The organism is Leifsonia sp. NPDC058292, from assembly GCF_042880955.1.
In the GTDB taxonomy this organism is placed as follows: domain Bacteria; phylum Actinomycetota; class Actinomycetes; order Actinomycetales; family Microbacteriaceae; genus Leifsonia.
In genome coordinates this window covers 1-57,671 of the sequence record NZ_JBHVYL010000012.1, presented here as the reverse complement: position 1 = coordinate 57,671, position 57,671 = coordinate 1, and the positions used below count along the sequence as shown (strand labels likewise).

The 57,671-nt window shown below is 68.6% G+C and carries 49 protein-coding genes and 1 riboswitch (1 of these 50 running past the window's edge); of the genes, 37 read left to right on the top strand and 12 right to left on the bottom strand.

Going from position 1 to position 57,671, the window contains the following annotated elements:
- The 10 genes from rpsB to ACFVWR_RS09030 all read left to right on the top strand — a co-directional run.
- On the top strand, positions 1 to 166 hold the end of the coding sequence (rpsB, locus tag ACFVWR_RS09075) for a 30S ribosomal protein S2 (RefSeq protein ID WP_387210244.1). 800 nt of this gene lie to the left of the window's left edge; the window shows 166 of its 966 coding nt (coding positions 801–966); its start codon lies off the left edge, out of view; it ends in the stop codon at positions 164 to 166.
- Positions 167 to 214: 48 nt separating this feature from the next.
- Positions 215 to 1,042, top strand: a complete 828-nt coding sequence (tsf, locus tag ACFVWR_RS09070) for a translation elongation factor Ts (RefSeq protein WP_387210242.1) — start codon at positions 215 to 217, stop codon at positions 1,040 to 1,042.
- 140 nt (positions 1,043 to 1,182) lie between these two features.
- Positions 1,183 to 1,896, top strand: coding sequence for a UMP kinase (gene pyrH, locus ACFVWR_RS09065; RefSeq protein ID WP_387210240.1), 714 nt, complete (start codon positions 1,183 to 1,185; stop codon positions 1,894 to 1,896).
- An 85-nt stretch (positions 1,897 to 1,981) separates the two neighbouring features.
- Entirely contained in the window at positions 1,982 to 2,536 is a 555-nt protein-coding gene (gene frr / locus ACFVWR_RS09060; RefSeq protein ID WP_387210238.1) for a ribosome recycling factor, read from the top strand.
- Positions 2,537 to 2,558: 22 nt separating this feature from the next.
- Positions 2,559 to 3,551, top strand: a complete 993-nt coding sequence (locus ACFVWR_RS09055; RefSeq protein ID WP_387210236.1) for a phosphatidate cytidylyltransferase — start codon at positions 2,559 to 2,561, stop codon at positions 3,549 to 3,551.
- A gap of 12 nt (positions 3,552 to 3,563) precedes the next feature.
- On the top strand, positions 3,564 to 4,112 hold the full coding sequence (locus ACFVWR_RS09050) for a DivIVA domain-containing protein (RefSeq protein ID WP_387210234.1): 549 nt from the start codon (positions 3,564 to 3,566) through the stop codon (positions 4,110 to 4,112).
- Positions 4,113 to 4,241: 129 nt separating this feature from the next.
- On the top strand, positions 4,242 to 4,847 hold the full coding sequence (locus ACFVWR_RS09045; RefSeq protein WP_387210233.1) for a lytic transglycosylase domain-containing protein: 606 nt from the start codon (positions 4,242 to 4,244) through the stop codon (positions 4,845 to 4,847).
- A gap of 31 nt (positions 4,848 to 4,878) precedes the next feature.
- A complete protein-coding gene (locus ACFVWR_RS09040; RefSeq protein ID WP_387210231.1) occupies positions 4,879 to 6,627 on the top strand; it encodes a cation:proton antiporter in 1,749 nt (582 codons plus the stop codon).
- A gap of 21 nt (positions 6,628 to 6,648) precedes the next feature.
- Positions 6,649 to 6,948: a hypothetical protein gene (locus ACFVWR_RS09035; protein WP_387210229.1), complete on the top strand. Its 300-nt coding sequence runs from the start codon at positions 6,649 to 6,651 to the stop codon at positions 6,946 to 6,948.
- A gap of 28 nt (positions 6,949 to 6,976) precedes the next feature.
- Positions 6,977 to 7,717, top strand: coding sequence for an alpha/beta hydrolase (locus ACFVWR_RS09030; RefSeq protein WP_387210308.1), 741 nt, complete (start codon positions 6,977 to 6,979; stop codon positions 7,715 to 7,717).
- On the opposite strand, the gene ACFVWR_RS09025 is transcribed toward ACFVWR_RS09030, so the two are convergent.
- A complete protein-coding gene (locus ACFVWR_RS09025) occupies positions 7,680 to 8,717 on the bottom strand; it encodes an AI-2E family transporter (RefSeq protein ID WP_387210227.1) in 1,038 nt (345 codons plus the stop codon). The two genes, ACFVWR_RS09030 and ACFVWR_RS09025, sit on opposite strands and share 38 nt — an antisense overlap.
- A gap of 21 nt (positions 8,718 to 8,738) precedes the next feature.
- Complete coding sequence (locus ACFVWR_RS09020) at positions 8,739 to 11,444, bottom strand: hypothetical protein (protein ID WP_387210225.1); 2,706 nt, start codon at positions 11,442 to 11,444, stop codon at positions 8,739 to 8,741.
- A 195-nt stretch (positions 11,445 to 11,639) separates the two neighbouring features.
- On the opposite strand from ACFVWR_RS09020, the gene ACFVWR_RS09015 reads away from it, so the two are divergent.
- From ACFVWR_RS09015 to ACFVWR_RS09005, 3 genes are read left to right on the top strand one after another with little or no spacing between them, the layout of a single operon-like run.
- Complete coding sequence (locus ACFVWR_RS09015; RefSeq protein WP_387210223.1) at positions 11,640 to 13,499, top strand: hypothetical protein; 1,860 nt, start codon at positions 11,640 to 11,642, stop codon at positions 13,497 to 13,499.
- Positions 13,496 to 14,482: a tetratricopeptide repeat protein gene (locus ACFVWR_RS09010; protein WP_387210221.1), complete on the top strand. Its 987-nt coding sequence runs from the start codon at positions 13,496 to 13,498 to the stop codon at positions 14,480 to 14,482. Before ACFVWR_RS09015 ends, ACFVWR_RS09010 begins: the two co-directional genes overlap by 4 nt.
- A gap of 59 nt (positions 14,483 to 14,541) precedes the next feature.
- Positions 14,542 to 15,327 carry an SDR family oxidoreductase gene (locus tag ACFVWR_RS09005; RefSeq protein WP_387210219.1) on the top strand — a complete coding sequence of 262 codons (786 nt, stop codon included), beginning with the start codon at positions 14,542 to 14,544 and terminating at the stop codon, positions 15,325 to 15,327.
- On the opposite strand, the gene glgB is transcribed toward ACFVWR_RS09005, so the two are convergent.
- Together glgB and ACFVWR_RS08995 are read right to left on the bottom strand one after the other, a co-directional pair.
- Positions 15,308 to 17,518: a 1,4-alpha-glucan branching protein GlgB gene (gene glgB / locus ACFVWR_RS09000; RefSeq protein ID WP_387210217.1), complete on the bottom strand. Its 2,211-nt coding sequence runs from the start codon at positions 17,516 to 17,518 to the stop codon at positions 15,308 to 15,310. The two genes, ACFVWR_RS09005 and glgB, sit on opposite strands and share 20 nt — an antisense overlap.
- Complete coding sequence (locus ACFVWR_RS08995) at positions 17,518 to 19,503, bottom strand: alpha-1,4-glucan--maltose-1-phosphate maltosyltransferase (RefSeq protein WP_387210306.1); 1,986 nt, start codon at positions 19,501 to 19,503, stop codon at positions 17,518 to 17,520. The genes glgB and ACFVWR_RS08995 overlap by 1 nt, the downstream gene beginning before the upstream one ends.
- A gap of 147 nt (positions 19,504 to 19,650) precedes the next feature.
- Between ACFVWR_RS08995 and glgP the strand changes: the two genes are divergently transcribed.
- The gene (glgP, locus tag ACFVWR_RS08990; protein WP_387210215.1) at positions 19,651 to 22,224 is read left to right on the top strand and encodes an alpha-glucan family phosphorylase; all 2,574 of its coding nucleotides are present in this window, start codon (positions 19,651 to 19,653) and stop codon (positions 22,222 to 22,224) included.
- A 30-nt stretch (positions 22,225 to 22,254) separates the two neighbouring features.
- Here glgP and ACFVWR_RS08985 read toward each other — a convergent pair whose 3' ends face one another.
- From ACFVWR_RS08985 to glgX, 3 genes are all read right to left on the bottom strand, one after another.
- Positions 22,255 to 24,684 carry a cell wall-binding repeat-containing protein gene (locus tag ACFVWR_RS08985; RefSeq protein WP_387210213.1) on the bottom strand — a complete coding sequence of 810 codons (2,430 nt, stop codon included), beginning with the start codon at positions 24,682 to 24,684 and terminating at the stop codon, positions 22,255 to 22,257.
- A 125-nt stretch (positions 24,685 to 24,809) separates the two neighbouring features.
- Positions 24,810 to 25,298 carry a Cys-tRNA(Pro) deacylase gene (gene ybaK / locus ACFVWR_RS08980; protein WP_387210211.1) on the bottom strand — a complete coding sequence of 163 codons (489 nt, stop codon included), beginning with the start codon at positions 25,296 to 25,298 and terminating at the stop codon, positions 24,810 to 24,812.
- A complete protein-coding gene (gene glgX / locus ACFVWR_RS08975) occupies positions 25,298 to 27,379 on the bottom strand; it encodes a glycogen debranching protein GlgX (RefSeq protein ID WP_387210209.1) in 2,082 nt (693 codons plus the stop codon). Before glgX ends, ybaK begins: the two co-directional genes overlap by 1 nt.
- Before the next feature lie 49 nt (positions 27,380 to 27,428).
- On the opposite strand from glgX, the gene ACFVWR_RS08970 reads away from it, so the two are divergent.
- The 12 genes from ACFVWR_RS08970 (at position 27,429) to ACFVWR_RS08915 (ending at position 42,887) form a co-directional block, all read left to right on the top strand.
- Positions 27,429 to 28,640, top strand: a complete 1,212-nt coding sequence (locus tag ACFVWR_RS08970; protein ID WP_387210207.1) for a cysteine desulfurase family protein — start codon at positions 27,429 to 27,431, stop codon at positions 28,638 to 28,640.
- 180 nt (positions 28,641 to 28,820) lie between these two features.
- Complete coding sequence (gene mnmA, locus ACFVWR_RS08965) at positions 28,821 to 29,921, top strand: tRNA 2-thiouridine(34) synthase MnmA (RefSeq protein ID WP_387210304.1); 1,101 nt, start codon at positions 28,821 to 28,823, stop codon at positions 29,919 to 29,921.
- Positions 29,922 to 29,971: 50 nt separating this feature from the next.
- Complete coding sequence (gene ligA / locus ACFVWR_RS08960) at positions 29,972 to 32,251, top strand: NAD-dependent DNA ligase LigA (RefSeq protein ID WP_387210205.1); 2,280 nt, start codon at positions 29,972 to 29,974, stop codon at positions 32,249 to 32,251.
- Positions 32,252 to 32,446: 195 nt separating this feature from the next.
- Positions 32,447 to 33,799, top strand: a complete 1,353-nt coding sequence (locus tag ACFVWR_RS08955) for an alpha/beta hydrolase (RefSeq protein ID WP_387210203.1) — start codon at positions 32,447 to 32,449, stop codon at positions 33,797 to 33,799.
- A 7-nt stretch (positions 33,800 to 33,806) separates the two neighbouring features.
- The gene (locus tag ACFVWR_RS08950; RefSeq protein WP_387210201.1) at positions 33,807 to 35,573 is read left to right on the top strand and encodes an alkaline phosphatase family protein; all 1,767 of its coding nucleotides are present in this window, start codon (positions 33,807 to 33,809) and stop codon (positions 35,571 to 35,573) included.
- 53 nt (positions 35,574 to 35,626) lie between these two features.
- Entirely contained in the window at positions 35,627 to 35,923 is a 297-nt protein-coding gene (gene gatC, locus ACFVWR_RS08945; RefSeq protein WP_387210199.1) for an Asp-tRNA(Asn)/Glu-tRNA(Gln) amidotransferase subunit GatC, read from the top strand.
- A gap of 11 nt (positions 35,924 to 35,934) precedes the next feature.
- The gene (gene gatA, locus ACFVWR_RS08940; protein WP_387210197.1) at positions 35,935 to 37,482 is read left to right on the top strand and encodes an Asp-tRNA(Asn)/Glu-tRNA(Gln) amidotransferase subunit GatA; all 1,548 of its coding nucleotides are present in this window, start codon (positions 35,935 to 35,937) and stop codon (positions 37,480 to 37,482) included.
- The gene (gatB, locus tag ACFVWR_RS08935) at positions 37,482 to 38,987 is read left to right on the top strand and encodes an Asp-tRNA(Asn)/Glu-tRNA(Gln) amidotransferase subunit GatB (protein WP_387210195.1); all 1,506 of its coding nucleotides are present in this window, start codon (positions 37,482 to 37,484) and stop codon (positions 38,985 to 38,987) included. Before gatA ends, gatB begins: the two co-directional genes overlap by 1 nt.
- An 88-nt stretch (positions 38,988 to 39,075) precedes the next feature.
- Positions 39,076 to 39,633, top strand: coding sequence for a YbaK/EbsC family protein (locus tag ACFVWR_RS08930; RefSeq protein ID WP_387210193.1), 558 nt, complete (start codon positions 39,076 to 39,078; stop codon positions 39,631 to 39,633).
- Entirely contained in the window at positions 39,630 to 40,538 is a 909-nt protein-coding gene (locus ACFVWR_RS08925; RefSeq protein WP_387210191.1) for an oxygenase MpaB family protein, read from the top strand. Before ACFVWR_RS08930 ends, ACFVWR_RS08925 begins: the two co-directional genes overlap by 4 nt.
- 91 nt (positions 40,539 to 40,629) lie before the next feature.
- Positions 40,630 to 42,393, top strand: a complete 1,764-nt coding sequence (locus ACFVWR_RS08920; RefSeq protein WP_387210190.1) for an APC family permease — start codon at positions 40,630 to 40,632, stop codon at positions 42,391 to 42,393.
- Positions 42,394 to 42,446: 53 nt separating this feature from the next.
- On the top strand, positions 42,447 to 42,887 hold the full coding sequence (locus ACFVWR_RS08915; RefSeq protein WP_387210302.1) for a PaaI family thioesterase: 441 nt from the start codon (positions 42,447 to 42,449) through the stop codon (positions 42,885 to 42,887).
- Between the two features lie 72 nt (positions 42,888 to 42,959).
- On the opposite strand, the gene ACFVWR_RS08910 is transcribed toward ACFVWR_RS08915, so the two are convergent.
- Entirely contained in the window at positions 42,960 to 44,651 is a 1,692-nt protein-coding gene (locus ACFVWR_RS08910; RefSeq protein WP_387210188.1) for a long-chain-fatty-acid--CoA ligase, read from the bottom strand.
- A 13-nt stretch (positions 44,652 to 44,664) separates the two neighbouring features.
- Positions 44,665 to 45,318, bottom strand: a complete 654-nt coding sequence (locus ACFVWR_RS08905) for an SDR family oxidoreductase (RefSeq protein ID WP_387210186.1) — start codon at positions 45,316 to 45,318, stop codon at positions 44,665 to 44,667.
- An 85-nt stretch (positions 45,319 to 45,403) separates the two neighbouring features.
- Here ACFVWR_RS08905 and ACFVWR_RS08900 point away from each other — a divergent pair, with 85 nt between their 5' ends.
- The 4 genes from ACFVWR_RS08900 to ACFVWR_RS08885 all read left to right on the top strand — a co-directional run bounded on the left by ACFVWR_RS08900 (position 45,404) and on the right by ACFVWR_RS08885 (position 47,599).
- Positions 45,404 to 45,709 carry a DUF6412 domain-containing protein gene (locus ACFVWR_RS08900; protein ID WP_387210184.1) on the top strand — a complete coding sequence of 102 codons (306 nt, stop codon included), beginning with the start codon at positions 45,404 to 45,406 and terminating at the stop codon, positions 45,707 to 45,709.
- A gap of 69 nt (positions 45,710 to 45,778) precedes the next feature.
- Positions 45,779 to 46,570, top strand: a complete 792-nt coding sequence (locus ACFVWR_RS08895; protein WP_387210182.1) for a YidC/Oxa1 family membrane protein insertase — start codon at positions 45,779 to 45,781, stop codon at positions 46,568 to 46,570.
- 31 nt (positions 46,571 to 46,601) lie between these two features.
- On the top strand, positions 46,602 to 46,895 hold the full coding sequence (locus ACFVWR_RS08890) for a hypothetical protein (RefSeq protein WP_387210180.1): 294 nt from the start codon (positions 46,602 to 46,604) through the stop codon (positions 46,893 to 46,895).
- A 53-nt stretch (positions 46,896 to 46,948) separates the two neighbouring features.
- The gene (locus ACFVWR_RS08885; RefSeq protein WP_387210178.1) at positions 46,949 to 47,599 is read left to right on the top strand and encodes a hypothetical protein; all 651 of its coding nucleotides are present in this window, start codon (positions 46,949 to 46,951) and stop codon (positions 47,597 to 47,599) included.
- Between the two features lie 6 nt (positions 47,600 to 47,605).
- On the opposite strand, the gene ACFVWR_RS08880 is transcribed toward ACFVWR_RS08885, so the two are convergent.
- On the bottom strand, positions 47,606 to 48,610 hold the full coding sequence (locus ACFVWR_RS08880; protein ID WP_387210176.1) for an aldo/keto reductase family protein: 1,005 nt from the start codon (positions 48,608 to 48,610) through the stop codon (positions 47,606 to 47,608).
- A 43-nt stretch (positions 48,611 to 48,653) separates the two neighbouring features.
- Between ACFVWR_RS08880 and dinB the strand changes: the two genes are divergently transcribed.
- On the top strand, positions 48,654 to 49,922 hold the full coding sequence (gene dinB / locus ACFVWR_RS08875; protein ID WP_387210174.1) for a DNA polymerase IV: 1,269 nt from the start codon (positions 48,654 to 48,656) through the stop codon (positions 49,920 to 49,922).
- Here dinB and ACFVWR_RS08870 read toward each other — a convergent pair.
- The gene (locus ACFVWR_RS08870) at positions 49,912 to 51,381 is read right to left on the bottom strand and encodes a 2-isopropylmalate synthase (RefSeq protein ID WP_387210172.1); all 1,470 of its coding nucleotides are present in this window, start codon (positions 51,379 to 51,381) and stop codon (positions 49,912 to 49,914) included. The two genes, dinB and ACFVWR_RS08870, sit on opposite strands and share 11 nt — an antisense overlap.
- A gap of 163 nt (positions 51,382 to 51,544) precedes the next feature.
- Here ACFVWR_RS08870 and ACFVWR_RS08865 point away from each other — a divergent pair, with 163 nt between their 5' ends.
- Positions 51,545 to 52,246 (top strand): FadR/GntR family transcriptional regulator, encoded by a 702-nt coding sequence (locus ACFVWR_RS08865; protein WP_387210170.1) that lies wholly within the window; start codon positions 51,545 to 51,547, stop codon positions 52,244 to 52,246.
- Position 52,247: 1 nt separating this feature from the next.
- On the opposite strand, the gene ACFVWR_RS08860 is transcribed toward ACFVWR_RS08865, so the two are convergent.
- Positions 52,248 to 53,165 (bottom strand): endonuclease/exonuclease/phosphatase family protein, encoded by a 918-nt coding sequence (locus ACFVWR_RS08860; RefSeq protein ID WP_387210168.1) that lies wholly within the window; start codon positions 53,163 to 53,165, stop codon positions 52,248 to 52,250.
- 105 nt (positions 53,166 to 53,270) lie between these two features.
- On the opposite strand from ACFVWR_RS08860, the gene ACFVWR_RS08855 reads away from it, so the two are divergent.
- From ACFVWR_RS08855 to ACFVWR_RS08835, 5 genes are all read left to right on the top strand, one after another.
- The gene (locus ACFVWR_RS08855) at positions 53,271 to 53,603 is read left to right on the top strand and encodes a spore germination protein GerW family protein (RefSeq protein ID WP_387210166.1); all 333 of its coding nucleotides are present in this window, start codon (positions 53,271 to 53,273) and stop codon (positions 53,601 to 53,603) included.
- 19 nt (positions 53,604 to 53,622) lie between these two features.
- Positions 53,623 to 53,732, top strand: a riboswitch (TPP riboswitch).
- 33 nt (positions 53,733 to 53,765) lie between these two features.
- Positions 53,766 to 54,386, top strand: coding sequence for an ECF transporter S component (locus tag ACFVWR_RS08850; protein ID WP_387210164.1), 621 nt, complete (start codon positions 53,766 to 53,768; stop codon positions 54,384 to 54,386).
- A gap of 107 nt (positions 54,387 to 54,493) precedes the next feature.
- Positions 54,494 to 55,969, top strand: coding sequence for an ABC transporter ATP-binding protein (locus ACFVWR_RS08845; RefSeq protein ID WP_387210162.1), 1,476 nt, complete (start codon positions 54,494 to 54,496; stop codon positions 55,967 to 55,969).
- Positions 55,966 to 56,748: an energy-coupling factor transporter transmembrane component T family protein gene (locus ACFVWR_RS08840; RefSeq protein ID WP_387210160.1), complete on the top strand. Its 783-nt coding sequence runs from the start codon at positions 55,966 to 55,968 to the stop codon at positions 56,746 to 56,748. Before ACFVWR_RS08845 ends, ACFVWR_RS08840 begins: the two co-directional genes overlap by 4 nt.
- On the top strand, positions 56,729 to 57,622 hold the full coding sequence (locus ACFVWR_RS08835) for a hypothetical protein (protein ID WP_387210158.1): 894 nt from the start codon (positions 56,729 to 56,731) through the stop codon (positions 57,620 to 57,622). The genes ACFVWR_RS08840 and ACFVWR_RS08835 overlap by 20 nt, the downstream gene beginning before the upstream one ends.
- The last annotated feature ends 49 nt before the right edge of the window (positions 57,623 to 57,671 follow it).

Below are 57,671 nucleotides of genomic sequence, written 5' to 3'. Positions count from 1 at the left end.
TGACGCCGACCTCGCCGAGGCCGAGGCGGACTCCGCCGAGGTCGTCGCCGAGGGCGAGGCAGTCGCCGAAGCCGTCGCCGAGACCGAGGCCGCCGACGAGACCGCTGCGGTCGCGACCGACGACGCCACCGAGGCAGTCGTCGAGGCCGAGACCGAAGCCAAGTAGTCCGTCTCTCTTCACCACTTCTTTCGAAAGACAAGGTTCTCAACGAACATGGCAAACATCAGCATCGCTGACATCAAGGCCCTGCGCGAGCAGCTCGGCACGGGCATGGTCGACACCAAGAAGGCGCTCGAGGAGGCCGATGGAGACATCGAGAAGGCCACCGAGATCCTGCGCCTGAAGGGTGCGAAGGGCAACGCCAAGCGCGCCGACCGCTCCACGAGCGAAGGCCTCGTCGCGGCCAAGGAGAACGGCTCGACCGCCACGATGATCGAGCTCGCCTGCGAGACCGACTTCGTCGCCAAGGGCGAGAAGTTCATCGCGCTCTCCGAGAAGGTTCTCGACGCGGTCAGCGCCTCCGGCGCCACGACCGTCGACGAGGCTCTCGCCGCGCCCGCCGGTGGCAAGACCGTCGCCGAGCTCATCGGTGACGAGGCCGCCATCCTCGGCGAGAAGGTGGAACTCCGCCGCATCGCCGTCGTGACCGGCGAGCACTTCGCGATCTACCTGCACAAGACCTCCAAAGACCTGCCCCCGCAGGTCGGTGTCGTGCTTGGCTACGCCGGCGACGACGCGGAGACCGCGCGCAGCATCGCGCAGCACATCTCGTTCGCCAACCCGGAGTACCTCACCCGTGAGGACGTTCCGACCGAGGCCGTCGAGAACGAGCGCCGCATCGTCGAGGAGATCTCGCGCAACGAGGGCAAGCCCGAGGCCGCCCTGCCGAAGATCATCGAGGGTCGCCTCGGCGCGTACTTCAAGCAGGTCGCCCTTCTCGAGCAGGATTACGCGAAGGACAACAAGCTGAGCATCAGCCAGGTGGTCAAGGATGCGGGCATCACCGTCTCCGGCTTCGCCCGGTTCAAGGTCGGCGCCTAACAGGCTCATGAAGGAGTCCGGATCGTTTCATTCGATCCGGACTCCTTTTCTGTGTGCCCGGCAGTAAGCCTCTGCCCTCACTCAGGGCACACACCCACTAGCTTTGAAGAGACTCGGCCAACGGAAGGACTCACACACGCATGTCGGAATCGAACAAGAGGCGCAGGGTTCTTCTCAAACTCTCGGGTGAGGCTTTCGGCGGGGGACAGCTCGGGGTCAACCCCGACATCGTCAGCGCCATCGCGCGCGAGATCGCGGAGGCCGCGAAAGACGTCGAGATCGCCATCGTCGTCGGCGGGGGCAACTTCTTCCGCGGCGCCGAACTCTCGCAGCGCGGCATGGACCGCGGGCGTGCCGACTACATGGGGATGCTCGGCACAGTCATGAACTCGCTCGCCCTCCAGGACTTCCTCGAGCAGGCGGGTGCGGAGACGCGCGTGCAGTCGGCGATCGCGATGACCCAGGTCGCCGAGCCCTACATCCCTCGTCGCGCCGAGCGCCACCTGGAGAAGGGGCGCGTCGTGATCTTCGGCGCCGGAGCCGGCCTGCCGTACTTCTCGACAGACACCGTCGCCGCGCAGCGCGCGCTCGAGATCGAGGCCGATGTCGTGCTCGTCGCCAAGAACGGCGTCGACGGGATGTACGACGACGACCCTCGCAAGAACCCGGACGCCCGCAAGATCGACCAGATCACCCACCAGGAGGCTCTGCAGCAGAACCTCAAGGCCGTCGACTCGACCGCGCTGAGCCTCTGCATGGACAACGGCATGCCGATGCGCATCTTCGGGATCGAGCCGGCCGGCAACGTCACCGCTGCCATCCTGGGCGCGGAGATCGGCACCCTGCTCGGCTGAGGCCGCCGGCCGCGGTCGCTGCGGCACCGCCCGCCGACGAGCGGGCTCTAGACTAGACACCGATTCACCGATTGAAGGAGAGACCGTGATCGCGGATGTGATTTCCGACGCCAGCCAGCGCATGAGCAAGACCGTGGAGGCGGCGAAGGACGACTTCGGCACGGTGAGCGCCGGCCGCGCCAATCCGGCACTGTTCCTCAAGCTGCTCGTCGACTACTACGGCTCTCCGACCCCGCTGGCGCAGCTCGCTGGCCTGCAGAACCCCGAGGCCCGCGTGCTCCTGGTCACGCCGTACGACAAGTCGGCGCTGAAGGAGATCGAGAAAGCGATCGTGAACATGCCGAACCTGTCGGCCAACGTCGGCAACGACGGCGACATCGTTCGCGTCACCCTGCCCGAGCTCACGGAGGAGCGCCGCAAGGAGTTCGTCAAGCTGGTTCGCAGCAAGGGCGAAGACGCCAAGGTCGCCATCCGGAACATCCGGCGCAAGGCGAAGGACGACTTGGACGCGCTGAAGAGCGAGGTCGGAGACGACGACGTCGCCCGCGGCGAGAAGGAGCTCGAGAGCCTCACCCGCGCCAACGTCGACGCCGTCGACGACGCGCTGAAGCGCAAGGAAGCCGAGCTCCTCGAGGTCTGACCTTCGAGGCCTAGGCACCGTCATGAGCAACAGCACTTCCGGTGACCCGGAGACCCCGGCGCCGGCGAAGCGCGGCCGTGCCGGGTCGAAAGCGGAGTTCAAAGCCCAGGTACAGGCGACCCGGGCCGATTTGGAGCGCCAGGTTCAGGCACGCAAGGCGCAGCTGGATGCGACGAACGAACGCATCGAGGCGCGCACCGGGCGCAATCTGATCCTCGCGATCCTGATCGGTCTGGCGTTCGGCCTGCTGATGCTGTTCAGCCTGATCTTCGTGAAGGAACTCTTCATGGTGATCGCGGCGGCCACCGCCGGTTTCGCCGCGTTCGAGCTCACGCAGGCTTTCCGGGGCGCCGGACGCCGGGTGCCGCGCATCCCGACGGTCGTCGCGGCCGTCGCCATCGTTCCCGCTGCCTATTACTTCCACGCCGGTGGCCAACTGGTGTCGCTGGCCGCGGGCATCCTGCTCGTCTGGGTGTGGCGACTCGTCGAGCAGGCGGCCAGGCCGAGCGATGGCGGCAACAAGCAGCTGCTGCGCGACCTGGGCTCCGCCGCTCTGGTGCAGCTCTACGTGGTGCTGCTCGCGAGCTTCGCCATCCTGCTTCTCGCCGAAGACGGCGGTGAGTGGTGGGTGCTGGCGTTCATCGTTCTCGTCATCGCGGTGGACACGGGGGCGTACGTCAGCGGTCTCTCGTTCGGCCGGCATCCGATGGCCCCGACCATCAGCCCGAAGAAGACCTGGGAGGGCTTCGCCGGTGCGGCGCTGGTCAGCGTGGTGGCCGGCGTGCTGCTGTCGATCTTCATGGTGGGGGAGCCGTGGTGGTTCGGCGTCGTGTTCGGCCTGGTCATCCTGCTGACGGCGACTCTGGGCGACCTCGCCGAATCGCTCATCAAACGCGATCTCGGCATCAAAGACATGAGCTCGTGGCTGCCCGGTCACGGCGGCTTCCTCGACCGGCTGGACTCCATCCTCCCCTCGGCGGCCGCCACCTACGCGTTGTTCCTCATCTTCGGATGACACAATGGGGGAGTGAGCACTTTCCCCCTGACTCGAAAATCGAAGCTCGGCTACGACACCGAGCAGGTCGACGAGTTTCTGAAGACCGCCCGCCTCGCCTATGACGGCGACGACGCGACGGCCGCCACTCTGACGGCCGCCGACATCCGTCACACCGCCTTCCCGCTGCGGAAGGGCGGATACTCGACCCTTCACGTGGATGCGGCCCTGGAGCGCCTGGAAGACGCATTCGCGGCCCGGGAGCGCGACGCGGCCCGAGCGGCCAAGGGCGAGGCCGTCTGGTTCGAGGAGGCCCGCACGACGGCGCAGGTCGTGCTCAACCGCCTCGCGCGCCCGCTCGGTCACCGCTTCGACCGGGTGAGCATCTTCACGTACGGCTACAACCGTGCGGACGTCGACAGGTTCGCCGGCCGCTTGGTGCGCTATTTCCAGGACGCCAAGCCGATGGGTGTCGACGAAGTGCGCACCATCACTTTCCGCCCGCAGCGCGGCGGATACCGCGAATCGCAGGTCGACCTGCTCCTCGATAGCGTGACGGATGTGATGCTGGCTGTTCGCTGAAAGTGGATGCGCTGCCTTGGCAGTTCGCGATTCGTCCGTTATGGTTCTGTGATCGTGGGTAGACGAGAAGCAGAGATTGTTCCGCTGTCTCCGGCCAACCCGGTCGGCGTGGCGGTCAGGCGACCCCATGTGCGGTCGAGGGCAGTGCTCATCGGATTCGCGTTCACCGCGGCGGTCGGGTTCACGCTCGTCAACGTGGTCGACCCGTACTCGGGTTCCGCGGCGACGCCGGCTTATGCCGACACCGTGCTGACCACCTCTCGCTTCGGCGCCGCTCCGGTGCAGTCGGCCACGGCGCCCGGCTCGTACACTGTGAGCGTCACCCGCGAGTCGGTGTCGATCAAGGAGAAGCCGAAGCCGGTCATCGTCGCTCCTCCGAAGGCGACGGCCCAGGCGTCGTCGAGTGGGGCACCGGCGGCCGGTACACCCGATCCCGGTTCGGCGCAGGCCGCGGGCTACGCGGCAGTGCAGGCGCGAGGCTGGGGCGACGACCAGTACAACTGTCTCGTCTCGCTGTGGAACCGCGAGTCCCACTGGAACGTGTACGCCTACAACGCCAGCAGCGGTGCATACGGCATCCCGCAGGCTCTCCCCGGCAGCAAGATGGCCTCGGCCGGCGCCGACTGGCAGACGAACGCCTCGACGCAGATCGCCTGGGGGCTCGGCTACATCCAGGGTCGCTACGGCACCCCGTGCGGCGCGTGGGACCACTCCGAGAACGAGGGCTGGTACTGACCCTCTAGCGAGCTGCTAGTAGCGTTGAGCCATGGAGTTCGCGCTGCTCGGTGTCGTGGGGATCATCGTGCTCGTCGCCGTGTCCGCCTTCTCCAAGCAGTTGGGGGTGGCGACACCGATCGTGCTCGTCGTCGTCGGCGTCGCGATCTCCTATCTGCCGGTCGTTCCCGATGACATCGAGATCCCGCCGTGGATCATCCTCACGGCCGTTCTGCCGCCGCTGCTGTATTCGGCGGCGATCCAGGTTCCGCTGATGGATTTCCGGCGCAACCTGGGCACCATCTCGGCCCTGTCGGTCGTGCTCGTGATCGTCACCGCCCTGATCATCGGGTTCATCCTGTTCATGATCCTCCCCGAGCTGAACCTCGCGGCCGGTATCGCGCTCGGCGCTGTCGTGAGCCCGACGGATGCGGTGGCGGCCACCGCGATCGCGAAACGTCTCGGCCTCCCGGCGCGGATCGTGACGGTGCTCGAAGGGGAGAGCCTGGTCAACGATGCATCGGCGCTGGTGCTGCTCAAGTCGGCGGTCGCCGCGACGGCTGCGGCCGCGGCGGTGAACATCGGTGAGATCGCGGGTCACTTCGTGCTCTCGGTCGTGGTCGCGATCGCGATCGGGCTGGTGGTCGGCATCGTGACCGTGTTCGTGCGGTCGCGCTTGAACGATCCGGTGCTCGAGACCGCGATGTCGTTTGCGGTGCCGTTCATCGCGTTCATCCCCGCGGAGACGCTCGAGGCCTCCGGGGTGCTTGCGGTCGTCGTCGCCGGTCTGTACACGGGACACAACGCGGCCCGCAAGTTCAACGCGCAGGCGCGGATAGCCGAACGTCTCAACTGGCGCACCGTGCAGTTCATCCTCGAGAACGGCGTCTTCCTCGTGATGGGCGTGCAGCTGAAGGCCATCGTGACGGCGGTGGAGACGCATCCGTCGAACCTCGACGTCTGGGGCTGCCTGCTGCTCGGCCTGATGATCTGCGTTCTTCTCCTCCTCATCCGTGGTCTCTTCGTCGTGCCGATCGTGCTGCGGCTGCGCGCCAATCAGTCGAAGGCCGCCACGTTGCGCGACCGCCTCGACGACGGGATGGACAGGCTGAAAGACCGCCCGGGGCCTGAGACGGAGCGCGACCACCGCCGCTGGAGCCGTGTCACCCGCTACTTCGAACGACGCTCGGCTGACATCACCGACATGCAGGAGGGCTCGATCGGCTGGCGGGGCGGCGCCGTGCTGACCTGGGCGGGGATGCGCGGCGTGGTGACGCTCGCTGCCGCGCAGACGCTCCCGCGCGACTCGCCGTACGCTTATCAGCTCATCCTCATCGCCTTCGTCGTCGCGCTCGTGACGCTGCTGGTTCAAGGCGGAACCCTCCCGCTGGTCATCCGCCTGCTGAAGGTGCAGGGTTCGGATGCCGCTGCCGACCGCCGCGAACTCGCAACGCTTCTCGAAGAGCTGAGCGAGGCGGGTCTGTCCGCGCTGGAGAAGCCCCAGATCGCCCTCGCGGAGGGCCAGGAGATCGACGACGTCGTGGTCGAACGCGTTCGCAAAGACACGCTGTTGCGGGTGGAGGCCGAATGGGAGCGCGTCGAGTTCGACGACTCGGCGGAGGAGACCGTCGGTCCCCATCAGCAATACCGGGCGCTGAAGACGGTGGTGCTCGACGCCGAGCGGGCGGCGCTGCTGGAGGCACGCAGCCGGGGCAACTATCCCTCGCGCATCCTCACCAAGGCTCAGCAGATGCTCGACTTCGACGAGTCGCGCATGGCGCAGCGAGAGAAAGACGCGTGAGCGGCGTTCTAGACTTGACCCATGCCGCGCAGCAATCGTCCGAGGGATCGCCAGAGCGGCTCCGGGGATGATGAGCCGCTCGACCTCTCCCGGCTGATGTCGGGCTGGCGCCGCACCGAGGTGAAGCGCGGCGTGCTCTGGAATGTGCAGCCGGTGTCTGCCGCGCAGGCCCAGAAGACCTACGCGTGCCCCGGATGCGGTCAGGAGATCGCGGCGGGCGTCGCGCATCTGGTGGCCTGGCGTGCCGACGGAGTACTGGGCGACCAGGCGGACATCGCCGCGAGACGGCACTGGCACGACCGGTGCTGGAAGATCAGCTAGGAGAGACGACGACGTGACGACAGAGCCGATCGAGATCCGCGGCGGCGTCGAGCTCCCGGCTCGGCGCGAAGACATCGAGCTGCACACCCGCGACGGTCTGACGCTCGTCGGCGAACTCGCCAGCCCGCTCGAGAGGCCGCCGGTGGCGACCCTCGTCACCCTGCATCCGCTGCCGACCGGAGGCGGCTTCATGGACTCGCACATCCTGCGCAAGGCGGCCGGGCGGTTGCCCGCCCTCGCCGACATCGCGGTGCTGCGGTTCAACACGCGGGGCACCAAGTCGCCGAGGGGCACGAGCGAGGGCGAGTTCTCTCACGGTGTCGAGGAACGCTACGACGTCGAGGCCGCGATGGCGTTCGTCGCCGAGCGCGGACTGCCGCATCCCTGGCTCGTCGGATGGTCCTTCGGCACCGAGCTGGCGCTTATGTACGGACGCGAGTTCCCGGTGGACGGCGTCATCCTGCTCTCGCCGCCTCTTCATCGCGCGAAGCCCGAACATCTGGCGTCGTGGGCGGGGGATCCGCGCCCGATCGTCGCGCTCATCCCTGAGCACGACGACTACCTCAAGCCCGACGCGGCCGCCGAGCGGTTCGCACCGTTGCCGCAGATCGAGCTGGTGGACGTGCCCGGAGGAAAGCACCTGTGGGTGGGGGAGACCCAGACCAGGCGGGTGCTCGACGAGATCGTCGCGCGGGTGAACCACGCGGCGCTGCCCCTTCCGACCGAGTGGCCTACAGCTCGTTCTGGCGGGGAATCACGACCTGCTTGATGATCAGCAGGATCGACGCGGCGAAGGGAATCGCGATCAGCGCGCCGAGGATGCCGAGCAGTGTGCCGCCGGCGAGCGCGGCGACGACCACGAGGGCGCCGGGCACCGCGACGGCACGGCTCATGATGCGCGGGCTGAGCACGTATGCCTCGACCTGCATGTAGATGATGTAGTAGATGCCGGCGGCGATGGCGGTCGCCGGCCCGGCGAGCAGACACACCGCCGTGATGATCACGGACCCGGTGATGGTGCCGACGAGCGGGATCAGCGAGAAGAAGAACGCCACGGACGCCAGCAGGATCGGGAACTTGGCACCGATGATGCTGAGGAAGATCAGGCTCAGCACGCCGTTGGTGAGCGCGAGGGCGAACTGGCCCATGACGTACTTGCCGACGGAGTCGGTGACCTGGTCGCCGAGGTCGGAGAAACGGGCCCGCTTCGAAGCCGGCACCAGCTGGTAGGTGGCGCGCTTGAGGCTCGGCAGCGACGCGGTGAAGTAGATGGTGAGGATGATCACGATGATCGCGCCGAAGACGCCGGAGACGATGCCGACACCGGTCTGAACGATCTGGCCGGTGATGTTCGGCAGGTTCTTCTGCAACCAGTCGGTCACCGCGCTGATGTTCGTGTCGTTGATGACACCTGGGAACTGTTGCTGAAGGCTCGCGAACCACTGCTCGGCCGTACCGCTGTTCACCCAGGTGATGATGCCGTTGATCAACTGCGTGAGCTGGTCGACGGCGACCGGGACGATCGCCCAGATCAAGCCGGCGAACGCGCCGAGGATGACCACGAGCGCGACGACCAGGGCCGCCCAGCGCGGAAACTTGCGACGCTCGAGAAACGAGATGAGCGGCTCGATGCCGAGCGCGATGAAGAGGGCGGCTCCGATGTACGTGATGATCGTCGCGAGATTGACGATCGACGTCAGGATGAGAAAGCCGAGGCCGACACCGAGGGTTCCGATGAGGCCGACGCGGAACGGATTCTGGATCTTCACTGTGTTCCCCTCGGTGGCGCGCTAACTGTTGCCGTCTGCCGAGACCTTCTCCGCCTGCTGAAGCACGCCCCGCAGGTTCTCGAAGTAGCCGGCGACGGCCTCGCGCTCAATCCTAATCTGCGCCAGCCGCTCCTCGGCGTCGGCCACGAGGCGTTGCGTGCGCTCTTCCGCCTCGGCGACCAGGGCGGACGCGCGGTCGTCGGCGGCTTCGACGATCTCGGCCGCGATGCGCTCGGCGTCTTTGCGGGCCGACTTCACGGTCTTGCGGGCTTCGGCGTCGAAGGTGTCTGCCTCCGTGCGGGCCTGTGTGGTTCGTTTGACGGCCTCGGCGAGCTGCTGGTTGGCCTCGTCGAGGTACTTCTGCGTCTGGGCGACGGCCTCCTGGTGACGAGCGAGGTAGTCCTTCTCCGCCTCATCACGCCGTGCCTTGAGCTCGACGTCGAGGTCGATGCGCGCCTGCTCGATCTCGCGCGACTTCGCCTCGATCTCTTCGAGGGCACGTCGGCGGGCCGCCGTGAGCTCGGTGTCGAGCGCGCTGCGCGCCGCGACGCTCTCCTGCTCGAACGCGCTGCGACGGTCGGCGATCTCGGTCTCGAGCGCCGTGCGCGCCTCCGCAGCCTCGCGCGCGAGTTCAGCACGCGCTTCGGCCGTGTCCCGGTCGAGGGCGACGCGGGCCTGCTCGGTCTCGTCGGCCAGGGCGACGCGGGTCTCCTCGGCCTCTTTGTCCAGTGCGATGCGCTGCTGCTCACGATCGTCGGCGAGCTCGTTCGCGGTCGACTCGCGCTGGTCGGCGAGGTCGACGGCGGTGCGACGCACATCCTCGGCGAGCGTGGTCTGGGTGCGTTCGGTCTCCTCCGCGAGCGAGGACTTCGTCTGTTCGACCTCGGCGGCCAGTGCGGACTTGGTCTGGGTGACCTCGGCTTCGAGGGCGGACTTCGTCTCGGTGACCTCGGCTTCGAGCGCCTTCTTGGTCTGGGTGACTTCGGCTTCGAGGGCGGACTTCGTCTCGGTGACCTCGGCTTCGAGCGCCGACTTGGTCTGGGTGACCTCGGCTTCGAGCGCCGACTTCGTCTGCTCGACCTCGGCGGCGAGGGCTGATCTCGTCTGCTCGACCTCGGCCGCGAGCGCGGCCTGCGTCGCAGTCACTTCGGCGGTGAGTTCTGTTCGGGCGTTCTCGATCTCGGTCGCGGCAGCGGCCCGCTCCCGGGCGACCTGCTCGGTGAGTTCACTGCGCGTGGAGTCGACTTCGGCGGCGAGCTCCGCCCGCAACTGGGCGGCCTCGGCATCCAGTTCGCGCCGCTGACGATCGGCGCGGGCGGCGAGCTCGGCCCGCGCCTCCTCGATCTCGGCCGCCAGATCTTTCGCCGTCTGCTCCCGGTCGGCGGCCAGGCTCGCCGCCGTCGTGCTGCGGTCGGATTCGAGCCGGGCCTTGGTCTGAGTGACCTCCGCTTCGAGAGCGGTCGTCGCCTGGAGCACCCTGTCGGCGAGTTCGCTCTCGGTACGGGCGACCTTGTCGGCCAGTTCGCTCTCGGTTCGCTCGACGGTGTCGTTGAGCTGGGACGTCCTCCGTGCGACCTCGTCGTCGAGGGCGCTCTTGGTGCGCACGACCTCCTGCGACAGCTCCGACTTGGTGCGGGTGACCTCGTCGACGAGTTCCGACTTGGTGCGGGTGACCTCGTCGTTCAGCGCGCTGCGGGTCTGTTCGACGTCGGCGGCGAGTTCGCCGCGGGTCTGCGAGACCTCGACGGCCAGGGCTTCCTTCGTCTGTTCGACCTCGGTCTGCAGGGCCAGGCGGGTGGCCTTGGACTCGGCTTCGAGATCGGCGTGCGTCTGCGCGGCGGCGGCGCTGAGCGCGGCACGCTGGGCCTCGACCTCGGCGGCGAGGTCGGCGCGGGTCTGCGCTGCCTCGGCGGCCAGCGCATCCCTGGTCGACCTCTGCTCGGCCTCGATGGCGTTCGTGGCCTCGGCGACCTGACGTTGCAGGTCGAGACGCGTCTGCTCGGACTCGCGCTCGAAAGCGGCCCGGTCGGCCGCGAACGCTGCGGTGAGTTCGGCGCGGTTGGTCTCGATCTCGTGGCCGAGCTGTGCGGCCTCGGCCCGTGCGGCCTCTGCCTCGCGGCTGGCGACGACCTTGAGCTCGGCCGCCTCGCGGTCGGCCTCGGCGCGCACGGCGGAGGACTCGCGCTTGCTCGTCGCCCGGAGCTCTGCGGCCTCGGTCGCGACGGCGCCGCGGATCGCCGCCGCCTCGCGGAGGGCATCCGTGACCAGCGACTCCTTGTCGGAGTTCGCCTTGGCGAGGATCTCCGCCGCCTCGATTTGAGCGTCTTCGAGAGCGGTCGTCGCGCGGGCGCGCGCGTCGGCGAGAACGCGCTCGGCCTGCTGCGTCGCGGAGGTCTTGATCTTCTCGATGTCGGCGGCGACGCCGTTGCGCAGCTTCTCGGCGTCGATGTCGGCCTGCGCGATGAGACGTGTGGACTGCTCCTCGGCGACCCGGAGGGTGTTCTCCAGCTTGGTGCCGAGGCCGGAGAAGGTGGGGCTGCCGACCTCCTCGATCTCCGCGTTCAGCTCTTCGACTCTGGCCTGCAGCCGCTTGATCTCCTTGGCGGCCTCAGCAGCCTGGGTGTTCGACTTGATGAGTTCGCGACGGCTCTCCTGCAGAGCCTTGTCGACCTCATCCTTGTCATACCCGCGGAAGACCTGGGTGAAGTTCGATTCGTCGGTGGCCACAGTTCGTCTCCTGGAAGTTTCGTGGGCGCCGAGCATCGCTGCGGCACCGACGACGATCTTACATTTTGCGGATGTGCGGCGCATCGGCGTGGGCGCATCCATGCAGCCAACGGTTAGGACCCTCCCAGGGTCACCTTGTATCGTTTATTGACTGTGCCCGCCCGTGCACCCGGGGGCAACACAGAAGGAGCTTGCTTGCGTTTCGTACTTGCCATCGTCGCGTTCGTCGTGGCGGCCGTCATGATCGCTGTGGGAATAGCCCAGCGGACGGTGTTCGCACCCCCGTCGCAGGTGTCTGTGTCGACGACCGTGACGGGCGACCCCCGCTTCGTGGTGATCGACGGAAGCGTGCTCAACTCCCATGTCGGGCAGCAGACGCTCACGATCGCCGGTGCACCGGCCAAGGATCAGGTCGTCGCGTACGGCCGCACGGCCGATGTCATGGCCTGGCTCGGCGATGAGACCTACGCGAAGGTCTCGTACGACAAGGCTGATGTCGCGCTGAAGTCGCGGCTCGTCAAAGCGGACGACGACGGAGGGGGCGCCAGCGGCTCGGGCGACGGATCGACCGCCACTCCCACCCCGACTGCGACTCCCACCCCGACGGCCACCCCCGGCAAGACGGCGACCACGGCTGGTCCGAACCCCAAGGGCTCCGACCTCTGGCTCGAGGAGTTCGACGGGGACGACGCCACGCTCACGCGCATGAACGTGCCCGACACGGTGAGCGTCATCGTCGCCACAGACGGGACGAAGCCGGCGCCCGATCAGATCCGCCTCGTCTGGCCGCTCGACACCAGCACTCCCTGGTCGGCGCCGTTGATCATCGGCGGCCTCGGCCTCCTCGTCATCGGCCTCGGGCTCTACCTCTGGGGCCTCTACTCCCACCGCAAAGCCCGCGGACCCCGCCGGAAGGGCGGACCCAAGATGCCGAAACTCCCCAAGGCGCCCAAGTACAAGCCGTCGAAGGCCGTCGAAGCCACGCCCAAGGGTCGCAGGTCGACCAGGCGTGCCATGGTCGCCATCCCCGTCGTGCTGGTTGGCGCCATCGCGCTCACCGGATGCAGCGACCTGTTCGTGCAGCCGAAGGCGACCCCGGTGCCGACCGCCACACCGATCGCCACCGATCTGCCCAAGGCGAAAGACGTGACGCCTCCGGCCGTCACGGTCCCGCAGCTCGAAGGCATCATGAAGCGCGTCTCGACGGTGATCACAAACGCCGACACGAAGGCCGATGCCACACTGGCGGCGACCCGTCTCACGGGGCCCGCGCTCCAGCTGCGCCAGGCCAACTACGCCATCCGGGCCAAGAAGGCGGATGAGCCCGTTCTTCCTCCGATCACCTCCGGGCCGTTCCAGGTCACTCTGCCGCAGGCGACGGACAGCTGGCCGCGCGTGGTAACGACGGTGATGCGCTCCGACGACAAGTCGAAGGCGCCGGTCGCGCTCGCGCTCGTGCAGAAGTCGCCGCGCGACAACTACCTGGTCGACTACGCGATCTCGCTCGAACCGGATGTCACCGTGCCCGATCTCGCTCCGGCGAGCATCGGCGCCGCGGTTGTGCCGCCCGACTCCAAACTGCTGAAGATGCCGCCGAAGGATGTGGCCGCCGCCTACGGGGACATCCTGATGAACGGCCAGGCCAGCAAGTCGTATCCGCTGTTCGAGGCCAAGGGGGACTCGCTCCGCACGGCCGTCGGCTCCGACTACAAGGCGAAGGCCAAGGCGAACCTGTCGAAGACGGCCTCGCTCGAGTACACCAACGAGGTTCCGGCCGACAAGACCATCGCGATGGCGACGAACAACTCGGGTGCCATCGTGTGGACCACCCTCAACGAGTTCGAGACCACGAAGGTGGTCGAGGCCGGAGCCGAGGTGACGCTCACCGCCGGTGGAGCCGCCGAAGCGCTGCTCGGTGCATCGTCGAGCAAGACCGGTGTGCAGATGACCTACAGCTATCAGCTGGCGTTCTACGTGCCGCCCGCCGGTTCGACAGACCCCATCACCCTCCTGGGGTTCGCCCAGGGGCTGACCGCGATCAAGGAAGTGCAATGAGCGACATCCAGCCGAACCCGATGAGCCTTCGCGGCGCCGTCGACCTCAGCTCGCTTGTGAACCGGGCCATGACATCCGGCCAGCCCGCCGCGTCGCCCGCGGCGAACGGCGATTCCGCATCCGGTGACGGCACGGTGCCGCTGCCGAGCCTCTACTTCGAGGGCACCGACGCGAACTTCAACGACTTCCTCGATCTGTCGATGACAGTGCCGGTCGTCGTGGACCTCGGGGCCGAGTGGAGCGAACCGAGCACCCAGCTCTCCTCCGTTCTCGAGCGCGTGGTCAAGGACTACGACGGCAGCCTCGTGCTGGTGAAGGTCGCCGTCGAGGCCAACCCGCAGCTCGCTCAGGCGTTCCAGGCGCAGTCCGTTCCCGCGGTCGCCGCTGTGATCGGTGGCCGGCCGGTGCAGCTCTTCGCCGGAGCCATCCCCGAGGCGCAGATCCGCGATGTGTTCGAGCAGCTGCTGCAACTGGCCGCTCAGAACGGTGTGACGGGCCGAGCCGCCGTTGAGGGCGCGCCCGACGAGACCGCCGACGGCGAAGCGGCGGCCGAGCCGGCACCCGCTCCACTGCCGCCGCACCACGCCGAGGCCTACGAGGCGATCGAGCGCGGCGACTACGACACCGCCATCGCCGAGTACAAGACGGCCATCGCGCAGGACCCGAGGGATGCGATGGCGGTCGCCGGCCTCGCTCAGGTGAGCCTGCTGGCGCGTCTCGACGGCAGGACGCTCGACGACATCCGCGCCACGGCCGCCGCGAATCCGACAGACCTCGACGCGCAGCTTCTGGTGGCCGACCTCGACCTGTCGGGCGGGCACGTCGATGACGCGTTCGACCGTCTCCTCTCACTCTTCCCGTCGATGGATGCGCCGGGCAAGAACAGCGTGCGCGCCCGCCTGCTCGACTATTTCGAGATTGTCGGTGTGGACGACCCGCGCGTCACCAAGGCGCGAGCTAGGCTGACGTCGCTGCTCTACTGAGCGAGCCGGTGACGCCGGATCAGCACTCGCACTCGTCTCGATCCAGCCGGGAGGCTTGAATGCCGCGGGTCCTCGTCATGGGTGGCACCGGGCTCGCCGGGCGAGCCGTCACCGTCGAAGCGCTGGCGCGGGGCCACGAGGTCGTCGTCGCGAGTCGCCGCGTGCCGAACGAAGACGCGGCCGAGTACGTGCCCGGGGTCCAGTACCGCTCCGCCGATGTCGTCACGGGCGACGGGCTCGAAGAGGCGCTCGAGCGAGCGGATGTGTTCATCGACGCGACGAACGGGATGGGCCGCGATGCCTCCCACGTGCTCGCCTTCGGTTCGCAGAACCTCCTGCACACGGCAGCGAGATTCGGAGTGCACCGGGCGGTGCTGCTCTCGATCGCGAACGTCGACCTGTCGGCCTACAAGTACTACCGGGCGAAGACGGCGCAGGAGAACAACTACATCGCCTCGCCGCTGGAGACCCGCATCCTGCGTACGACCCAGTTCCACGACTTCGTCACATCGTTCTTCCGACGTGGTGCGCGATTCGGGCTGATCCCCGCACCGGCCAAGATCAGTCTCCAGCCGATCGCCGTCAGCGATGTCGCGCGACTGCTCGTCGACGCCGCGGAAGGGCGGGGCGAAGCGGACACGCGCACCGTCGGAGGCCCGCGCATCGAGACGTCTCGCGCTCTCGCCGAACAGTGGAAGTCGGCCACCGGAGCGCGGGGCGCGATCGTCGCGACCCGGCTGCCCGGCGCGATCGGCGCATCCTGGCGGGCGGGGGAGAACCTCGTGCCGGAGAACGCGATCGACGGGCTCGGCTACTCGGAGTGGCTCAGCTCGACCGTGGCCTGAGCCACAGACCGCCGAGCGGCGGCAGTGTGAGCACAGCCGACGCGGGTCGGCCGCCCCACGGCTCATCGACCGCCGTGACCGAGCCGAGGTTGCCGACCCCCGAACCGCCGAAGGCCTCGGCGTCGGTGTTGAGCAGCTCTTCCCATTCGCCCGCGAACGGCAGCCCGATGCGGTACTCGCCGTGCGGGTTGCCCGAGAAGTTCATCAGCACGGCGATTGGGTTGCCCTCCCTGTCCCAGCGGAGGAAGGAGACGACGTTTCCGGCGGCATCCGACCCGTCGAGCCAGTCGAACCCTGCCGGGTCGTTGTCGAGCTGCCAAAGAGCCGGATGCTCGCGGTAGAGGGCGTTCAGCTGAGCGACGAGATCCCAGAGCCCGCGATGGCTCGGCTGGTCGAGGATCCACCAGTCGAGGCCACGCTCTTCGCTCCACTCCGACGGCTGCCCGAACTCCTGGCCCATGAAGAGCAACTGCTTGCCCGGATGCGACCACATGAACGCGAGGAACGCCCGCACGTTCGCGAGCTGCTGCCAATGGTCGCCCGGCATCTTGCCGAGCAATGAGCCTTTACCGTGCACGACCTCGTCGTGGCTGATCGGCAGCATGAAGTTCTCGCTGAACGCGTAGACGAACGAGAACGTGATCTCGCTGTGGTGGTAGCTGCGGTACATCGGGTCTTCCTGGATGTACTGCAGCGAGTCGTGCATCCAGCCCATGTTCCATTTCAGGCCGAAGCCCAGCCCGCCGCTCGATGTCGGCGCGGTGACGCCGGGCCAGCTCGTGGACTCCTCGGCGATCATCACCGTGCCGGGGTTGCGCTTGTACGAGGTCGCCGTGACCTCCTGGAGGAAGCCGATGGCCTCCAGGTTCTCCCGGCCGCCGTGGATGTTCGGCACCCACTCGCCCTCCTCGCGGGAGTAGTCGAGGTACAGCATCGAGGCGACCGCGTCGACCCGCAGCCCGTCGATGTGGAACTCTTCGAGCCAGTAGAGCGCGTTGGCGACGAGGAAGTTGCGCACCTGCGAGTTGCCGAAGTCGAAGACGAGCGTTCCCCAGTCCTTCTGCTCGCCGCGGCGGGGGTCGCCGTGCTCGTAGAGCGGCTGGCCGTCGAAGTTCGCGAGCGCCCACTCGTCTTTGGGGAAGTGTCCGGGCACCCAGTCGAGGAGCACGCCGATGCCGGCCTGGTGGAGCCGGTCGATCAGGTACCGCAGGTCGTCGGGGGAGCCGAAACGGCTCGTCGGCGCGTAGTATCCGGTGACCTGGTAACCCCACGAGCCGCCGAACGGATGCTCCGACAGCGGCAGGAACTCGACGTGCGTGTAGCCGAGAGCGCCGACGTAGTCGATGAGCTGGTCGGCTGCCTCGCGGTAGCCCAGCCCCGGGCGCCAGCTGCCGAAGTGCAGCTCGTACACGCTCATCGGGCCGGCGTGCACGTCGGTGCTGCTGCGCTGCTGCATCCAGTCGCCGTCGTTCCAGGCGTGCCCGCGCTCCGTGACGACGGATGCCGTGGCCGGTGGGATCTCCGCCGCCCTGGCCATCGGATCGGCGCGACGCACCCAGGCGCCGTTGACGCCGAGCAGGTCGAATTTGTAGATCGCGCCGGCGCCGACCTCGGGGACGAAGATCTCCCAGACGCCGGTCGGTCCCATGGAGCGCAGAGCGTGCTGAGTGCCGTCCCATCCGTTGAACTCGCCGACGACGCGCACAGCGCGGGCGTGGGGAGCCCACACGGTGAAGGCGGTGCCGCGCACACCGTCGATCTCGCGGACGTGGGCACCGAGCGCCGACCAGAGCTGCTCATGCCGGCCCTCGCCGATCAGGTGCAGGTCGAGTTCGCCGATCGTGGGCGCGAACCGGTAGGGATCGTCTGCCGTCCAGACGGAGCCGTCAGGGTAGCGTGCCTCGATTCGGTAGCCGTCGCCGCCGACGATGTCGACGCCCTGCCAGATGCCGTGCGCGAGATGCGCGAGCTCGATGCGCGCGCCGGTGGAGAGCACCGCTGAGACCTCGCTGGCGAGCGGCCGGAGCGTGCGGATCACGGTGACAGGATCGGTGACGCCCGACGCGGCCGCCGGATGCTGTCCGAGCACGGCGTGCGGGTCGTGGTAGCTGCCGACGGAGACGGCGTAGAGCAGACCGTCGTCGATGGTCGGCAGACTGAGCGCTGCCGCGCCCTCGGGAATCGGAGCCATCAGGAACCCACCTTCACGCTCAGGATGTGCACGGGCTCGGTGAACGCGTCGAGCCGCACGTAATTGTCGGCGCCCCACGTCCAGCGCGCTCCGGTGACGATGTCTTTGACCTCGAACTGCTCGCCTGGGCGCACCCCGAAGCGGGCAACGTCGAGGTGCACGGTCGTCTCGCGCACCGAGTGCGGGTCGACGTTCGCGACGACGATGATCGCATCCGGAAGACCGCTGCGCGTGAACTCACCGGCGAGATACTTCGAGTAAACGAGGATCGAGTCGTCGTCGCTCGCGTGCACGTGCAGGTTGCGCAACTGCCGGAGGGCGGAGTGCTCGCTCCTGGCACGGTTCAGCATCGTGAGGTACGGCGCGAGCGAGCGGCCGAGCGTCTGCGCCTTGGCGTAGTCGCGCGGCCGGTACTCGTACTTCTCGTTGTCGATCGCCTCTTCGGCGCCAGGGCGGGCGACGTTCTCGAACAGTTCGTACCCGGAGTACACACCCCAGGTCGGCGCCGCCGTGGCGGCGATGGCGGCGCGCACCTTGAACGCCGCGGCGCCACCGAACTGCAGGTACTCGGTGAGGATGTCCGGCGTGTTCACGAACAGGTTCGGCCGCAGGAAGTCGGCGGTCTCGTCGGCGAGGCCGGTGAGGAACTCCTCCAGCTCCTCCTTCGTGTTGCGCCAGGTGAAATACGTGTACGACTGCTGGAAGCCCGCCTTGGCGAGCGTGTGGAGGATCGCCGGGCGGGTGAACGCCTCGGCGAGGAAGACCACGTCCGGGTCGGATTCGTTGACGGTGCGGATGAGCCACTCCCAGAAGGCGAGAGGCTTCGTGTGCGGGTTGTCGACCCGGAAGATGCGCACGCCGAGCGACATCCAGTAGCGCACGATGCGGAGGATCTCGGTGCGGAGGCCGATCGGATCGTTGTCGAAGTTGATCGGGTAGATGTCCTGATACTTCTTCGGCGGGTTCTCCGCGTAGGCGATCGAGCCGTCCGGAAGCGTCGTGAACCACTCGGGATGCTCGGTCACCCACGGGTGGTCGGGCGACGCCTGCAGGGCCAGGTCGAGGGCGACCTCGAGTCCGGACTGCTTGGCCTTGCCGAGGAAGTACGTGAAGTCCTTCTCGCCGCCGAGGTCGGGGTGGATGGCGTCGTGGCCGCCCTCGGCCGAGCCGATGGCCCAGGGTGAGCCCGGGTCGTTGGGGCCGGCGTCGAGGGTGTTGTTCGGGCCCTTGCGGAAGCTGTGCCCGATCGGATGGATGGGCGGCAGGTACACCACGTCGAAACCCATCGCCGCGATCTCGGGGAGCCGCTTGGCCGCGGTGCGGAAGGTGCCGGACTTCCAGGAGCCGTCCGCGAGCTTCTTCGCTCCCTCGGAGCGGGGAAAGAACTCGTACCAGCTGCCGACTCCGGCACGCGTGCGCTCGACCAGCACGCTCCGGGTCGGGGAGAGCGTCGGAAGGCTCACGACGGGACGATCCCGCAGGATGCCGACGATGCGGGGATCGAGGGCGGCAGCGAGGCGCTCCTCGACTGGTCGGGCCGTCGCCGCGACGACCTTGCCGGCCTCGGTGAGGTGACGGCGCTCGGCCGTGCTGCGGCGCTTGTCGGCTGCGGCGCGCACGATGATGTCGTGGCCGATGGTGAACATGAGCTCGACGTCGATGCCGGCGGGCACCTTGACCTCGGCGTTGTGCTTCCAGGTGGCGAACTCGTCTGCGTACGCCTGGATGCGGTAGCGCCACATCCCCTCGGCCTCCAGCTGCACGAGGGCCTCCCACCGGTCGGTTCCGGGCTCGATGGGGTGCATCCTGTGCTCGGTCTGCTCGCCCGCCGGGTCGAGGAGCAGCAGATCGACGCCGATCAGATCGTGTCCTTCGCGGAACGCGGTCGCCCGGAAGGGGACCACCTCGCCGCTGAACGCCGTCGCCGGCCACTGGCCGTCGTCGACCTGGGGAGACAGTCCCAGTATGGGGATTCGACCGAGCAGGGGTGCGAATTCGGGCTCTGCTGCCGGCTGCTTGTCGGGTGCTTGGATGCTCGTTGCGCTCTTTGCCACATCCCGACCGTACACTCACACCACTTGTTAGGGGATCGGTGTCTTCGGCGTAACGCGGCCTCCCTTAGGCTGAACCTCGTGAAGGCCATTCGTAGATTCACCGTCCGTGCAGTTCTTCCCGACGACCTCGGAGCGCTGGAGGAGCTCGCCGGCAATCTGCGCTGGTCGTGGCATGAGCCGACCAGGCAGTTGTTCGCGCGCATCTCCCCGGAACTGTGGCAGAAGGTCGGGCACGATCCGATCGCCCTGCTCGGAGCAGTGGACCCGTCCAGGCTTGCGGAGCTCGCTGCGGATCAGGGCTATGTGGACTGGGCGAACCACCTGCGAGAAGACCTGCGCGCCTACCTCACGGAGTCGCGCTGGTACCAGTCGCTCGACGGGTCGGCGCCGAAGTCGATCGGCTACTTTTCGCCCGAGTTCGGCATCGCGGCCGCGTTGCCGCAGTACTCCGGCGGACTGGGGATCCTCGCCGGCGATCACCTGAAGGCGGCCAGCGATCTCGGCGTGCCCCTGATCGGCGTCGGCCTCTTCTACCGGTCCGGATACTTCTCGCAAGCGATCACCCCCGACGGCTGGCAGCTCGAGAGCTACCCGGTGCTCGATCCGGACGGTCTGCCGCTGTCGGTGCTGCGCAATCCGGACGGCACGGCCGTGCAGATCACGCTCGCCCTTCCGAACGGGGTGCTGCACGCCCGCGTGTGGCAGGCGGCTGTGGGGCGCGTGCGGTTGCTCCTGCTCGACACCGACATCCCCGAGAACGAGGAACGCCTGCGCTCCGTGACCGACCGGCTCTACGGCGGCGGGGGAGAGCACCGTCTCCTGCAGGAGCTCCTGCTCGGGATCGGCGGCGTGCGCGCCATCAAGGCCTGGACGGATCTCTCCGGTTTCCCCGAGCCGGAGGTGTTCCACACCAACGAGGGTCACGCCGGGTTCCTGGGTCTGGAGCGCATCTCCGACCTGATCGGCGAGGGGCTCACATTCGACGAGGCGCTGCAGGTCGTGCGCGCGGGAACCGTGTTCACGACGCACACGCCTGTGCCTGCCGGAATCGACCGCTTCGAGCGACCGCTCGTGCAGCAGTACTTCTCCACCGACCTGCTGCCCGGCGTCTCCGCCCAGGACGTTCTCGCGCTCGGCGCGGAAGACTATCCCGACGGGTCGCCGGATGTGTTCAACATGGCGGTCATGGGCCTGCGTCTCGGTCAGCACGCCAACGGCGTTTCTCAGCTGCACGGTGATGTCAGCCGCCACATGTTCAACGGTCTGTACCCGGGGTTCGACCCCGACGAGGTGCCGATCGACTCGGTCACGAACGGTGTGCACGCGCCGACCTGGACGGACCCGATGCTGCGCGCGCTCGCCGAGGAGAGGCTCGGCACCGACGACACGACGACCGCCGACTGGGCGAACAGCGGCGCGGTCAGCGACCTCGACCTCTGGTCTGTGCGCACGAGGATGCGGGAGCAACTCGTCGAAGACGCGCGCCGCCGCCTCAGCGCGGCCTGGGGGAGCCAGAACCCGGGTGGAGTCGCTCCGGCATGGATGAACGACCTCCTCGACCCGTCGGTGCTCACCATCGGCTTCGCGCGCCGGGTGCCGACCTATAAGCGCTTGACGCTCATGCTGCACAATCCGGAACGCCTGCGCGCCATCCTGCTGAACCCCGACCGTCCGGTGCAGATCGTCATCGCCGGCAAGTCGCATCCCGCGGACGACGAGGGCAAGCGCCTCATCCAGAAGCTGGTGCAGTTCGCGTCGGAGCCCGACATCCGCACCCGCATGGTGTTCCTGCCCGACTACGACATCGGCATGGCGCAGCTGCTCTACCCGGGAACCGACATCTGGCTGAACAACCCGCTGCGGCCACTGGAGGCGTGCGGCACGTCGGGCATGAAGGCGGCTCTGAACGGTGCGCTCAACCTGTCCATCCTCGACGGCTGGTGGAACGAGTTCTACGACGGTGAGAACGGCTGGGCGATCCCGTCTGCGGATGCCGCGGGAGACGGCGCAGAGCGCGACGCCCTGGAGGCGGAGGCGCTGTACGACCTCATCGAGAACCAGATCGCACCGCGCTTCTACGACCGTGACGGAGACAACGTTCCCGAAGCCTGGGTCGCGCAGATCCGTCACACGCTCTCGACGCTGTCGCCGGAGTTGAGCGCCGAACGCATGGTGCGCGAGTACGTGAACCGGCTGTACGTTCCCGCGACCGGCTACGAGCGTCGTCTCACCGCCGACGGCTTCATGGCCGCTCGCGGTCTGTCGGCGTGGAAGCAGCGGGTGCGTGCCGCCTGGCCCGGTGTGAACGTCGCTCATGTCGAGTCGGGCGGGGTGGATGCGGTGCCGCAGGTCGGCGACGAACTGCACGTTCGCGCCCTGATCAACCTGAATGGGCTGCACCCCGACGAGGTCGAGGTGCAGGTCGTCTACGGGCGGAGTCATGACGGCGACGAGCTGACGGATGTGCGCCACGCAGCCCTCAGCGTCGACGTCGACGGCCCCGCATCCGATGACCCCTCCGTGGCACGCGAATACCGCGGCACGGTTCAGCTCGCTTGGGCCGGGGCGTTCGGCTATACGGTGCGCGTGGTGCCCAAGAACGAACTGCTCCTCGGGGCGGCGGAGCTCGGCCTGGTCGCGGTGGCGTCCTAGCCGGGCCGCCCCCGGCTCGATCGGGGCAGGTCAGCAGGGAGTGAACGCTGCGACCGCCGGTGTCAGTACGCCGGTTCCGCCGAGAAGGGTGATGGTCGACGCGTGGAGGCCCGCGGCGCCGGTCAGAAGCCCAGGAACCATGCAGGTCGTGCGGGTCACGTAGAGCGGCGCCGTGTTCTCGGCGGCGAGCACTGCGCCCGCGAGCGCGTCGGGAAAGTTCAGACCGTTCGCGATGTAGACGCTCGACGCCGAGGCGAAGGCGTCGCTGTTGATCGCCTGGGAGGTGGCGTATCTGTCGATCCCGCCCACCCTGGTCACCGAGGCGGCCTTGCCGGCGAGGGCGGCGGCGATGGCGGGAGAGACCGACCCTGTTCCTCCCGTGATCCGGATGGCCGCTGGGTGCAGCTTGGTGATCAGCGCCGACGTCGCCGCGTCGAGTGTCGTCGAGGAGCCCGGCACCAGCAGCACGGCGGAGGAGTTGGCGCCGGCGGCTGCACCCGCCGAGAGGGCGTCGGGGAAGTTGGCGCCGGTTGCGATGTAAAGCGTGTTGACGCCCGAATCGCCGAAGACGCGGTCGACGATGGTCTGAGACGTCTCATAGCGACTGAGCCCGGAGTACCGGACCAGCTCGTCGCTCAGCCCGTCGAGCTGGTCGAAGACCTTTGCGGAGACCGCACCGGGGCCGCCGACCACGACGATCTTCTCCGGCGCCAGCCGCTCGATCTCCTTCTTCACCGCTGGCGGAAGCGAGGCCGCCGGGGTCAGAAGAAGAGGACCGTGCTCTTTCGCGGCGGCGGCCGCAGCACTCAGGGCATCGGGGAACGTCTCGCCGCTCGCCAGATAGACGACCTTCGCGGTTCCGGGATCGGGGTACGCGGCCTGCGACACGGCGATCGCGCCGGCGTAGCGGTCTTGCCCCGAGACGCGGTTGACCGTGGGGGATGCGACGACCGTGAGCGAGCCGGAGACGGAGGCGGAGTGGTTCTTGGTGCCGTAGGCGGCGTCCACTCGATAGGTGTGCGCGCCGGCGCCGACGTTCGCCAGCGGGAACGACCAGGCCGGGTTCGCGGCGGTCACGGCCGCTGTCGCCGTCGGGGTCGTCGCCCCGTCGAGGAAAAGCTCGACCTTGTCGCCGGCGACCGCGGACGGGAGTGTGCCCGCGATGGCGCTGCTCGCATAGACGGTCGAGCCGGAGGTGACCGATGTCACCGACGGCGTCGGCACCGACACGGCGATCTCCCACACGCCGGCTTGCTGCTGGGTGATGCTCTTCGCGGAGCCGGGCGCCGACATCGGGAAGAACACCGAGGTCGACCCGTTGGCGCACGTGCTGAAATCGGAGCCGGAGGAGACCCCGACAGCGAAGGCTCCGATCATGGCCGAACCGCCGCTGTCACCCGAGAGCATGCAGGTGTTGGTGACGATCGAGTTGACGTCGACGTAGCCGTCGGTGGGATTGCCGACTTGCACGGTCACGTTCGTCGCGAGGACCTTCCCGCAGGTCCAGCCGCTGGTACTGCCGGATTTGCAGATCGCGCTCCCCGTCGTCGCCGTCGTCGTGCCACGGACGGTCACGGGTGTTCCTGCCGTCGGTGCGCCTGTGCGGCCGCCCCAGGTCGATACGGTCGGCTTCGGCGTGAAAGACCCGTTGGTGACGCTGACGAGCCCCGAGTCGTTGCCGCCGCCGAACACGAACGACGAGTCGACCATCGCGCCCAGATCGTCGCCCCGGAACGGCGTACTTCCGGCGGCGGCCTGCGTTGCGGCGAACGGCACCGGAAGCGGGTTGGGCACCGGCTTCAACTCCCTGAGACAGTGTCCGGCCGTGACGAACTGGCTGCCGCTCGTCGTCAGGTTGAAACCGTTGAAGCCGATCGAGCAGAGAAAGCCCGACGCACCGGCGGTGTATCCCCAGCCGGTGCCGCCGATGAGGTCGGCACGGGATTCGAGTCGGAGGCCCGCATACTCGGCCGCGGTCGGCGCTACATCGCCGACGACGGCCTCGGCGCCGCGCGATTCGGCGACCGCCGCATCCTCGGCCGAACCGACCCCGACGAGCAACGTCGTTCCGTCGATGCGTGAGTCGTTGACCGTGACTCCATCCGCCTTGAGGCCCGCGACGACCTGGGCGGCATCCACGGAGGCGGCCGAAGTGGCGAGATAGTCGGATGCGTCCAGCCCGAGATCCCGGCGTACAGCGGCGACCAGTTCCTGCGGGAGCGCGGCGGCCTCTGCCTCGAACCTCTGCGGCAGGTAGACCGACATGGTCGCCTCTCCCGGGTCTGCCGGCGTCGAGGGGACGAGCGGTTGCGCGTGCGTCGCGGTAGACGTGACCGACGACGCGGCCGACGCACTTGCCGTCCCCGGCTCGGCGACGGCCGGGGCGCCCGTCACGATGATGCCCGTCAAGACGACGACGCAGGTGAGCGCACCGCCGATCGTCGCTCGCCTGATTCCCACCGTGTGCATCCGCCCCACCGGCTCATCGCCGCTCGCATCCGTCTTGCAGTACGAACACACCCTAACGGGATGACCGATCGTCGAGGCGCTGCCATTCCGCGCGGTCTGACGCTGTCGAACCTCGGTCAATCCTTGGCGATGCGAGCGAAGACGCCCCTGGTGGCGCTCAGGAGGTCGGCGGGGGAGAGTTCGAGGTCGAGACCGCGCTTGCCGCCGGAGACGAAGACGGTGTCGAACAGCTGCGCGCTCTCATCGACGACAGTGGGGTGCGCGGTCTTCTGACCGATCGGGCTGATGCCGCCCACCACGTACCCGGTTCGCCGTTCGGCTACGTCCGGGTCGGCCATCGTGGCCCGCTTCGCGCCGACGGCCGCTGCGAGCGCCTTCAGGTCGAGCATCCCGACGACGGGCACCACCCCGACGACGATTCCCGCGTCGGTGTCGGCGAGCAGGGTCTTGAACACCCGCTCCGGTTCGACTCCGAGCGCTCGGGCCGCTTCGAGACCGAACGATGCGGCGGCCGGGTCGTGCTCGTAGGGATGCAGCTCGAACGGGATGCCCGCCGCCGACAGTGCGACGGTCGCCGGCGTGCCGGTGCCCCGCTTCTTCGCCACTATGCGGCGCTCTCCGGCGCCTCGACTCGGGGCCCGTTCGCCCGGTACAACTGCATGGAGGTTCCACCGACCAGCCGTGTCGAGCCGGGGGCGAACTCCGACTCGTCCTCCGCGATCGGGAGTTCGGTGGAACTGTCCCAGAGCAGCGCGTACGAGGTCACGCCGGGCGCGGTCGGGAGCGACACCTCGACGTCGTCTTCGACACCGTGCACGATCAGCAGCACGCGATTGAACTCCTCGCGATCCGGGGTGCTCGCCGCGAGGTACTGCAGGGTGCGGTTCTCCGGTGAGTTCCAGTCTTCGTCGTCCATGCGGTTGCCGCCGGCGTCGTACCAGTCCATGTGGCTGGCGTTGGGGGTCGTCTCGCCGAACACGGCGTACCTGCTCGGGCGGAGCGCCGGGTTGGTGCGCCTCAGTTCGAGGAGCCGTCGCGTCGTGGCCAGCAGTTCGCGCTCCTCCCTGGTGCGCAGCCAGCCCAGCCAGGTCAGTTCGCTGTCCTGGCAGTATGCGTTGTTGTTGCCCCGCTGACTGCGGCCGAACTCGTCGCCGGCGGTGATCATCGGCACCCCGGCGGAGAGCAGGAGGGTGCCCAGCAGGTTGCGCACCGTCTTGTGGCGCTGCAGCAGGATCGCCTCATCCATGGTCGGCCCCTCGACCCCGTGGTTGAACGACCGGTTGTTGTCGGTGCCGTCGCGGTTGTTCTCGCCGTTGCCGAGGTTGTGCTTCACGTCGTAGGCGGTCAGGTCGGCCATGGTGAAACCGTCGTGGGCCGTGACGAAGTTCAGCGACGCGAGCGGACCGCGCTCGGGCGAGAACGTGTTCGACGAGCCCGCCAGCCGGGTGGCGAACCCGCCGATGCCGATCGGAGCCTGGCCGTGAGCGCGCGCCTCCTTGATGTCGGCGAGCCAGAAGTTGCGCACCCGATCGCGGTACCGATCGTTCCATTCGGAGAAGCCGGCCGGGAAGTTGCCCGTCTGCCAGCCGCCCATCCCCACATCCCACGGCTCAGCGATCATTTTCACGTCGGCGAGCGCCGGGTCGTGCAGCAGACCCTGCAGCAGCGGATGGTCGGGCGTGTAGTGCACATCGGCGTCGCGGCCGAGGGTGGCAGCGAGATCGAACCGGAACCCGTCGATCTGCACCTCGTTCGCCCAGTACCGCAGCGAATCGAGCACGAGTCGCACCGGAACCTCTTTGCCGAAGTCGACGGTGTTGCCGCAGCCGGTGACGTCGATGTAGGCGCCGTCCGCATCCTGCCGGTAGTAGGTGGCGTTGTCGATGCCGCGGAAACTGGTGCGCGGCCCCCCGATGCCCTCCTCGGCGGTGTGGTTGTAGACGACGTCGAGGATGACCTCGATGCCGGCCAGGTGCAGGAGCTTCACCATTCCCTTGAACTCGGCGAGCACCGCGTCGGGCCCGGCCGCTTGAGCCGACCTGGACGCGTACGGAGCGTGCGGCGAGAAGAAGTTCAGGGTGTTGTAGCCCCAGTAGTTCGTGAGCCCCTGCTGGATGAGGCGCTGCTCCGACACGAAGGCGTGCACGGGGAGCAACTCCACAGCGGTGACGCCGAGATCTTTGAGGTAGCCGATCGTCGACTCGTGGGCCAGGCCGGCGTAGGTTCCCCGCAGGTCTTCCGGCACGTCGGGATTCAGCTTGCTGATGCCCTTGACGTGCGCCTCGTAAATGACCGAATGGTCGAGCGGGGTATTCGGCTTGCGGGCCTCGCCCCAGTCGAAGCCATCGGCGATCACCGTTCCGCGCCACTCATTCGCCCCCACACGCACCATGCCCCGGGCATACGGGTCGAGCAGCATGGACTCGGGGTTGAACATGTTGTTGGGGGAAGCAGGACCGGAGACCCGCACCGCGTAGCGCGTGCCGACCGTCAGCGAGCGCGAACGGCCGACCCACACATCGTTCGCGTCTTTCGACATCCTGACGGTCTTCACCAGCCAGTCGGGATCCTTGGCGTCGAACAGGCAGAGCTCCATGCCGTCGGCGTTCGCGGAGAACACCCGAAGCTCGCCGCCGTTCTGGGTGAGGCGAACGCCCAGATTGCGCAGAGGATCGGCCGAAGTCATGCGTTCTAGAGTAGTGACTACGACAAGCACCCGGCTTTCAGGAGCGCACATGACGGTCTACCTGGATCACGCGGCGACCACGCCGATGCGACCCGAGGCGATCGCGGCCTACGCGGACGCGATGGGCGTCGTCGGCAACCCGTCCTCCATCCACAGCCAGGGACAACAGGCGAAACGGATGCTCGAGGAGGCACGCGAGACGGTCGCCGCCACGCTCGGCTGCGATCCCATCGAGGTCGTGTTCGCCTCCGGAGGCACCGAGGCGATCAACCTCGCGCTGAAGGGACTGTACTGGGCACGGAACGCGGACGGCGCCCCGCCGCGGCCGCGCATCCTGGCGCCGGGAGGGGAGCACCACGCCACCGTCGACACCCTCGAGTGGCTGGAGCGGCACGAGCGCGCGAGCCTGGAGTGGCTGCCTCTCGACGGAGAGGGCCGCATCCGGGTGGACGACGCACGAGCGGCGCTCGCCGTGGAGCCGTCCGCCGTCTCGCTGCTCACGTATCTCTGGGTGAACAACGAGGTGGGCACGGTGCAGCCCGTGCCGGAGCTCGCGGCGCTCGCCGCGTCGGTCGACGTTCCGGTGCACGTCGATGCCGTCGCCGCCTACGGGCACCTGCCGATCGACTTCGCCTCGCTGCACCGCGACGGCGTGAGCGCGCTGAGCGTCTCGGCCCACAAGATCGGCGGCCCTGTCGGCATCGGCGCGCTCGTGCTCGGCCGCACCGCGAGCGTCGTGCCGCTGGTGCACGGCGGTGGCCAGCAACGCCAGGTGCGCAGCGGGACGCAGGACGTCGCTGCTGCCGTGTCGTTCGCCGTCGCGGCGAGGGCGGCCGCCGTCGAGCTCGCGGGGGAGCGAGCCCGGCTGACCGCGCTGCGCGACAGGCTCATCGGCGGCGTGCTCGCCGCGGTTCCGGATGCGGTGCTCAGCGGTGCGCCGTCCGGCTCACCCGACCGGGTCGCCTCCAACGCCCACTTCACGTTCCCCGGCGCGCAAGGGGATTCGCTGCTCTTCCTCCTCGACCTGGCCGGCGTGTCGGTGTCGACCGGCTCCGCCTGCCAGGCCGGCATCCCTGAGCCGTCGCACGTGCTCATCGCCATGGGCCGGGACGAACCGACTGCTCGCAGTGCCCTGCGCTTCACCCTCGGGCGCACCACGACCCAGGCCGACGTCGACGCACTCGTCGCCGCCCTTCCGGCCGCCTACGAGCAGGCCTCCCGCGCCGGCCTCGCTGAGCGCACCACCCGCCTCGGCCACTGACCCGCGCCCATCCCGCCCATCCCTCCCATCCCTCCCATCGCTCTCCGTCGAGGGGGCCCGACGCGCCGTTACATGGAGGCATGTAACGGCGTGTCGGGACCCCTCGGTGAGCAGGACGGGCCCAGCGGACGGCACTCAGGAGGGCTGGCGTAGGATATCCGGGTGAAAGTTCTTGCTGCGATGAGCGGAGGGGTCGACTCCGCGGTGGCGGCGGCCCGCGCCGTCGACGCCGGCCACGACGTCGTCGGCGTGCACCTGGCGCTCAGCCGGATGCCCGGAACCCTGCGAACAGGAAGCCGCGGCTGCTGCACGATCGAGGATTCGATGGACGCTCAGCGGGCGGCCAACATCATCGGCATCCCCTACTACGTCTGGGACTTCTCCGAACGGTTCAAGCTCGACGTCGTCGACGACTTCATCGCCGAGTACACAGCCGGTCGCACCCCGAACCCGTGCATGCGCTGCAACGAGAAAATCAAGTTCGCCGCGCTGCTCGAGAAGGCGCTCGATCTGGGCTTCGACGCAGTGTGCACCGGACACTACGCGGCGATCCTGACCGACGACGACGGCAACCGCGAACTGCACCGCGCGAGCGCGTGGGCGAAAGACCAGTCGTACGTGCTCGGCGTGCTGACCTCCGATCAGCTGGCGCACGCCATGTTCCCCCTGGGTGCCACGCCGTCGAAGGCCGAGGTGCGTGCCGAGGCCGCCGAGCGCGGGTTCAGCGTCGCGAACAAGCCCGATTCCCACGACATCTGCTTCATCCCCGACGGTGACACCCGCGGTTGGCTGGCCGAACGGGTCGGAGCCGAGACCGGCGACATCCTCGATCGCGAGGGCAACAAGCTGGGCGACCACCAGGGCGCGCACGCGTTCACGGTCGGACAGCGAAAGGGACTCAACATCGGCTACCCGTCCGACGACGGCAAGCCGAGGTTCGTGCTCGAGGTGCGTCCGAAGGACAACACCGTGGTGGTCGGCCCCAAGGAGGCTCTCGACATCGCGGAGATCGCCGGCTCCCGCTTCACCTGGGCGGGGCGTGCTCCCGAGAACGCCGGCGAGCCCTTCGCGTGCGACGTGCAGATCCGCGCGCACGCCGACCCGGTGCCCGCCGTTGCGGTCGTGAGGCCGAACGCCGACGGCGTCGACGAGCTCGTGGTTACCCCGGATGCGCCCCTCAACGGTGTCGCGCCCGGTCAGACCGCCGTGGTCTACCTCGGCACGCGCGTGCTCGGACAGACGACGATCGACCGCACCGTCTCCGCCGTACCGGTCGGCTGACCCGCCGACGCGCCGCGCCGAGTGTCGGGCGCCGTCCGTATGCTTGACGCGTGGCGAACGACAGCACAGAAATCCCCGACGACACGGTCGATCTGAGCGCGGCGAGTGCCGAGGCCCAGCAGTTGACCACCCGCATCCTCGAGCTCCGCGACGCGTACTACGAGCGCGACACCGTGCTCGTGAGCGACATCGAGTACGACGGGATGATCCACCGGCTCGAAGAGCTCGAGCGCCTGTATCCCGAGCTGCAGAGCCAGGACAGCCCGACGCAGACGGTCGGCGGCCGGGCCCAGACGACCCTCTTCGCGCCCGTCGAGCACGCCGAGAGGATGCTGAGCCTCGACAACGTGTTCTCCATCGCCGAGTTCGAAGACTGGGCGGCGAAGGTGGAGCGCGACTCCGACCGCAAGGTCGACTACCTCTGCGAGCTGAAGATCGACGGTCTCGCGATCAACCTGCGCTACGAGAACGGCGTGCTCGTGTCGGCGGCCACTCGAGGTGACGGCGTCGTCGGCGAAGACGTGACCGAGAACATCCGCTACATCCCGGTCATCCCCTCGCGACTGGCCGGGTCCGGGCATCCGCCGCTCGTCGAGGTGCGCGGAGAGGTGTTCTTCCCGGTCGCGCAGTTCGAGGCCCTGAACGCCGCCCAGCTGGAGCTCGGCGAGAAGGTGTTCGCGAACGCCCGCAACGCGGCGAGCGGTTCGTTGCGGCAGAAGGCGGAGGGCAAGAACGCCGCGCAGCTGGCGCTGATGCGGGCCCGCTTGAACCGTCTGCACATGCTCGTTCACGGCATCGGCGCGTGGGCGAACCCGCCGGTCGACAGCCAGTCGAAGACATACGACCTGTTGAAGGAGTGGGGGCTGCCGACGTCGAGCCACTACCGCGTGGTCGACTCCGCCAAGAAAGCGTCCGAGTTCATCGAGTACTTCGGCGCGCACCGCGACAGCGTCGAGCACGAGATCGACGGCATCGTCGTCAAGGTGGACGAGCTCGCGCTCCACGACGAGCTCGGCGCGACCAGCCGGGCGCCGCGCTGGGCGATCGCGTACAAGTACCCACCCGAGCAGGTCAACACGAAGCTGCTCGACATCGTCGTGAGCATCGGCCGCACGGGGCGGGCGACGCCGTTCGCCGTCATGGAGAAGGTTCGGGTCGCCGGCTCCGAGGTGCGCCAGGCCACACTGCACAACCAGGATGTGGTGAAAGCGAAGGGCGTGCTCATCGGCGACACGGTCGTGCTGCGCAAGGCGGGCGACGTGATCCCGGAGGTGCTCGGCCCGGTGGTCGAACTGCGCGACGGCACCGAGCGCGAGTTCGTGATGCCCGAGAACTGCCCGGTGTGCGGCACCAGGCTCGCGCCCGCCAAAGAGGGGGACATCGATCTCCGCTGCCCCAACTCGGAGTTCTGCCCGGCGCAGGTCGCCGGCCGCGTCGAGCACATCGGCTCGCGGGGCGCGCTCGACATCGAGGCGCTCGGCGAGGTGGCCGCGGCCGCGCTGACCCGCCCGCTGCATCCGTCGACCCCGCCGTTGCCGACGGAGGCCGGGCTGTTCGGTCTCGCGATGGCCGACCTCTTCCCCGTCGAGGTCGTGGTTCGCGACAACGAGACCGGGCTGGCGAAGCTGACCGAGGCCGGAACCGAGAAGACCGATACTCCTTTCCGTCGGCGCCGGCAGAAGAAGGATGGCCCGTGGGATCCCGATGCCACAGAGTTCACCGGCGACGCCGAGCACGTGCCGTCGAAGAACGCCATCGACCTGCTGGCCAATCTCGCGGCCGCCCGGGTGAAACCGCTCTGGCGCATTCTGGTGGCTCTCAACATCCGCCATGTCGGACCGGTGGCTGCCCGGGCGCTCGCCAACCATTTCGGCTCACTGGACGCGATCCGCACAGCCTCCCGCGATGACCTCGCCGCGGTCGACGGTGTGGGCGGCATCATCGCCGACGCGGTGCTCGCGTGGTTCGAGGTCGACTGGCATCGCGAGATCGTCGAGCGCTGGGCGCGCGACGGCGTGCAGTTCAGCACGCCGGGGCATCCCGGACCGGGCGCGGCCGTCGAAGCGGGAGGCACGCTCGCCGGGCTCACCGTGGTCGCGACGGGGTCGCTCGAGGGCTTCACGCGCGAGGGCGCCCAGGAGGCGATCATCGCGGCGGGAGGCAAGGCCGCGTCCAGCGTGTCGAAGAAGACCGACTTCGTGGCAGCGGGCCCGGGCGCCGGGTCGAAACTGGCGAAGGCCGAGGAGCTCGGGCTCACCATTCTCGACGCGGGCGGCTTTCGCCGGCTCCTCGAGGGCGGCCCGGATGCGGTGGCGTCCGACCAGGACTGACGCGTTTCGACCGAATTTATGACGCAAGAACCCCCGGTCTACGCCAGAACAGGGGGTAGAACGAACGGCTTTCGGCAGCAGTGGTACCGATAGCATCAAGGAGTGCGCTCGCCCGGGGCGCACTGCAAGGGCTTAGCTCGTCGCTCTCGGAGGGACCCGGACGGAGTGCTGGTCGGCTTTGCAGCTATCGTAACCATGACCTCGGTCGTCGCAGGGATGACCGGGGTTTCAGTGCTGCCCGCGGACATCCCCGCTCCGACGACCTATTCGGTCGTGAGCTCGACCTCTTCGTGGGCCGGTGACGCCACGGATTCCGCGGTCGGCGACGCCCCCGCCGGTCAAGCCTCCGGTGTCGCGGCCTCTGGCGCGATCCTCGGTTCGCTCAGCCGGCTCAGCGCGGCCGACCTGCCGGCGTTCCTGCAGAGCCATCGTTCGGATCTCGACCGCATGCTCGTCGACCCTCCGAAGGCCGGCGACATGAGCGGCGTCTGGCGTCTGCTCGATCCGGTGAAGCAGGCAGCGTTGCTGAAGGCGGCGCCGCACGTCATCGGCAACCTGGAGGGCATCCCGTACGCGGTGCGCGGGCGCGCGAACGTGATCGACCTGAAGCGCACGATCGCCGACACCGAGGACAAACTGGCGACCGGCGACGGCCGGGCCGTGCGCATCGAACTGCAACGCAAACTCGAGACCCTGGGCAACGTCGAGAAGGCGCTGACCCGCAGGGACGGCGTGAAGCGCACGCTCGTCTCCCTCGACACGTCGGACGACGCGCGCGCCTCCATCGTGATCGGCGACCTCGCCACCGCGAAATACGTGAGCGTGCTCGTGCCGGGCATGTACATGTCGGTCGGGGAACAGATCGAGGACTGGGCCAAGACCGCGCAGAACCTTTACGACCAGCAGACCGATTGGCTGCGGCGGGCGCTCGGGCCGCGTAGCGGCGGTGGCACACCCGGCGTCGCAACGGTCGCCTGGATCGGCTACCAGACCCCGGTGCTGATGAACATCGGCGGCATGAAGCTCGCCACAGAGGGCGCCGACAGTCTGGAGCGCACGCTCGAGGGCATCCAATCGCTGCGCCAGGCCGATCCGCCTTACCTGAGCGTCTTCGCGCACTCCTATGGGTCGACCGCAGCTCTGCTCGCGCTCGAACGCGGCTCAGTCACGGTCGACTCGCTCGCGCTGCTGGGGTCGCCGGGCAGCGACGCCCAGTCCGTCTCCGAGCTCAGCGTGCGGGCCGGGAACGTCTACGTCGGCCAGGCCGGCCTCGACCCGGTCGTGCACAGCGCGTTCTTCGGCAGCGATCCGGGCTCACCCTCCTACGGCGCCAAGCCGATGGGGGTGAACGGCGGTGTCGATCCGATCACAGGTCTCGAGCTCGGCGGGTCGTCCGGCCACAACGAGTACTTCACCGCCGGAACCGAGTGCATGCGCAATCTCGCACTGATCGGCATCGGGCTCGGCAGGCTGGTGATGAGCGGGGATGCGGATGCCGCGACACAGGATTCGCAAGCGGCATCCCAACCGGCGCCGCGCATAAACTGACTTGCACATGAGTGCCGATGACGAATCTCCCAGCCAGGATGCCGCGAGCCAGCGCCGGTCGTCTCGTCGGGCCTTTCTGAAGGGGGCGGGCATCGCGGCCGCGGGGGCAGCGGTCGGCGGTGTCGCCGGTGGGATAGCCGGTGCGGGCATCGCGGGTCAGCGAGCAGACCAGGTGGAGCACGAAACGGGCGAGGAATATCCTCCTCTGCCGCCGCGCTCTCGCCCGGGTTTCGATCATCTCGTGGTGCTGATGTACGAGAACCGGTCGTTCGACAACCTGCTCGGGTATCTGTACGACGAGAGCAGCCTCCCCGCGGGCAAGAGCTTCAACGGCCTCGCTTTCGGCGACTACAGCAATCCCGACCCGGCGGGCGGCGCCGACATCCCCGCGCATCCTTATGCGGGAACGACCGACTTCGTGATGCGGCAACCGTCTCCCGACCCGGGAGAGGTGTACCCGCACGTCAACACGCAGCTGTTCGGCGTGATCGACCCGGCGAGCAACGAAGACGCGCCCGTCGCCCGGATGCTGCCACCGTTCAATGCCCCGAAGCCGGGAACGAAGCCCGAGATGAAGGGCTTCGTGCGCGACTACATCGGCGTGCTGCGGAAGGACGATCGCGGGCAGGAGCCCGACCGCGAGGAGTACCGCCACATCATGGGCTCCTTCACCCCCGACATGCTGCCGGTGTTCTCGACGCTCGCCCGCCAGTTCGCCGTCTACGACGACTGGCACTGCGCGGTGCCATCGCAGACCCTCTGCAACCGCTCCTTCTTCCACGCGTCGACCTCGCACGGGTATGTGGCCAACAAGGGCGCCGAGGGCATCCGCAAATGGTTCGACCCGAAGAACGCGTCTCCGACGATCTTCAACCGGCTGCAGGATGCGGGCCTCAGCTGGCGCGTGTACTTCGACGACCGCCAGCTCATCTCGCTGACGGGCTTCATCCACGCTCCGGTGCTCGAACCGTTCTGGCACACCAGCTTCCGCACCATGACGGAGTTCTACAAAGACGTCGAAGAGGGAACGCTGCCCGACTACGCGTTCGTCGAGCCGAGGCTGCTCTACGACCACAACGACATGCATCCGCCGGGCGGCCCGCTCACCGAGGAGGATGTCGACGGGCAGATCATCGTCGGCGGCGCCATCTCCGACGTGCGGGCCGGCGATCTGCTGCTTCATCGGGTGTACTCGGCCATCAGGGGTTCCCGCAGCGCCAAGGGCTCGAACGCGATGAACACGATGCTGTTGGTGACGTTCGACGAGCACGGCGGCACCTACGACCATGAAGCGCCGGGGCCGGCCGTGCCGCCCGACGACAGCGGCCCGGGGGAGATGGGCTTCGAGTTCGACAGGATCGGCGTGCGTGTTCCGGCCATCGCGATCTCCGCGTACACCTCGCGCAACACGATCATCAATGAGCCGATGGACCACGCGGCCGTCATCAGCACGCTCACCAAGAAGCACGAGCTGAAACATCTGACCGAGCGGGACAGGGATGCGCGAACGATCGACAACGCGATCAACCGCACCACGCCACGCCAGCCCGGCACCTGGCCCGACACCCACCCTCAGTACCTTCCGGCGAATCCCGAGGCCCAGGCGCCGGCGCCCGGAGATCAGGACAGACCGCTCAGCCCGCCCGGCATCGGACTCATGGGGATGCTCGCCGCCCAGTACGGCGAGCCGGGGGAGCAGGTGCCCCGCACGTACCAGGAGGCGTGGGACCTGGTGCAGCGCAAGGGCCTCGGCCTGTTCGGTCAGACCGAATAGGCGCGACCGATAGAATCGAACCATCCACTTTTCGAATCCGTAGACGGAGACGCATGTCCGAAATCAGTGCAGAGCAGGTCGCACACCTGGCGAGTCTCGCCAGAATCGACCTGAGCCAGGAAGAGATCGAGAGCCTGACCAGCGAGCTCGGCCAGATCGTCGAGGCGGTGGCGAAAGTGACCGAGGTCGCGGGTCCCGACGTTCCCGCCACGAGCCACCCGCTGCCGCTCACGAACGTCTTCCGTGACGACGTGGTGCGCCCGTCTCTCACCGTGGAGCAGGCACTGGCCGCCGCGCCCGACCGCCTGGGCGACAAGTTCAAGGTCGCCCCCATCCTGGACGAAGAGTAGAGAGGCGCGCCGTGACCGACCTGACCAGACTTCCCGCCGCCACCCTCGCCGGGCTCCTCGCCTCCGGTGAGGTGTCGTCCGCCGACGCGACCCGGGCCCACCTCGACCGTATCGAGGCCGTGGATGCGGATGTGCACGCGTTCCTGCACGTCGCCGCCGACAAGGCGATCGCCACGGCGGAAGCGATCGACGCGCGCCGCGCGGCCGGCGAGAAGCTCGGCCCGCTCGCGGGCGTTCCCGTGGCCATCAAAGACGTGCTCGCGACGATCGACATGCCGTCGACGTCGGGCTCGAAGATCCTCGAGGGCTACCTGCCGCCGTACGACGCCACCGTGGTGCGCCGTCTGCGGGACGCCGATCTCGTGCCCCTCGGCAAGACCAACATGGACGAGTTCGCCATGGGCTCCTCCACCGAGCACTCGGCCTACGGCCCGACCCGCAACCCGTGGGACCTGGAGCGCATCCCTGGCGGCTCCGGCGGCGGCTCTGCGGCGGCCGTCTCCGCCTTCGAGGCCCCGCTCGCGCTCGGCAGCGACACCGGCGGCTCGATCCGTCAGCCCGCCGCGGTCACCGGTTCCGTCGGCGTCAAACCCACCTACGGCGGGGTCAGCCGCTACGGAGCGATCGCGCTCGCGAGCTCGCTCGATCAGGTCGGCCCGGTCTCGCGCACGGTTCTCGACGCAGCCATGCTCCACGACGTGATCGGTGGGCACGACCCGCTCGACTCGACCTCACTGACCGACACCTGGCCGTCGATGACCGACGCTGCCCGCGCGGGCCTCGTCGAAGGATCTCTGAAAGGCGTTCGCGTCGGGGTGATCAAGGAGATCTCCGGCGACGGATTCCAGGCCGGTGTGAAGCAGCGCTTCGACGAGTCGCTCGCTCTGCTCGAGGGAGCGGGCGCCGAGATCGTCGAGGTCAGCGCCCCGAGCTTCGAGTACGCCGTCGCGGCGTACTACCTGATCCTTCCGGCCGAGGCGTCCAGCAACCTGGCACGCTTCGACTCCGTGCGGTTCGGCCTCCGGGTCGACCCGAAAGACGGGCCGGTCACGGTCGAGCGCGTCATGTCGGCCACTCGCGACGCCGGCTTCGGCCCCGAGGTGAAGCGCCGCATCATCCTCGGCACGTACGCGCTGAGTGCCGGGTACTACGACGCCTACTATGGCAGCGCGCAGAAGGTGCGCACGCTCATCCAGCGTGACTTCGCCGCAGCGTTCGAGAAGGTGGATGTGCTCGTCAGCCCGAGCGCTCCGACGACGGCGTTCAAGTTCGGCGAGAAGCTGGCCGACCCCATGGCGATGTACCTCAACGACATCACCACCATCCCGGCGAACCTTGCCGGAGTGCCGGGCATGGGCCTGCCGATCGGCCTCGCGCCCGAAGACGGCCTGCCCGTCGGTCTGCAGCTGATGACGCCCGCACGCGCCGACGCGCGCCTGTACACGATCGGCGCCGCGCTCGAGCAGCTGCTGGAGCAGAAGTGGGGTCACACGCTGCTCAGCCAGGCGCCGGATCTCAGCGCCACAGAGATGTTCGCGAGCGAAGAGGGAGCCGTCTGATGGCCCAGGCAGAACTGATGGACTACGACAAGGCGCTGGAGCTGTTCGAGCCGGTGCTCGGCTTCGAGGTGCACGTCGAGCTGAACACCAAGACGAAGATGTTCTGCGGCTGCGCCAACGAGTTCGGCTCGGGCGCGAACACGAACACCTGCCCGACCTGCCTCGGCCTGCCGGGCGGTCTTCCGCAGGTGAACAAGAAGGCGATCGAGTCGAGCATCCGTCTCGGGCTGGCCCTCGGCTGCGAAATCGCCGAGACGAGCCGCTTCGCGCGCAAGAACTACTTCTACCCCGACACCGCCAAGAACTTCCAGACCTCGCAGTACGACGAGCCGATCGCGTTCGAGGGTTCTGTCACGATCGAGCTGGAGAACGGCCGCGAGGTCACCGTCGCGATCGAGCGCGCGCACATGGAAGAGGATGCCGGAAAGCTGACGCACGTCGGTGGCGCCACCGGCCGCATCCAGGGCGCCGACTACTCGCTGGTCGACTACAACCGCGGCGGTGTGCCCCTCGTCGAGATCGTCACCCACATGATCGAGGGCGCCGAGGCCGACGCACCCCAGATCGGCAGCATGTACGTGCGGACGATCCGCGACATCGTCAAGGGTCTCGGCGTCTCGAACGCCCGCATGGAGGAAGGCAACGTGCGCTGCGACGCGAACGTGTCCCTTCGGCCGCGCGGCTCCGGCAAGCTCGGAACCCGCACCGAGACGAAGAACGTCAACTCGCTGCGGTCGGTCGAGCGCGCCGTGCGCTACGAGATCCAGCGTCAGGCGGCCATCCTCGCCGACGGCGGCGTGATCGTGCAGGAGACCCGTCACTGGCACGAAGACACGGGAACGACGAGCGCGGGACGACCGAAGAGCGACGCCGACGACTACCGGTACTTCCCGGAGCCCGACCTCGTTCCCGTCGCGCCGTCTCGCGAGTGGGTCGAGGAGCTCCGCGGCACCCTGCCCGAGGCACCGGCCGCCCGCCGCAAGCGCCTGACGGCGGACTGGGGATTCACCGCGCTCGAGTTCCAGGACGTCGCCAACGCAGACCTGCTCGACGAGGTCGAGGCGACGGTGGCCGCCGGCGCGACCCCGGCCGCCGCACGGAAGTGGTGGACGGGCGAGATCGCCCGGCTCGCCAACGCACAGGGTGTGGACGCGACCACGTTGGTCTCCGCCGAGCACGTCGCCGAGCTCGCGAAGCTCATCGATGCCGGAACCCTCACGGACCGTCTGGCCCGCCAGGTTCTCGAAGGCGTCGTCGCCGGCGAGGGCGGCCCTCAGCAGGTCGTCGACTCGCGCGGGCTCGCGGTCGTCTCCGACGACGGCGCGCTGATCGCGGCCATCGACGAGGCGCTTGCCGCGCAGCCCGACGTTCTCGCCAAGATCCGCGACGGCAAGGTGCAGGCGGCCGGCGCGGTCATCGGCGCCGTGATGAAGGCGATGAAGGGCCAGGCCGACGCCGCCCGCGTGCGCGAGCTCGTGCTGGAGCGCGCAGGCAGCGCCGAGTAGCAACCCCGGTGAACCGGCGGCGCCGGACATCCTTCAGGGATGCCAGGCGTCGCTGGTCTTTCCCAGCCGCGTGCGTCAGATTAGGCGTATGGGCGTTTTCACTCTCGGTCGGCTGACCACGGTTCCGGCATCCTCGAACACGGCACTGCTCGCGCCGACGACGACCGGCCTGCTGATGTCGGCGGGCCTGCTCGACGAGGTGGGTGTCGTCGAGATCGATCCGGCGGTCTCCGACACGGCCGCGACGCGCGAGATGTTCGATCTCGACGCCGCCGTGCTCGCGAACTGCGTCGTCGTGGCCGGCAAGCGGGAGGGTGTGGAGAAGATCGCCGCGTGCGTGGTGCTCTCCACGACCCGCGCCGACGTGAACAGCGCCGTCAAGCGTCTGCTCGACGTGCGCAAGGCATCGTTCCTGCCCATGGAGCGCGCGGTCGAGCTGACCGGGATGGAGTACGGCGGCATCACGCCCATCGGGCTGCCGGCCGAGTGGCCCATCCTCGTCGACCGTCGGGTCGCCGAGACCGACGTGGTCATCGTGGGCTCCGGCGTGCGGCGATCGAAGATCCTCCTGCCCGGTCGTCTGCTCGGCACGCTGCCGAACGCTCAGGTCGTCGACGGGTTGGGCCTCGAGGTGGCCGGCGGATGACCGGTGTGCTCGGCCCCGTGCGGTCGAGGCTCATCGAGACGCTGGCCGGGCAGTCCGACGAGGTTCCGGCGTGGATCCTCGCTCTGGCCGATGGCGACGACGCCGGCTACTTCGGGCCGGGCGGCGCGGCGTGGACGGTGCACGGCGGGATGCCGACACTGGTAGCGGGTGTGCGGGCGCTCCTGCTGCAGGCACTGCATCCCGGGGCCCTCGCCGGAGTGAGGCAGTTCTCGCGGTACCGGGAAGACCCGCTCGGCCGGCTCGCGGGCACCATCCGCTGGATCCACACGGTCACCTACGGCTCCACCGACCAAGCGCAGGCCGGGTCCCGGATGGTGCAGGCCATGCACAAGCGGGTGGTCGGCACGTTCGTCGACGGGCACGGTGAGAGCCGGCCGTTCTCCGCGAACGACCCCGAGCTCGCGCTGTGGGTGCACCTCGCCTTCACCGACGCCTTCCTCACGGCGCACGAGCGCTGGGGTGGGGCGATCCCCGGTGGCGCCGACGGATACGTCGCGGAGTGGGCGACCGCCGGCGAGCTGATGAACATCCCCGACCCACCTCGCACCGCGGCCGAACTGCGAGCCAGGATCGCCGAGTTCACCGAAGCCGGCGAACTGCGCGGCGGGCCGGATGTCGATGAGATCGTCGGCTTCATCCGGAGACCTCCGCTCCGCCGGATGCTGCGCCCGTCGTACAGCGTGCTGTTCCGCGCCGCGGTCTCCACCCTCGAACCCGCTCACCGCACGATGCTCGGTTTCGAGAGCGGCCGCGTCGAGCGGATGCTCCCGATCGAGCGGGCCACGGCGGCCGTGCTGGGAGGCGCGGGAGCGCTGCTCGGCCCGCAGACCCAGGCAGAGCTCGCGGCGCGCCGGCGGCTGCAGCGGCTCGCCGAACAGGCCTGAGGGGCCGCGAGCGATCGTTTCGGCGCCGGCGGCGTTACGCTGAGTCCTGCGCCCGCTCGGAGCTGAGCGGACCTCACCCGTGGAGATTCTCATGACCGCAACGCTTCCGCCGAAACCCGACGACGTCGAGTCCAAGGGACTGAAAGACGGCGCCCTCGGGCTCGTCTCCAGTGTGGTCGTCGGTGTCGCGTCCACAGCCCCGGCATACAGTCTCGCCGCCAGCCTCGGGTTCATCGTCGTCGGCGGCACGCTCGCGGCCGGTGTCAAAGCCCCCGGGATCGTGCTCCTCGCGTTCATCCCGATGTACTTGATCGCCGTTGCCTATCAAGAGCTCAACAAGGCCGAGCCCGATTGCGGAACGACCTTCACCTGGGCCACCCGTGCGTTCGGTCCGATCACCGGGTGGATGGGCGGCTGGGGCATCATCGTCGCAGACGTGATCGTGATGGCCAACCTCGCGCAGATCGCCGGCTCGTACTCGTTCACCTTCGTCGGGAGCTTCGGGCTCCCGGCGATCGGGGACCTCGCGACCAACACGTTCGCCACCACGATCGCGGGGCTGCTCTGGATAGCGATCATGACCTGGATCTGTTACCGCGGCATCGAGATCTCCGCGAGGCTGCAATACGTTCTGCTCTCGTTCGAGGTGCTCATCCTGATCTTCTTCGCCGTGTTCGCTCTGGTGAAGGTGTACACCGGCACAGCCGAGCCGTACTCGCTCATCCCGCAGTGGGACTGGTTCAACCCGTTCACCCTCGATTTCGCGAAGACCATCGCCCCGGCCATGCTGACCGCGATCTTCATCTATTGGGGCTGGGACACGGCGGTGTCGATCAACGAGGAGACGAAGGACCCCGGCAAGACGCCCGGCCGCGCCGCGATCATCAGCACGCTGCTCCTCCTTGCGACCTACGCTATCGTCACGGTGGCGACCGTCGCCTTCGCTGGAGTGGGGGAGAAAGGCATCGGCCTGGCGAACCCCGACAACTCGGGCGACGTCTTCTCGGCCATCGGTCCGACCCTCTTCGGTGGCGGAGTGGTCGGCTCGATCTTGATGGCCGTGCTCGGGTTCTCGATCCTCACGTCGGCCTCGGCCTCGACGCAGACGACCATCCTCCCGACGGCGCGCACTGCGCTCTCGATGGCGGCGTACAAGGCGATTCCGGCGAAGTTCGCCCGAATCCACCCGAGGTTCCTCACCCCGACCTGGTCGACAATCGGCATGGGGATCGTCTCCGCCGTGTTCTACCTCGTGTTCACTTTCATCAGCCCGGTGCTGCTGAATGCCCTGATCGGGTCGATCGGCCTGATGATCGCGTTCTACTACGGCCTGACGGGCTTCGCCTGCGTATGGTTCTACCGCAAGACGCTGTTCCGGTCTTTTCGCACCATCGTCATGCGGGGGCTGTTCCCGCTTCTGGGCGGCGTGATGCTTCTGGCCGTGTTCGTGTACGGGCTCATCAGCTTCTCCGCCCCCGACTGGCTGGTCGATGACCAGGGCAAGAACGTGACGATCATCGGCATCGGCGCCGAGGCCGTCGTCGGGGTCGGTGGCCTCCTGATCGGCGCGGTGCTCATGGCGATCTGGTGGTGGCGCAAACCGGACTACTTCCGCGGCAAGACGCTGCCGATGCGCTCTCACGCCCTCGTGCTCACGCCGGCCGGGCTGCCCACATTCGGTCTCCCCGACTCGGGAGCGGGGCGCACCGTCATCTCACCCGACCGCTCGAACCTCCCGGCCGGGCAGGTTCCGGTGAGCGCCGAAACCCTCCGACCGGTGGAGGGTCCGGAGGAAAGCGCTCGGCGCGCCGAAGACGAACACGGCGGTCCCGTGCAAGGAAAGGACGGCAAGTGACGGAACGGCAACGCCTCGTCGAGTGGGAGGACCCCGCGCCCGGCGTGGCGGTCATGCCCACCATGAGCGGGCTCGAGTATCTGACGGCGATGATCGAGGGGGAGCTGCCACCGCCTCCGATCGCGAGCCTCATGGACATGACCCTGGTTGCCGCGGCGCCCGGAACGGCCACGTTCATCTGTGAGCCGGACGAATCGCACTACAACCCGATCGGCACGGTGCACGGCGGCCTGGTCTGCACGCTGCTCGATTCGGCTCTCGGATGCGCTGTGCAGACGACCCTTTCGCCAGGCCAGGGATCCACGTCCATCGAGATCAAGGTGAACTACCTGCGCCCGGTGCTCGCCACATCCGGGCGCCTCACGTGCGTCGCCACCGTGACGAAGCCCGGCAGCCGGGTCGCGTTCGCCGACGGTGTCGTCACCGACGCCTCGGGCAAGACCGTCGCCACCGCGACCGGCTCCCTGCTCGTCTTCCCGCTCCCTGCGCCCTGACCGCCACATCGAGGGGTCCCGACTCGCCGTTACATGAGTCCATGTAACGGCGAGTCGGGACCCCTCGATGATTCAGGCCTGGGAGGCGAGGAGCTGGTCGCGCACCTTGCGGCGGATCACCTTGCCGACGATCGAGCGGGGGAGCTCGTCGACTGCGTAGACGTGCCTCGGCACTTTGTACGCGGTCAGGTTGTCGCGTGCGAACGCTCGCAGCGCGGCCTCGTCGAAGGAGGCCCCGGGTTGCATGACGACGGCGGCGACCACATCCTCACCGCCGCGCGAACCCGGCAGCCCGACGACCGACACGTCGGCCAGCCCTTCGAAGCCGCGCAGCACGTCTTCGACCTCGGTCGGGGAGACATTGAAACCGCCCGTGATGATCAGTTCCTTGATGCGGTCGACGATGCGGACGAAGCCGTCTTCGTCCATCGTCACGATGTCTCCGGTGCGGAACCAGTCGTCGTCGGCGAAGACGGCGGCGGTCTCTTCCGATTTGTGCCAGTATCCCGAGAAGACCTGCGGCCCCCGGGCGAGGAGCTCGCCCTCTTCACCGAACGCGCGATCCTGGGATGGGTCATCGGGGTCGACGACGCGCAGCTCGGTGCTCGGCAGGGGGAGACCGACCGTGCCATCTCTGCGGGTGCTCCCGACCGGATTGGCCATGAGAACCGGTGAGCACTCCGAAAGCCCGTAGCCCTCGACGAGGTAACCGCCGGTCTTGCTCTCCCAAAGCTTCACGATCGTCTCGGGCAGACTCATCGCGCCCGAGATCGCGATCGAGATGCCCGACAGAGACACCTTGCGCTTGTCGGCGGCTGTGACCAGGCGCTCGTAGATCGGCGGCACGGCGGGCAGGAAGGTGGGCGGATGCTTCTTCACCACATCCAGCACCAGGTCGGGGTCGAACTTCGGGAACAGCACCAAGCGCGCGCCCATGCTCATCGCGAAGGTGAGGCACAACGTGAGGCCATAGGCATGGAAGAGGGGCAGCACCGCGTAGACGACCGACGAGCCGCGGTCGATGGTGGGAACCCAGGCGCGAGCCTGAGCGGCGTTCGCAGCCAGGTTGAGATGGCTGAGCATGGCGCCCTTGGCCACGCCGGTGGTGCCGCTGGTGTACTGGATGAGCGCCAGGTCGTCGCGCTCCGGCCGGGGGGACGACGCCTTCAGCCGCTTCGAGGCGAGCAGGGTCTCCCAGGCGATCGTGTTCGTCACCTTTGCCGTCAGCTGGTCGCGCGCCTTTCGGGCGGCGGGGACAGGGAGCCGGAGAGCGAAACGCTTCGAGGCGGGCATCGCTCGCGTGATGTCGATGGAGACGATCGTCGTGACGCCGAGGTCTTCGGGGAGGTCTTGCACGGTCTTGGCGACCTTGTCCCACACGATCGCGACCTGCGCTCCGTGATCTTCGAACTGGTGACGCAGTTCGCGCGGCGTGTAGAGGGGGTTGTGCTCGATCACGACCGCGCCCAGCCTCAGCACGGCGTAGAACGCGACGACGTGCTGCGGGCAGTTCGGGAGCACGAGCGCGACCCGATCGCCCTTGCGCACGCCGCGCTTGCGCAGTCCCTCGGCCACGCGCGCGATCTGTTCCCCCAGCTCCGCGTACGTCGTCGTGGCGCCGAAGAACTCCAGCGCGACGTGCTTCGGGTACGCGTTGACCGAGTCGTCGATGAGGTGCGCGAGGGAGCCGGTCGGCAGATCGATGTCGGCGGGAACGCCGTCTGCGTAGTTCGAGGCCCAGGGCCGTTCAGCGTAGATGCTCACGCCGAAAGCCTATCTACGCCGAGCGCACCGCTTCCTCGATCGGCGTGTCACCGGAGATGGCCTCCCAGGTGCGGCCGATGGATGCGGGCTCGCGGAGGCAGGCGGCGATGAGCGCGGCGACGTCTGCCCGCGGGATGGAGCCGCGCGGCGTGCGTTCGGCGAGGGTGATCCTGCCGGTTCCGTCGTCGAAGGTCAGGCCGCCGGGGCGCAGCACCGTCCAGTCGAGGCCGGAGTCCCGCAGCGCCGCGTCCGCGTCTCGCTTCGCTTCGATGTACGCGCGCCACACGGGCTCGGCGTCTTCGGCGACGGGGTCGTCGGCTCCCCATGCCGAGACCTGCACGAAGCGCCGGATGCCCGCGAGCTTCGCCGCCTCGATCGACTTCACCGAGCCGCCGTAGTCGACGGTGCGCTTGCGCTCGATGCTCGATCCCGCGCCTGCTCCGGCGCTGAACACGACCGCGTCGCAGCCATCGAACGCCGCGGCGAGCTGCTCCGTGGATGCGCTCTCGACGTCGACGACCGCGCCGAGGCCGCCCAGCCGGTAGACGTCTTCGGCGTGCTCCTCGTTTCTGACGATGCCGACGAAGTCGTCGCCATCGTCGTAGAGCACACGCATCAACTGCTGGGCGACTTTTCCGTGGGCACCGACGATTGCTACTCGTGTCATACCTCCATCATGGCCCGCGCGACGCGGATGCGCCCACGGCGAACACCTCAAGACGAAAGAGCGATTCTTTGTTAGCGTCATCACCATGACGGCGTTCATCGAACTCTTAGGGCGGCTCTTCGCCGCCTCGTTCGAGACCGTCTGGAGCTCGGCCAGCCCCGCCGGAGTCATCGCGTTGGCCGGTATGGTCGGCGCGATCGGTCTGGTCACGCTCGTGGCCGCATCCCGCGTCGGCTCGATCGTCGCCCTGGCGGCGTCGCTCAGCGTACGTGCGCGACTCGAACGGGCGATCGAGCCCGCCGATCGCGGCGAACTGCTCAGCCAGTCCGACCCGGACGCCGCCGGACGCCCGCGCCCCCGCGCACCCGGACACCTGCTGCAGACCGCGTAGCAGGCTTCACACCCTGCCGCTCGCGGTCAGACGGACACCATCTCATCCGTTCGACAGCAGGGACTTCTCGTGGACATCTTCTCTTTCGGCCCGATCGCGGCCATTCTCGACGGGGCGTACGGCCTCGTCACCGGCCTCTCGGCTCTCGTCGAGCCGGTCGCCGGCACGGCCAGCGGGCTCATCGCCGTCGTGCTCCTCACCATCCTTGTGCGCGCTGCGCTCCTCCCGGTCGGGATGAGCCAGGTGCGCGCCGAGTTCACCAGGCGCAGGCTCGCGCCCAAGCTGGCGGAATTGCAGCGGAAGCACGGCAAAGACCGGGAGACGCTGACCCGGAAGACGATGGAGCTGTACCAGGAGGAGAAGGCGTCACCGTTCGCCGGGATGCTGCCGCTTCTGCTTCAGCTCCCGGTGATCTCCCTCGTCTATGCGGTGTTCACGCATCCGACGATCGCCGGGCACGCCAACGAGCTGCTCACCGAGCAGGCGTTCGGAGCGCCGCTCGGCACGAGTTTCGTCGGCCTCACGAGCGCCGGATCCGCGGTCTGGCCGGCCATGGCGGTGTACCTCGCCGTGTTCGTGCTGATCGCGATCGTGACCACGGTCTCGCGCAAGGTGCTCGCGCTCCCGCCGACCAGCGTCGCCGCCCCCGGAGCAGGTGTCTCGCAGGCCGGGCTCGTGCGCGCGCTCTCGTTCCTCCCGTACGTCACCGTGATCTTCGCGGCGTTCGTGCCGCTGGCCGCCGCCGTGTACATCCTGACGTCGACGGCATGGACGGTCGCCGAGCGGTACACGCTGCGGCGACTGCTCGACCCTGAGCGCGGTGCAGCCTCCGGCACGGTCGAGCCGTCGACATCGCACTGAGCGCACAGCCTGCGAGTGGGATGCTTGTGCCATGAGATCTCGCACCGACCCGGCCGCCTCCGACCCGCGCTTCGGCGTCGGAGTGCAGGTTCACGTGCTCGAGCCGGCCGTCGCCGGCGACGACGACTGGGTGGGGGAGCCGACCGGAGTGATCATTGCGCCGGCCTCGGCGAGCCTGCGGGCCGTGAACCTGCCGTCGGGGTCGTCGACGAGGTGGATGGTGTCGTTCGACCAGCCGCAGCACAGGCGCGACGGCCGCGGGCCGTTCGAGAGCGCATCCATCGAGCAGCACCTGCTGGTGGCAGCCGAGCCGATCGCCGACTGACGTGCTGCCTCCCGCCACTGTTCACCGGAGCGGGAGGCTCATACAATGACGGCATGTTCGTCGAGGGCACCCTTCGATGGCAGGTCACCGAGGACTGTCCGTGGGACCTGCTGATGGCCCTTGCCCTTCGCGATCTCGCGCATCTCGAGATCGCGGGCGCTCCGGCGATTCCGAGGCTGTCTCCCGCGGTGGCGCCCGTCTTGCACGCCGCGACGGGCGCCCTCCCCGTCCAGCCGGGCTCCGCATCTCCACGGGCCGCCGCCGCAAGCCCGCGCTCCCTGCTCGAAGAGCAGTGGCTGGCGTGGTTCGAGCTGACCGTCGACCGCGAGCGCCGGCCGATCCTGTCGCTTCTGAAACCGCCGCACTTCGAGGCTTTCGATCGTGCGATCGAGCTGCAGGACGTGATCATGGCGCACTACGACAGGGCGATCGCCTGGACCCGGGCGCGCCATGCGGAGTACGCGCGAACGAGCATCGAGCAGCACGCGCGCCGTGCCGCCGACATCGTGGACGTCGTGCACCGACGGGAGTACGAGTTGCGTCGCCAGGCCGGCTATTTCCGGCTCGACATGTACGTGCTGCCGCTGGAAGAGCGTGGCGCCTGGATCGTCGGCCCGCACACCGTGATCGTGAGCACGGCACTGCGCGACGACCCGGAGGCGTTCCGTGACTGGTTCACCCCCGTGGTCGCCGCGCTCGTGTGACGAAGGTCAGGCCGGGCGACGCTCCGGCGACACGGTCTTCGCCGGGTCTGTCTCGGCCACGTCGCCGATCGCCTCGTCGATGCGGGCGAGCGTTTCGCCCGACAGCTTGACGCCCGCGGCCGCGGCGTTGGAGGCGACCTGCTCGGGCTTCGACGCGCCGACGATCGCTCCGGCGACGTTGGGGTTCTGCAGCACCCAGGCCACCGCGAGCTGGGCCATGGTGATGCCGAGCTCGTCGGCGATCGGCTGCAGCTTCTGCACCGCCGTCAGCACATCCTCGCGCATGAAGCTCTGGATGGCGTTCGCCCCACCCTTCTCATCCGCGGCGCGGCTCCCGGCGGGCGCTTCGGCTCCCGGCTTGTACTTGCCGGTGAGAACGCCCTGGGCCACCGGCGACCAGACGATCTGGGAGATGCCGAGCTCGGCCGAGGTGGGCACCACCTGGTCTTCGATGACGCGCCAGAGCATGCTGTACTGCGGCTGGTTCGAGATGAGCTGCACACCGAGGTCCTTCGCGAGGGCATGCCCCGCGCGCAGCTGCTCGGCCGTCCACTCCGAGACGCCGATGTACAGGGCCTTTCCGGCGCGCACCACGTCGGCGAAGGCCTGCATGGTCTCCTCCAGCGGCGTCTCGCTGTCGTAGCGGTGGGCCTGGTAGAGGTCGACGTAGTCGGTGCCGAGACGGGTCAGCGAGCCGTCGATCGATTCGAGGATGTGCTTGCGGGAGAGCCCGACATCGTTGTGGCCCTTGGGCCCGGTCGGCCAGTAGACCTTGGTGAAGATCTCGAGGGATGCGCGACGCTGGTCTTTCAGCGCGTCGCCGAGCACCTGCTCGGCGGCCGTGTTGGCGTAGGCGTCCGCCGTGTCGAACGTGGTGATGCCCGCTTCGAGCGCGGCGTGCACGCTCTTCGTCGCGATGTCGTTCTCGACCTGTGAGCCGTGGGTGAGCCAGTTGCCGTAGATGATCTCCGAGATCTTGAGTCCGCTGTTTCCGAGGTATCTGAATTCCATGTCTCCAAAGTACGCTGTCGGCGGCCCATGAGAAGCTGGGGCGGTGGGACGAGGTGACGGAAGCGACAGGCGCGTGACGACGAGCTCCGTCGACGACTCCACGGCGACCATCCTGCACGTCGACATGGACGCCTTTTTCGCCGCTGTCGAGCTTCTCGACCATCCCGAGGCGCGCGGCAAGCCGGCGATCGTCGGGCATCCTGGGCCCCGCTCGGTCGTCACGAGCGCGACCTACGAGGCCCGGCGGTTCGGCGTGCGGTCGGCGATGCCGGTGGCCCAGGCGCTGCGGTTGTGCCCTCAGGCGATCATCCTCCCGCCGCACATGCACAAGTACCGCGAGTACTCGCAGAAGGTGATGCAGATCTTCTCGGAGGTCACGCCGCTCGTCGAGCCGCTGAGCATCGACGAGGCCTTCCTCGACGTGGCGGGCGCACGCCGCCTGCTGGGATCGCCGAGGCGGATCGCCGAGCTCGTCCGGGCGCGGGTGTTCGACGAGACGGGTCTGACCTGCTCGGTCGGCGCCGCTTCGACCAAATTCGTCGCGAAACTCGCCTCCGGGCGGGCCAAGCCCGACGGGCTCCTCGTCATTCCCGAGTCGGAGACGCTCGCGTACCTGCGCCCTCTGCCGGTCGGAGCCCTCTGGGGCGTCGGCGCGAGCACCCAGGCCTCTCTGGAGCGGATGGGGCTGCGCACGGTCGCCGACCTCGCTGACACGCCGCTGCACGTGTTGCAGCGGGCGGTCGGCGAAGCGTCGGGTCGCAAGCTGCACGAGTTGGCGAACGGCCGGGACTCGCGGAGCGTCACGGTGTCCACGCGCGAGAAGAGCGTCGGTCACGAGGTGACCTTCGAGTCCGACGTCGACGACCCCGATCGGTTGCGGCGGGAACTGCTGAGGCTCTCCAACCAGGTGGGAGCGCGGCTGCGCGCCAACGGCCTCATCGGCCGCACAGTCGCGCTCAAGCTGCGGTTCTCCGACTTCCGCACGATCGCGCGCAGCCGCACCCTCGCCGAGCCGACCAACGTGGGCCGCCGGATCTTCGAGGAGGTTTGGCAGGTCTACGAGGGCCTCGATCTCGGCCGCACGCCCATCCGGCTGATCGGTGTGCGCCTTGAGCAACTGACGGAGAGCGGCGGCGACAGTCTCGCCCTGTGGGATCAGGACGAGGAGTGGCGCGAGACGGAGCGCACGCTCGACGCGGTCAGCGCCCGGTTCGGCCGCGGCGTCATCGGCCCCGCATCCCTGGTGAGGCCGCAGAGCGACGCCGACAAGGCCGAGGCCGACGGACGAAACCCCCGCTGGATCAGCGACTGAGCGCGGCCTCCTTCGCGAGGGCGACGATGTCGCCGTGCGGACGGTCGCCCGCCTCCGACTCCTGGGCGTCGCTCAGGTAGACCGTCTCGAACAGGCGCCAGAGCTCGGCCGACGTGATCTCGGAGCCGCCCGTCTCGGTCGCCGCCTGAACACGAGCGGCGAAGTCGACCTGCACGGCCCGGGGGAGGTCGACACCGTGGTCGGTCTTCATCACGTAGGCGATCCCGCCTTTGCCCGATTGCGAATTCACCCGCACGACGGCCTCGTAGTCGCGGCCGACGTCTTTCGGGTCGATGTGCAGGTAGGGCACCCGCCACGGATGCGATCGCGGGTCATCGACCTGCGCGAGCTCGCTCTCGCGTGCCTCGAAACCCTTCTTGATCGCATCCTGGTGCGTGCCAGAGAACGCTGTGTACGCGTACTCGCCGACGTAGGGGTGGCGCGGGTGCACCGGGATGCCCGTGCATTCCTCGATCGCCCGCCTGACGCCGTCGATGTCTGAGAAGTCGATTCCGGGGTCGATTCCTTGCGAGTAGAGATTCAGGGCCAGGGTGGCGATGTCGACGTTGCCCGTGCGCTCCCCGTTTCCGAACACACATCCCTCGACCCGCTGGGCGCCCGCCAGGACGGCCAGCTCCGCCGCCGCGACCCCGGTGCCACGGTCGTTGTGCGGATGCACCGAGAGGATGACGCTGCCGCGGCGATCGAGCTGCCGGCCCGCGTGCTCGATCTGATCCGCGTAGAGGTTCGGTGTGCCGATCTCCAGGGTGGCCGGCAGGTTGTGGGTCACGGGCCGGTCGACCGATGCATCCCAGAGCGTGGTCAACCGATTGCAGAGGTCGAAGACGAAATCCGACTCGGTGAGGTTGAAGACCTCGGGGGAGAACTGGAACCGCACGTTCGTGCCCGTGAGGGTGTCCGCGCCGCGAAGCATCTCGGTGGCCGCGGCGACGATGGTCTGCGTCAGCTCGGCGCGATCTCGACCGAGCACGACCGTCCGCCAGAGGGGCGCCGTGGCCACGTAGACGTGCAGCACGACGTTGTCGAGCCCGCGCACCGACTCGATGGTGCGCTGGATGAGGTCGGCTCGCGCGGCGGTGAACACGACGATGGTGACGTCGTCGGGCACGATGGCGCTCGTCGCCAGCGTTCGCACGAAGTCGAAGTCGGTGGCGCTGGCCGACGGGTAGCCGACCTCGATCTCCTTGTAGCCCATCCGCACGAAGAGGTCGAACAGCCGGCGCTTGCGTGCGCCGTCCATCGGGTCGGCGAGCGCTTGGTTGCCGTCTCGCAGGTCGACGGGCACCCAGAGGGGCGCCTGAGTCATCCTGGCGTCCGGCCACGTGCGGTCGGTCAGCTGCGGCAACGCGACGCGCTCGTGCGGCGAGGCGTATTTGCGATGTGGCATGCCGCTCGACTGTTGGGGGTTCCAGGTTCGGGGAACCGAGATGTCGGTCATGTGCGTTTCTCTTTCGTCGCGGGTGGGATGCGACCGTCGCGAAGCCTCCACGACGGCGCCCGGTCCCGGCTAGCGCGCGTCGTGGCGGCGAAGGAGGAGAAGGGAGCGCAGCATGATGGGCACAGCCTATGATTAATCAGGTCATCAGACAAGTGGAGGCATCATGGCAGCCGAAGAGCCCAAGCTCCTCGACCGCGCGTCGCTCGCGGAACGCCTGGCGGAGAATCTCGCTCAGGGGATCGCGACAGGCCGCTGGGCCGTCGGCGAGCGGCTTCCTTCGGAGACGGCGCTCGGCGGCCTGTACGGGGTCGGACGTTCGACGGTACGCGAGGCGGTGCGCACCCTTGCCGCGCGCGGTCAGGTCGAACCGAGACAGGGTGACGGCGTCTACGTGCGCTCCGAGAAGCCTGTCTCCGCGGTCGACCGGATGCTGAGCCGGGGGCGGATCGCTGACGTCTTCGAGGCCCGCATAGGGTTGGAGGCCGAGGCGGCACGGCTGGCCGCTTCGCGTCGCAGTCCCGCGCAGTTGCGCACGATCGAGCGGGCCTCCGCGCGACGCACCGGTTCGAGCGCGGCCGGCGGTGCGCCGTTCGTCTCCGCCGACCTCGCGCTGCACCGGGCCATCGTCGAGGCCGCGGGCAACCCGGTCATCCTCGACCTGTTCGACCATTTCGAGCCGGTGCTCGCCAGCGCCGCCCACGAGCTCGTGCGGTTCGGCACGGCGGCCGACGAGCCTGCTCGCGCCGACGTGGACGAACACGATGCCATCGTGCAGGCGATCCGCGACCGCGACGGTGAGGCCGCCGCGCGGGCGAGCCGCGAGCTGGCCAAGGGCACGCTCGCCGCGCTGCGGGCCTCGTCGTGACTCAGCGCAGGCCGACCAGGATGCCCCGGTGATCGCTGCCGTTGTCGGGGAGCACGGTGCTCGACACGGTGCCCAGTCCGCGCACCAGCGCGTGGTCGAGTCGTGCCACCGGAAATTCGGCCGGCCAGGTGAAGCCGAGACCGAGGTCGCTGTCCGCCGCCTCGGTCAGCTCTGAGAGCAGCGGTGTGAACTTGCGGTCGGTGGATGCGGTATTGAAGTCGCCGACGACGACGATGCGCGACGACTCGTCGGTCTTCACGGTGTCGGCGAGTTCTTTCAGCATCGTGTCCCGCTGCTCGTACTGACCCGGGCGCACGGAGGCGAGGTGCACGGCGTAGAGCCGGGTCGGGGCGACCGCCGTCTCGAGGTCGATCCAGAGCGCGCGATCCCAGCCGAGGCCGAGATCGAGCCGCCCGCTGTCCGCGATGGCGACCTTGCTCCAGACGCCGACCGTGCCGACGACCTCGCTGTGCGGGTAGCGGGAGTCGAGCACGGCCTGCACCGCACCGAGCGACGTGGCGTCAAGCTCCTGCAAGGCGATGACATCGGGGTCGCGGCTCTCGAGGTCGCGGGCGATGGACGCCGCGGCGGCGTTGTCGGCATGGATGTTCTCGCTCGCGATGGTGAGAGCAGCGGGACCTGTTCCCATCCCGGGCAGCAGGGCCGGCCCGAACGCGAGGCCCCAGACCGTGGCCGCGGCGGCGACGCAGAGGCCGGCGAAGAGCGAGAGCCGGAGTATCGCAGCGAGGCCGAGCAGGAGCACGACCACGCCGAGCCACGGCAGGAATGTCTCGACGAGCGAGGCCGCGCCCAGCACGTCGGGCAGCATCCCGTGCCACAGCAGCAGGGCCGCCACCGCGAGTGCGACCAGTCCGGTCAGGACGCCGCGGGGGCCACTGCTGGAACGGAGGATCGACACCCGCACGATTATTCACGGCTGTCCCCGGAGTACCCGCCGGAAACGCTGGGCGCAGCCTGGGGGATGGCCTGGTGAGTCTGTGAGCGGCAGGGGTACGGTTGCGGTATGACGAACATCTCCTTGAAGCTCGCGGAAACCATCAGTTCGAACGGCATCAAGTCGGTCTACGGCGAGCCCGTGGAGATCGACGGTACGACCATCGTTCCCGTCGCTGCCGTGCAATACGGTTTCGGGGCCGGGTCGGCGGGCGATGCCGATGAAGACGCTCCGGGCGGCGCGGGCGGTGGCGGGGTCAGCATCCCCTTCGGCGCGTACGTGAGCGATGAGACCGGTGTGCACTTCCGTCCGAACCTCATCACGCTGCTCGTCGTGGCGATCCCCTTCGTGTGGGTCGCCGGTCACGCCTGGTCGCGCGTCATCAAAGCGCTGAAGAAGTAACTCTCAGACAGCTAGACTGTCTGACGAACACGGGAGTCCGGTGAGCCGGGCTGAGAGGAAACTGCTCAAGTTTCGACCGTTGAACCTGATCTGGATCATGCCAGCGCAGGGAGACCTTCTCAATCCCGTGCCCTCTTTTCCTCGAGTGAAAGGGCACGCACAGTGCACGCAACAATCGCAACAACCTCTACGCGCCCGGCGCGCGTTCTCCGCTGGCGGGTCGTCGACATCGTGGTGGCGAGCGTCATCGCCGTCGCGGCCGGCGTCGTCTTCTGGGCTTGGGGGCAGACGTCGAGCCCGCTCTCGGCCCCGGTCGAGGCGGTGCTTCCCGGCTTCCAGGGCATCCTGAACGGACCGTGGCTGTTCGCCGGAGTGCTCGGCGCGCTCGTGGTCCGCAAACCGGGCGCGGCGATCTTCACCGAACTCGTGGCGGCCGTCGTCTCGGCACTCATCGGCACCCAGTGGGGTGTTCTCACGCTGGTATCGGGCCTGGTGCAGGGGCTCGGGGTCGAGATCGTGTTCGCGCTGTTCCTCTACGCGAACTGGCGTCTCGGCGTCGCGCTGCTGGCCGGCGCCGGCGCCGGGATAGCCGAGTCCATCCTCGACCTGCTCGTCTGGTATCCCGGCGCGAAGCCGGGCTTCGCCGTCACCTACGCGATCACGACCACCGTGTCGGGTATCGTTGTCGCGGGCCTTCTGTCGTGGCTGCTCGTGCGGGCACTCGCCAGAACAGGCGCCTTGAGCCGGTTCGCAGCCGGCCGCGAGGTGACAGGACGGGTCTGACCATCGTCGCGCGACAATCGCCATCGGCGTCCACTAGCGCGTCAGTCCCAGCCGCCGTTCGGGTCGGCGGTTGGGGCTGGCGTTACTCCGGCCGTGCCGCCTGGGCGGTGCGGGATGCGACGTTCGCGATCGAACCGGGGGAGCGGGTGCTGCTGCTCGGCGCATCCGGCGCGGGCAAGAGCACCCTGCTCGCGGGTCTGGCCGGGGTTCTGGGCGGAGACGACGAAGGGGAGACCCTCGGGCGGCTCGATGTCGACGGGGAGGATCCACGCCGGGCTCGGGGCCGAAGCGGACTGCTCTTGCAAGACCCCGATTCGCAGGTCATCCTCGCGCGGGTCGGAGATGACGTGGCGTTCGCCTGCGAGAACCTCGGTGTTCCGCGCGAGGAGATCTGGCCGCGCGTGCGGCGCGCGCTCGACGACGTGCGTCTCGGGCTGGACCTCGACCATCCGACGTCAGCGTTGTCGGGCGGACAGAAGCAGCGGCTCGCGCTGGCGGGGCTGCTCGCGATGCGCCCGGGCCTCCTGCTCCTCGACGAGCCGACGGCGAATCTCGACCCTCAGGGGGTGAGTGAGGTCCGCTCGGCGGTGTCGGCCGTTCTCGAGCGCACCGGGGCGACCCTCGTCGTCGTCGAGCATCGCGTGAGCGTCTGGCGCGATGTCGTCGACAGGGTGATCGTGCTCGGGGCCGACGGCGGCGTGCTGGCGGACGGGCATCCGGATGCCGTGCTCGCCGACACCTCGAACGAGCTGCGGCGCGCCGGCGTGTGGCTGCCCGACCAGCCTGTCCCGGTGCCGCAACCGGTCTCCATCGGCGCGCCGCTCCTGACGGCGGACGACCTGGTCATCGGCCGCGGTCCCGCCGTGCGGGGCCGGCGGCGTCGCCGCCGACAGCACTCCGTCGTGCCCCTGCCGCACCGGATCGATCTCTCCGTGGCGGAGGGGTCGGCCCTCGCGCTCACGGGGCCGAACGGTGCGGGCAAGTCGACGCTCGCGCTGACCATCGGCGGTCTCCTGCCCGCGCTGGGCGGAAGGTTGAGCGCCGAGCCCGCGCTGGCCGGAACGGCATCCGCCGATCCCGCGTCGTGGCTGTCCCGCGAGTTGCTGACCCGCATCGGCAGCGTGTTCCAGAACCCGGAGCACCAGTTCGTCGCCTCCACCGTGCGGGCGGAGCTCGCCATCGGGCCGCACGCCGTCGGGAAGTCCGACGCCGACGTGCGACGCCGCGTGGACGAGCTGCTCGACAGGCTCGATCTCGCGGGTCTCGCCGAGGCGAACCCGTTCACGCTCTCCGGCGGTCAGAAGCGTCGATTGTCGGTCGCGACCGCTCTGGCGACCAAGCCCAGGCTCCTGGTGCTCGACGAACCGACGTTCGGCCAGGACGCCAACACGTGGGCGGAGCTCGTGCGGATGATCGGCGAGCTGAGGGCCGACGGTCACGCGGTCGTCGCATCCACCCACGATGCCGAGTTCGTCGCAGCGATCGGTGCGGGCGAGCTCCGGCTCGCGCCGTCGCAGGCGCGCGAAGGGACCGACAGGGCGATCGCCCAGCCCACGATGACCACCGAAGGCGGTGCCGGATGAGCATCATCGCTCCGGTGCGCAGCGGACCGCTCGCGCAACTCAACCCGGTCGCCAAGCTGGGTGCCGCGCTCGTCGTGAGCGTCGTGCTGCTCATCTCGATCGACTGGGTCTCAGCCGCGGTCGCCCTCGCGGCGGAGCTCCTGCTCCTGTGCTTCTCCGGTCTCCCGGCACGAACGGTGCTGCTGCGCACGGCGCCGATCTGGATCGCGGCGCCGCTGGCCGGCATCACGACGGTGCTCTACGGGCGCACGAGTGGAACCGTGTACGTGCACTGGGTGTTCGTCGAGATCAGCGACGGATCGATCGCGCTGGGCGTGGCGACGGCGTTGCGCATCCTGGCGATCGGTCTGCCCGCCGTGATCGTGTTCATCACGATCGATCCGACCGATCTCGCCGACGGGCTCGCGCAGGTGCTGCGCCTTCCGGCCCGGTTCGTGCTCGGCGGTCTGGCCGGCCTGCGCCTGGTCGGCCTGTTCGTCGACGACTGGCGCGCGCTCACCCTGGCCCGCCGGGCTCGGGGGGTGGCGGAGTCCGGAGCGGTGCGCCGGATGCTCGGGCAGGCGTTCGCGCTGTTCGTGCTGTCGATCCGCCGAGGGAGCAAGCTGGCCACAGCCATGGAGGCCAGGGGATTCGGGGCACCGGTCGCCCGCACGTGGGCGCGGCCGTCGCTGTTCCGCGCCCGCGACTGGGCCGCACTCGGTGTCGCGGTGCTCGTGGGCGGGTCGGCCGCCGGAATCGCCATCGCGGTCGGGTCGTGGAATGTCATCGTCGGTTCGTGAGTCCGCCCTGCGGCTGCGAGGCGCGGTGACGCAGGCGGTGTCGGCGGCGCGGGACTCCGGCCGGCATCCGATCGTGCTGATCGACGGCCCGAGCGGAGCGGGCAAGAGTTCCCTGGCCGATCTGCTCGTCTCCGACTGGCCGGAGGACGTCCCTCCTCAGCTCGTGCGGATGGACGATGTCTACCCGGGGTGGGGAGGTCTCGACGCGGCGAGTTCGGCGATCGAGCGCGATCTTCTCGCGCCGTTCCGCGCCGGCGCCGCCGCGGGGTGGCTTCGCTGGGACTGGACGGTGGGCGCTCCGGCCGAGTGGAACGCCGTGAGCCGCAACCGGCCGCTGATCGTCGAGGGCTGCGGCACGCTCTCCCGCGAGAACTCGCAGCTCGCCGACCTCGCCCTCTGGCTCGACGCCGATGACCGGCTTCGCAAGCGCCGCGCGCTGGCCCGCGACGGCCTGTCGTTCGCCACTCACTGGGATCAGTGGCAGCACGATTTCGAGCGGTACGTGTTGCGAGAGCATCCTCGCGCGAACGCATCCCTCGTCCTGGATGTGACGACGTGGCCGCTCGGAGTGCGGGCCGGGGTCTCCGACAGCGCTAACGTTGGAGGCATGACCGACTCACAGCTGAACGCACCCGAATACATCGTCGAATACGTCGACGGACCGCTCTCCGGCACCACGGACCGCCGCGTCCTCATCGACGGCAAGGTCGACGAGCGCATCGGCGCCGTCGCCGCGATCGACGGGCTCGAGTCCCTCTTCTGGTACGCGGCCGGCGAAGAGCGCGAGGTCAACGGCGAAAAGTACGTGAAGTACCACTTCGACGCTCCGGACAGCGATCCCGTCGAGTCCGACGAAGAGCAGGAATCGCTCTAACCAGCGGTTTCGGGCAGGCATGACGCCTGCACGAGCTCAGGCCCAGCCG

Coding starts and splice junctions, on each gene's coding strand:
- tsf (WP_387210242.1), top strand. CDS start 215: ATGGCAAACATCAGCATCGCTGACATCAAGGCCCTGCGCGAGCAGCTC.
- pyrH (WP_387210240.1), top strand. CDS start 1,183: ATGTCGGAATCGAACAAGAGGCGCAGGGTTCTTCTCAAACTCTCGGGT.
- ACFVWR_RS09055 (WP_387210236.1), top strand. CDS start 2,559: ATGAGCAACAGCACTTCCGGTGACCCGGAGACCCCGGCGCCGGCGAAG.
- ACFVWR_RS09040 (WP_387210231.1), top strand. CDS start 4,879: ATGGAGTTCGCGCTGCTCGGTGTCGTGGGGATCATCGTGCTCGTCGCC.
- ACFVWR_RS09035 (WP_387210229.1), top strand. CDS start 6,649: ATGCCGCGCAGCAATCGTCCGAGGGATCGCCAGAGCGGCTCCGGGGAT.
- ACFVWR_RS09010 (WP_387210221.1), top strand. CDS start 13,496: ATGAGCGACATCCAGCCGAACCCGATGAGCCTTCGCGGCGCCGTCGAC.
- ACFVWR_RS09005 (WP_387210219.1), top strand. CDS start 14,542: ATGCCGCGGGTCCTCGTCATGGGTGGCACCGGGCTCGCCGGGCGAGCC.
- glgB (WP_387210217.1), bottom strand. CDS start 17,518: ATGGCTCCGATTCCCGAGGGCGCGGCAGCGCTCAGTCTGCCGACCATC.
- glgX (WP_387210209.1), bottom strand. CDS start 27,379: ATGACTTCGGCCGATCCTCTGCGCAATCTGGGCGTTCGCCTCACCCAG.
- ACFVWR_RS08970 (WP_387210207.1), top strand. CDS start 27,429: ATGACGGTCTACCTGGATCACGCGGCGACCACGCCGATGCGACCCGAG.
- mnmA (WP_387210304.1), top strand. CDS start 28,821: ATGAGCGGAGGGGTCGACTCCGCGGTGGCGGCGGCCCGCGCCGTCGAC.
- ACFVWR_RS08955 (WP_387210203.1), top strand. CDS start 32,447: ATGACCTCGGTCGTCGCAGGGATGACCGGGGTTTCAGTGCTGCCCGCG.
- ACFVWR_RS08950 (WP_387210201.1), top strand. CDS start 33,807: ATGAGTGCCGATGACGAATCTCCCAGCCAGGATGCCGCGAGCCAGCGC.
- gatC (WP_387210199.1), top strand. CDS start 35,627: ATGTCCGAAATCAGTGCAGAGCAGGTCGCACACCTGGCGAGTCTCGCC.
- gatB (WP_387210195.1), top strand. CDS start 37,482: ATGGCCCAGGCAGAACTGATGGACTACGACAAGGCGCTGGAGCTGTTC.
- ACFVWR_RS08930 (WP_387210193.1), top strand. CDS start 39,076: ATGGGCGTTTTCACTCTCGGTCGGCTGACCACGGTTCCGGCATCCTCG.
- ACFVWR_RS08925 (WP_387210191.1), top strand. CDS start 39,630: ATGACCGGTGTGCTCGGCCCCGTGCGGTCGAGGCTCATCGAGACGCTG.
- ACFVWR_RS08920 (WP_387210190.1), top strand. CDS start 40,630: ATGACCGCAACGCTTCCGCCGAAACCCGACGACGTCGAGTCCAAGGGA.
- ACFVWR_RS08915 (WP_387210302.1), top strand. CDS start 42,447: ATGCCCACCATGAGCGGGCTCGAGTATCTGACGGCGATGATCGAGGGG.
- ACFVWR_RS08905 (WP_387210186.1), bottom strand. CDS start 45,318: ATGACACGAGTAGCAATCGTCGGTGCCCACGGAAAAGTCGCCCAGCAG.
- ACFVWR_RS08900 (WP_387210184.1), top strand. CDS start 45,404: ATGACGGCGTTCATCGAACTCTTAGGGCGGCTCTTCGCCGCCTCGTTC.
- ACFVWR_RS08890 (WP_387210180.1), top strand. CDS start 46,602: ATGAGATCTCGCACCGACCCGGCCGCCTCCGACCCGCGCTTCGGCGTC.
- ACFVWR_RS08885 (WP_387210178.1), top strand. CDS start 46,949: ATGTTCGTCGAGGGCACCCTTCGATGGCAGGTCACCGAGGACTGTCCG.
- ACFVWR_RS08880 (WP_387210176.1), bottom strand. CDS start 48,610: ATGGAATTCAGATACCTCGGAAACAGCGGACTCAAGATCTCGGAGATC.
- ACFVWR_RS08870 (WP_387210172.1), bottom strand. CDS start 51,381: ATGACCGACATCTCGGTTCCCCGAACCTGGAACCCCCAACAGTCGAGC.
- ACFVWR_RS08865 (WP_387210170.1), top strand. CDS start 51,545: ATGGCAGCCGAAGAGCCCAAGCTCCTCGACCGCGCGTCGCTCGCGGAA.
- ACFVWR_RS08855 (WP_387210166.1), top strand. CDS start 53,271: ATGACGAACATCTCCTTGAAGCTCGCGGAAACCATCAGTTCGAACGGC.
- ACFVWR_RS08840 (WP_387210160.1), top strand. CDS start 55,966: ATGAGCATCATCGCTCCGGTGCGCAGCGGACCGCTCGCGCAACTCAAC.
- ACFVWR_RS08835 (WP_387210158.1), top strand. CDS start 56,729: ATGTCATCGTCGGTTCGTGAGTCCGCCCTGCGGCTGCGAGGCGCGGTG.